Consider the following 55,651-nt stretch of genomic DNA (forward strand, 5'->3'; position numbering starts at 1 on the left):
ACGAATTCCGCACCGCACTCATCGCGGCCGGGTTCCCCTACCAGCGCTACCTCGAAGACACCCTCCGGCTGGCCGAACTCCTCGAACCCGGCTGAGCACAGTTCTCCGCGCTCCCTCTCGCGGTGCGACCGGTTCCACCGCGAGAGGCCCACTCACCCGGCTTGGTCCGGCTGTTCGGGCGCGCAACTGATCAGCAGCCGGGCGGTGTGCGCGATGTGGTCGCGCAGCAACTCCTGCGCGTGGACGGCGTCGCGCGCGAGAACGGCGTCGAGCAGGGCTCGATGCTCGGCGGCGACGTCACGGCCGGGTTCGTTGCCGATCGATACCGACCACTGCCGGTACAGTTCGGCCTCCTGCCGCAACGACCGCGCCGCGTCGAGCAGCCGCTGGTTGCCGCACCCGGCCAGCAGCGCGTGGTGGAAGGCCGCGTGCGCCTGCGACCACTCGTCGGCCAAGTGGTCCGGATCCGCCGGGTCGCGGTACGGCGTGCGTTCCAGAAGGTGGTGCGCGGCAACGGCATCGGCCTCCCAGCGCGTGTCGCCCTCCCGCACCGACAGCCCCAGCACCAGGGATTCGATCTCCACCCGCGCCTGCGTCAGCTCGGCCAGGTCCCGCTGGGACAGCGGCCGGACCAGGTAGCCCAGTCGCGGCCTGGCCACCACCAGCCCTTCGGCGACCAGTCGCGTCAGCGCCTCGCGGGTAGCGCCGACGCTCACTTTGTAGCGGTCGGCCAGGTCAGGGAACTTGAGCCGCCCACCCGGCGACAGCCGACCGGCGAGTATGTCGGCCCGTAACGCCTGGTGGATGCCGTCGGTGCGGGTCGCCCCGCCGCTCTTGGTCATGCCACCCATCCTAGCACTTTACGAATCTTCCTTGAACTTTCGAAAGTTTGGGGCTAGTTTCGAATTTATCCGCAGAACCTGCCCCGCACGAGGAGCCATCGATGCCCGCGAACGACCTTCGACGCCCGACCGTTTTCCGCGCCGGGACGGTCCTCACCATGGATTCGGGCCGCACCGTGCTCGAAGGCCACGACGTGCTCGTGGTCGACGGCCGGATCGCCGCGATCGGTGTCGATCTCGTCGTTCCTGACGGCACCGACGAGATCGACGCCCGCGGCGGCGTCGTCATGCCCGGGATGGTGGACACCCACCGGCACATGTGGCAGACCACGACCCGCGGCTACGGCGCCGACTGGACGCTCACGCAGTACTTCGTGTGGTTCTACCTCAACTGGGGCAAGAAGTTCCGGCCGCAGGACATCCACGCCGGGAACCTCCTCGGCGCGCTGGAGGCGATCGACGCCGGGGTCACCACCTGCGTGGACTGGTCGCACGGCCTGCAGACGATCGACCACGCCGACGCCGCGGTCGACGCGCTCGCCTCGGTGCCGGGGAAGTTCGTGCTGGCCTACGGCAACATCCAGGACGCGCCCGCGAACTGGACCGGCACACCCGAGTTCCGCAAGTTCTTCGCCCGCCGGTCCGGCGATCTCGACGGCTTCCAGATCGCGTTCGACGTCACCGGCGATCCTGCCTTCCCCGAGCGGCCCGCGTTCGAAGTCGCCCGTGAACTCGACCTGGCGGTGACCACGCACGCCGGGGTCTGGGGCGCGACCGGCGACGACGCCGTGCGCCTGATCCACGAGCACGGTTACGGCGAAGCCAGGACGGTGTACGTACACGCCTCGACGCTTTCGGCGGATTCCTACGCCCGGATCGCGGCGACCGGCGGATCGGTGTCGGTGTCCACCGAAAGCGAGCAGAGTGCCGGGCAGGGCTATCCCGCGATGGCCGCCCTGCAAGCGCACGGCATCCCGATCTCGCTGTCGCTGGACAGCTGCGTGCTCTGCAGCGGCGACCTGTTCTCCGCCATGCGCACGACGCTCGGTGCCGCCCGCGCCTACGAGCACCAAGAGGCACACGCGCGCGGGGAAACCGTCACCCACGCCTCCCTGCACGCCGACCAGGTCGTCGAATGGGCCACGCGAGGTGGCGCGCGAGCGCTCGGGCGGGACAGTGAGATCGGTAGCGTGGAGGTCGGCAAGAAGGCGGATCTCGTGCTCGTCCGCAACGACGACTCGCCGGCGATGATGCCGGTGCTGAACCCGCACGGACACGTCGTCCTGCACGCTCAGCGCGCCGACGTCGACACGGTCCTCGTCGACGGCCGGATCGTGAAGCGGGGAGGCCACCTCGTCGGCGTCGACCTGGCCGGTGCGCGTCGCGCGGTCGAGGCGACGGTCGACCACCTGCGGGCCGAGCTCGGCGAGCAGGCCTGGCGCGAGGGCATGAACCCGGACATCCCCGAAACCAAGATCCTCGACAACCCCTACACCTACACCTACACCGACTACCGGTCAGCGGCCACGCACGGCTGACCCGGCCGGATCCAGGAAAGGCGAAACTGATGAAACTGGCCAATGTGGACGGTCGCGCGGTACTGCTGACCGCCGACGACAAGGGAATCGACGTCGAGACGGCATCCGGCGGCAAGTTCGGCCCCGGCCTCGCGTCGGTCTACGAGAACTGGGACGGGTTCCGGGCTTGGGCGGCACAATCGCCTGCCGGACCCGATACCGCCTTCACCCGCGCACAGCTGGGTCCGCCCTCGCCGAGCCCGCGGCAGATCGTCGCGATCGGCTTGAACTACGACACCCACGCCTTCGAGTCCGGCTTCGCCGCACCGGACGGACTCCCCCCGACGTTCACCAAGTTCGTTTCCGCGCTGGCCGGTCCCGATGTGGAAGTCGCGCTGCCCGCCGACGGTGACGTGGACTGGGAGGTGGAACTCGTCGCGGTCATCGGCCGGACCGTCACCCGCGTCACGGAATCCGAAGCCTGGGACCACGTCGCCGGGGTGACGATCGGACAGGACCTCTCCGAGCGCATCTCGCAGCTGGCCGGCCCCGCCCCGCAGTTCAGCCTGGGAAAGTCGTTCCCGAACTTCGCGCCGACCGGACCGTGGCTGGTCACGCCGGACGACCTGGCGGATCGGGACGACCTGGCACTCGGCTGCGCGGTCGACGGCGAGACCATGCAGGACGGCCGCACCCGCGAGCTGATCTTCCCGGTCGCCAGGCTGGTTTCCGAGCTGTCGCGGACGATCACCTTGTACCCCGGCGACCTCATCTTCACCGGTACCCCGGCGGGTGTGGGCTTGGGCCGCACGCCGAAACGATTCCTGCAGGCCGGTGAACGGCTCGTCAGCTGGATCGAAGGCATCGGCGAAATGCGCCAGTCCTTCGTCTTGGAGGAGGACTGACATGGGAATGCACCGCCTCACCCGAGTCACCATGGGTGTCCCGAACGTCGCGGAAACCATCGCCTACTACGCCGATTTCGGGCTCACCCACCGCAGGAGCGGGGTCTTCACCACGCTCGAAGGCGGGGAACAGCTTCAAGTCCGGCACGCCCCGTACCGCCAGCTACTCGAACTCGGGGTGGGCGTCGACGACGCCGACGACATCGCGCGGACGGCGGCGCGGCTGGACCGCCTCGGCGTGGCAGGCGGCACGGACGGCACCGCGGTCACCGCGATCGAGCCGGTTTCCGGTTTCACCGTCCGCGTCGAGATTTCGCCGAGGATCGCGCAACAGCCGGTGCCGGCCACTCCGTACAACGGACCCGGCCGCATCGAGCGGTACGGCCGCGCGCCCGGCGTGCTGCGCGAATACCCGATCCAGCCCAAGAAGCTCGGCCACTGCGTGGTGGGCACCACCGATCTCGAAGCCACCATGCGGTTCTTCACCGACGGGCTCGGTTTCAAGGTCAGCGACTACATCGGGGACAAGGGCGCCTTCATGCGCTGCTCGGCCGATCACCACAACGTGCTGGCGCTCGCGGCACCGGTGAACTTCCTGCACCACACCTCCTGGCAGGTCGACGACATCGACGACGTCGGGCGCGGTGCGGCGGCGATGCTGGCGGGCCATCCCGACCGGCACGTCTGGGGCCTCGGCAGGCACCACGCGGGATCCAACTTCTTCTGGTACCTCAAGGATCCGGCGGGGAACTTCAGCGAGTACTACGCCGACATGGACTGCATCCCCGAGGACGAGATCTGGACCCCGGAGGTCTTCGAGGGCGTACAGGGCCTGTTCAGCTGGGGTCCGCCACCGCCACCGTCCTTCCTGGAACCGGACGACCTCGCCGCGCTGATGACCGGACAGCACCACGTCGGATAGCGGCAGATAAACGCTTTCGCCACGGCAGAAGAAAACGGCGAGATCAGCAGGTCTCGCGGCACATCGAAAGGAAAATCATGTCAGTCGACCTGTACGCCCCCCAGATCCCGGACAACCTGAACATCCGGTTCGTCGAAAACCGCATCGTCATCAACCGCCCGGCACAGGAGGTGTACGACTGGGTCACCACCTGGGCGAACCTGCCGAAATGGCTGCCGATGGCCTCGGACACCGAAGTGCGGCGCGGCAAGGAAGGCGTCCCCGCCGAACTCGGCGACGTACTGCTCGAAAACATCGTCCCGGAACTGAACGAGAAGCCGAAGCTCTACACCGTGGTGGCGCGGGTCCCCGGCAAGCTGTGGACGGTGGTCGGCAGGGACGTGCTCGACGACGGCACCCCGGCACCGGCGATGCACGCGATCGCCACCTTCACCACCTTCGACCTCGGTGACGGGACGACCCTGTTCTGCCGCCTGTTCGAGCGCCTGATCCCGGCCACCGAGCCGCCCGGACCGCACCCGGTCGAAGACCCGGCCCGCATCCAGCCCGGCCTCGAACTGATCAAGGCGCACGTAGAGGGCGAGGCGAGCTGACTCCTCGCATGCCCCGAAGGTGACCATCAGGCGGTTACGCCCCCCGAAAGTCACCTTCGGGGCATACCCGACCACCCGCCGACCCTGAAGGTCACAGCAACCGTATTACGGTATTATGGTAACTGCAGCCGACAACCGGAGGGCCGGATGACCACCACCGCCGAACAGGATCCCCAGGGCTACATCGACGACATGGCACGCGAACGCGGCTACGTCCTCGACTACCACAAGGTGCTGGCCAAGCAGGACTTCGACGTGCTACGGGCCGCCAACGGTCTCGTCGGCGCCGCTTACCTCGACCAGCGGACGCTGGACCGCGGGACGAAGGAGCTGATCTTCATCGTCAGCCTCACCGTGCTGCGCGCCGCGAAGGGGCACATCCAGAGCCACATCAAGGTGGCCCTCGACCTCGGAGTCACCCCGCGGGAGATCTTGGAGGCGATCGAGATCTCGTTGCCGGAGGCCGGAATCGTGGCCTTCCAGACCGGTTTCGAGGCCTGGCGCGAGATCGTCGGCGCGGAGGGTCTCGAACCGACCGTCGCCGCCTTCCAGGGCTGACTCGCCGTCCGTGCACGAAAGGGAAAGCGACCATGGCGGACGCCGTCACCTTCATCGGACTCGGCACGATGGGGCAGCCCATGGTCCGCAATCTCGCGCGATCCGTGCCGGTCGCGGCGTACGACGCGGACCGTGCCGCGATCGACGCGGCCACCCGGAACGAGGGGGTGGCGGCGCTGTCGAACCTCCTCGACGAGGCCGACGCCGACGTCGTGATCCTCATGCTGCCCAACAGCACGGTCGTCGAGCGGGTGCTCGGCGATCCCAGCGCCGCGGGGAGCTTCGCGAATCGTCTGCGGCCGGGCGCGCTGGTCGTCGACATGGGATCGTCGGCGCCCCGCGCGACCCGGGAACTGGCCGCGCGGCTCCGGGAGCGCGACGTGGCGATCGTGGACGCGCCGGTTTCCGGCGGTCCGCGCAAGGCCGCGACGGCCGAGCTGACGATCATGGCGGGCGGCTCGTTCGAAGACTACGAGCGGGCCCTGCCACTGCTGCGCGCGATGGGCACCTCGGTGACGCACGTCGGTGACGCCGGTTCCGCGCACGCGTTGAAGGCGCTCAACAACCTGCTCTCGGCCATCGGCCTGGTCGGGGCGCTCGAAGTGCTCACCACGGGCACCAAGTTCGGCCTTGACCCGAGGATCATGCTCGAGGTCATCAACGCCTCCACCGGCCGCAACCAGTCGACCGAGGTCAAGATCGGGCCGGAGGTGCTGGACGGGCGGTACGGGGTCGGGTTCTCGCTTCCGTTGACCGTCAAGGACATCACCACCGCGCTGGACCTCTCGACGTCACTCGGGCTGGCGCCCGAGGTGGCGCAGGCGTGCGTCCGGTTCTGCCAAGCCGCGCTCGCCGGTCTGGGCGAGGAGAACCCGGACCAGTCGGAGATCGCCCGGTACCTGGCGAAGGTGACCGGTGTCGACCTGACCCGCTGACCCGTGCCGCCGTCGCGTCCACCGGGTCCCGCGTACTACGGTGATACCGTCATGGACCGGTGACGAGGAGGCGGCCACGTGGCAGGACAACGAGTGCGGCGGGTCGCCGCGCCGCTGCGGACCCAGGTTCTCGAAGCGCTGCGGCAGGATGTCCTCGCCGCGGAGTTCGAGCCGGGTGAGCGGCTGGTCGAGGCGCGGCTGTGCGCGCGGTACGAGGTTTCCCGCACGGTCGTCCGCGAAGTCCTGCGGCAGCTGGAGTCCGAGGGACTGGTGACCACGGTGCCCAACCGCGGCCCGGTCGTCACCGAGCTGACCGCTGCCGACGCCGAAGCTCTGTTCGAGGTGCGTGGCGCGCTCGAAGGTCTGGCCGGTGCCCTGTTCGCCGAGCGGGCCACCGCCGAGCAGCGCGAGCGAATGGGCAAGGTGATCCGGCGGTACGCCCGCACCCACCGCAAGGCCGAGCTGGCCGAGCGGCTGGCGATGAAGGACGAGTTCTACGACATCCTGATCGCCGGGGCGGCGAACCCGGTCATCGATTCCACGCTGCGCGGCATCCACGCCCGCGTGCAGATGTTGCGCGGGTTGTCCCTGCGGGCGCGGGGGCGCGGGCCGGAAACCGTCCGGGAGCTGACCGCCATCCACGAGGCCGCGGCGGTCACGGCTGACGCCGCCGCCGCTCGTGCGGCGTGCGAGGAGCACGTCCGCAACGCCGCGGCCACCGCGTTGCGCGAACTCGCCGCACAGCACCCCGGACCGCACGTCGGCTGAGAGCCGTGCCCCCGCCGCCGGGGGCAGCGGGGGCACGACCGTCCTATTCGGACATCACTGCGGCCAGCAGTCCGGCCGTCGCCTCGGGGGATTCGGCGGGGAAGTGGTGGCTGCCGAGGTCGACCAGCTCGATCCGCATGCGGTCGCCGTAGCGGTCGATGGCTTCCTGCGTGATGATCGTGCGCACCGCGAACAGCACGTGCGGCTGCGCGACCTCCCGCAGCGCGGCGTCCATGTCCCAGCGCAGCATGCCTTCCAGGGAGCGCAGTCCCGCGGGCTGGCGTACCGCGCCCATCCTCTTGGTGTAGGCGTCCACCAGTGCCGGGTCGGTGCCGGGGGGTGACCCCGCCTCGACCATGCCCCGCATCGCCCCGGCGAAGTCCTCGCGGAACGGCAGCAGCACCGCTTCGGCCTGGGCCTCGTCCTGCGCGGGGAACAGCGACAGGTAGTGCACGGCCTCGAGCGTGACCACGCGGGTGACCGTGTCCGGCAGCTGCCGGGCGGTTTCTATCGCGACCGCCCCGCCCAGCGAGTGCCCGGCGACGACACACGAGCCGACGGACTCCGCCGCCAGCACGGCCGCCACGTCGCGGGCGAACTCCTCGATCGTCCAGACCTCCCGGGCGCTGCGGGAGTCCCCGTGCTCGGCGAGGTCGATCGCCAGTACGCGCAGGTGCGGCGGGAGGAAGCCGGTGATCGCGTCGAAGTCGTGGCGGTCGCAGCCCCAGCCGTGGATGAGCGCCAGTACCGGCCCGTCTGCCGGACCGCTGGCGGTGTAGCGGATGGTCGTGTCGTCGGGACGCCGGACCTCGCGGTCTTCGGTGCTGGCTCGCATAGCGATTTCCTTTCAGGTGGGGAAATCCGGCGCTCAGAGCGCGCGGTGGTACCGGACGGGCCAGGCTTCCTTGTCAGCGGGACGGTCGCGCAGGGCGAGGTACGGGTCGCGCAGCAGGGGACGGCCCATCAGCACGGCGTCGGCCTCGCCGTCGCCCACGATCCGGCGGGCCGTCGCCAGATCGCTGATCTGCCCGACCGGGGCGACCGCGAGCCCCGACGCCTCCTTGAGCGCGGTCGCGAACCCGACGTTCACCCCGTCCCGCACCGGCGGGCGGGCCTCGGCGTCGCGCACCAGTACGCCGGAGCTGACGTCGAGGAGGTCGATGCCCGCGGCAGCCAGTTCCTTGCCGAACTCCGCGGCGTCCTCGATGGTGATGCCGCCCCCGATCCAGTCAGTGGCGGTGACGCGGACGAAAACGGGCTTGTCCGCCGGAAGGGCTTCCCTGACCGCGCGCGCCACGCGCAGCGGGAGGCGCATCCGGTTCTGCGGGGTCCCGCCGTACTCATCGGTCCGGTGGTTGGCCAGCGGGGACAGGAACTGGTGCAGGAGGTACCCGTGCGCGGCGTGGATCTCGACGGCCTGGTACCCGGCGAGGTGGGCCATCCTGGTCGCCTGCGCGAAGGCCGCGACGACCTCGTCGAGATCGGCCTCGCTCGCTTCACGGGGCATGGCGAGGTCCCCGAACGGGATGGCCGAGGGCGCGAACAGGTCCCAGCCGCCGTCGGCCGCTCCCACCGGGCCGTTCTGCCCCGCGCCTTCCCATGGCACCTGGTGCGATCCCTTCCGGCCGGCGGCCAGCAGCTGGATCGCGGGCACCGCGCCGTGCCCGGCGATGAACGAGGTGAGGCGGCGATGCGCGAGTGCCTGCTCCTCGGTCCAGATCCCGAGGTCCGCCGAGGTGGTCCGGTGCAGCGGCCCGACCGCGGTGGACTCGACCATGACCAGGCCGACCCCACCGACCGCGCGCGGGCCGTAGTGCGCCAGGTGCCAGTCGGCCGGCATTCCGTCGGGTCCCGCGGCGTACTGGGCCATCGGGGACATCCACACCCGGTTGGGCACCGTGATCCCCCGCAGCCGCAACGGGTTCATCTCCTGGCCGGGCAATTCCGTGCTGGGCACAGCTGAACTCACTTCCTCACGAGTTTCCGACGACCACAATACTGGCTGTTGATAGATGAGAATACCGTATTACGGTAATCCAATCGGCGGGACGAATACCAGCGGTTGAGACGAGAAGCACGAGCCGTACCGGACCGCATTCCCTTTGTCCGTCCGGAGTTGTACCGTCCACTCCGGACACATCGCACCTCAGGGAGAACCGTGGCAGCCGAAGAACAGAGCGTCGCGGTCGGCGGCCCGGCCCGTGACGTGCCCCCGGTCAGGATGACCGGCGAGCAGCGAAAGGCGATCCTCGCCGGGCCGCCCGGCAACGCGATCGAGTACCTGGACTGGGGAATCTACGCGTCCCTGTCCCGGTCTTCGCGGATCAGTTCCTTCCCCGTGGCGATTCCACCGCCGCGTTCCTGTCCGCACCGGCGATCTTCGCGGTGGGCTCCTTCGTCCGCCCGAACTGTTCCCCACCAGGGTGCGCACGACCGGGACCGGTCCGCCCTAGTCGGCCGCGAGCAGGCGGCTGATCTCGGCTGCCGCGTCCACCACCAGCGGCGCGAAGGTCTTCTCCTTGGCGCGGCTGTACCGCATCTCCGGGACGGCGAGCGTGACCGCCGCGATCGGGCGCCCGGCGGGATTCGTGATGGCCGCGCCGATCGACGCCACCTGCGGGCGGTACCACGAGGAGGAGCCGTTGAGCGCGTATCCGCGCTTCACCGTCCGGGCGATCTCCCGCCGAAGCTCCGCGACGTCCGGCACGGGGGCGTCGGCGAACTCCGTGAGCTCGTTCCGCAGCAGTTCTTCGACTTCGGCGTCTTCGAGCAACGCCATGATCGCCGTGCCCCCCGAACTCGCGCGCAGGGGCACCCGGGTGCCGACCTCGAGGAAGACACGGACGACCTGGTCGGAGTCTTCCCTGGCGAGGACGACGAGACACTCGCCGTCGCGCTCGCCGAGCATGATCGTCTCGCCCGTCTCCCCCGCGAGGCGCTGGACGACCGGCTCCGCCACTTCCCGGAGGTCCCGCTCCCCCGTACCGCGCAGGCCGAGGGCCAGTACCTTCCTCGTCACACCCCACCGCGCGCGCTCGGCGTCCACGACCTTGAGCCAGCCTGCCTGCTGGAGCGTCACCAGGCACCGCTGCACGGTGCCCTTCGGAATCTCCGTCGCCCTGGCCAGCGCCGAGACGCCGATCGGTTGCCGCACGGCGACTTCTTCGAACACCCGCAAGGTGTTCAGGACGCTGTTCATCGACCGGACACTGCCGGCCGGCTTGTCCGCTGCTTCCGCGTGCATGAACCCACCGTATCACTAGATGATCCAGCGTTTCTCATTGCAACACAACTCTTCCTGGACTAGGCTACGATACATCGTTTCGCGATACGAAACGGAGTGCCCATGGATCTTGTTGTGACAGGGGACGTCGTCGCCGCGGGATGGCCTCGGCGACCGGACTTCGCGCGTGCCGGGCCGGGAGATCCGGCATTCGGCTTGCTCCGGGGCGGCGACCTGGCGATCGGCAACCTCGAGGTTCCCCTTACCGAATCCGGCGTGCGCGCCGAAAACCGGTCACGATGCGCGCTCGATCCTCGCCCGGTTCTCCGCGATGTCACGGGAACTTGATCCGTCCATTGTGGTCGACGACGACGGGCGCGTACGGCGAACAACGAAGGAGGAAGCATGAGTGAACCGTGGCAGTGGGACGAACAGACCTGGCGCGGGCACGTCGAACGCGTGCGCGCGGGGCGTCCGTTGCGGCCGGAGTCCTGGCCTGGTGGCGCCAAGGTGGCGGTGACGTTGTCGTTCGACTCCGACCACGAGACGATCCCGCTACGCGACGCCGAGGTGCTGCCAGGCAAGCTTTCGCAGGGCGAGTACGGCGCGCGGGTCGGCGTACCCCGGATCCTGAAGCTGCTCGACCGGTTCGAGGCGCCGTCGACGTTCTTCATGCCCGCCGTGTCCGCGCTCCTGCACGACGGCGAGGCGAAGTCCTATGTGGACGCCGGGCACGAGATCGCGCTGCACGGCTGGATCCACGAACGCAACACCCAGGTGCCGCCCGAGGCCGAACGCGACCTCGCCTTCCGGGCCGCGGACACGTTGGAACGCCTCACCGGCACGCGGCCGGTCGGCATCCGCACCCCGTCGTGGGACTTCTCCGAGCACTCGCTGCGGATCATCCGCGAGCTGGGCCTGACCTACGACTCGTCGCTGATGGCCGATGACGACTGCTACGAGATCGTCGCCGACGGCGAGCCCACCGGCATCGTCGAGCTGCCGGTGGAATGGATCCGCGACGACATGCCGTACTTCATGATGGAACGGTTCGGGGCGCAGCGCCCGTACACCCCGCCACGCGGAGTGCTGTCGATCTGGCGCGACGAGTTCGACCTCGCCCGCGCCGAGGGCGGCATCTTCCAGCTCACCCTGCACCCGCACGTCATCGGGCACCGCTCGCGCATCACGATCCTCACCGAGCTCCTCGAACACATCGCCTCGCACGAGGACGTCTGGTTCGCCACGCACGCCCAGATCGCCGACCACGTATCCCTCGGAAAAGACCTCGCACGATGACCGGCGCCGAGGAGCGCATCGAGCGCGCGTTCGAGCAGAACCTGGCCTCGGTGCTGGAGCTTTCGCACCGGATCAACGCCAACCCCGAACTGGCCTTCGAGGAACACGAGACCTCGGCCGCGCTGATCGAAATGCTGGAAGCCGGGCAGTTCACCGTGGAGAAAGGGGTGGCGGGCCTGCCGACGGCGTTCGTCGCCTCGGCCGGGTCCAGTGACTTCGCGTTCGGTCTGTGCGCGGAAATGGACGCGCTTCCCGGCATCGGGCACGGCTGCGGTCACAACGCCATCGCCGCCGCCGCGGTCGGCGCCGCACTGGCATTGGCCCCCTACGCCGGCGAACTCGGCCTGACGGTGCGCGTCTTCGGCACCCCCGCCGAGGAAAACGGGACCGGCAAGGAGATCATGGTCAACCGCGGTGTCTTCGACGACACCCACGCGGCCATGATGGTGCACCCGGCGCTCAAGGACGTCGTCGTCCCGCACCTGCGCGCTTCGCGGTCATGGCAGGTGGCCTACACCGGAGTCGGCGGGCACGCCTCGCGTCCGTGGAGCGCGTTGAACGCCGGGGACGCGACGGTCCTCGCCCAGACCGCGATCGGCCTGCTGCGCCAGCAACTGCGCGACGGCATCCGGGTGCACCACGTCGTCAAGGAAGCCGGGACCGCCGTCAACGTCATCCCCGACCACGCGGTCGTCGACTGCATGATCCGCGCGGACACCATCGACGAGGTCGACGAAGTGTGGGAACGGGTGCGGCGCTGCTTCGACGCGGGAGCGGTGGCCACCGGCACCAGCGCCGAGTACACCGCGCTGCCCTCCATCTACCGCGAATTCCGGCACGACCCCGATCTCACCCCGCTGTTCGAAAAGCACGCGAAAGCCGCGGGCCGGACCTTCCCCGACTACCCGGACAAGATGTTCGGCTCGACCGACATGGGCAACGTCTCGCTGCGCATCCCCGCGATCCACCCGATGCTGTCCTTCGACCTCCCAGCCGAAAACGGCAACCACACCGCCGCCTTCGCCGTCGCGGCAGGTGGCCCCGACGGAGACCGGTTCGTCCACGACGCAGGCCTGGCGATGGCCCGCACCGTCGCCGAGGTCGCGCGGTCCGAGCACCTCCGGGCACGGCTGATCACCAGGGCAGGCGGACGCTGACCGATCAGGGCGGGGCTATCCCGGTTCCCGGCACCGGCGCGCCGGGTCGGCCGTGGTCACGGCGGCGCTCGCGTCCAGTTCCCAGCCGGTCGCGTACGCCGCGGCGAATTCGTCCTGGCCGAGGGCGGCTTGCCCACGGCGGGTGAGCTCGCGGACGTGCGGATCGGTGTGGTCGTGGGTGCCCCGCAGCCGGGCGGCGGCCCCGAGCAGCGTGGCCGACTCGCGGTGCTGTCCGCGCGTTTCGGTGTAGGCCGCGGTGTGCACCGCTACCAGTGCCAGGACCGGCAGCTCCCCGGTGGCGAGCGCCGCCGCGTATGCCTCGCGCAAGGCCTCGCCCGCACCTGGCAGGTCGCCTCGTGCCAGGCAGAGCGAGGCGCGCGCGTTACCGGCCAGTGTCCGGGCGTGGTCGGTGGAGAACGCGGTGTCGCCGAGCAGTCCCCGGTCGACGACGTCGAGCAGGGCGCCTGCCCGGTCCAGATCGCCGAGCCGCACTCGGAGATCGGCCTCCCGCGTGTCGACCAGGACGAGCAGCTCCGTCGAGGAGGCGTGCAGCGCGCGTTCCCTGGCGGAGCCGATCATCGCCGCCGCCTGGTCGGTGTCGCCGCGCCGGAGGTACAGGTCGATCCAGCGCAGGTCGTCGTAGAGCTGGTCGCCGAGGCTGAGCGAGCCGAACTCGCCCGCCAACGCGCGGGCCTCGCGCAGATCGTCCAGCGCGTCGTCGAGGCTGTCGTATCGCCGCAGCTTGGCGCGCATCGGGAGCGTGGCGGCCTGGCCCCATCGGTCGCCTGCCTGCCGGAAGCGATCCAGGGCCGCCTGCACGTGAACACGCGCCTCCTCGACCGCGCCCGTGTTCTCAGCGATCTCACCCTGGAACATGTGGGCCAGCCCGGACAGCCACACGTCGTCGCCGTCGGCGAGGCGCTGGAAGATCGCGAGCGCGGCCTGCTGCTCCGCCAGCAGGAAGAGCAGGACCGGACCGAACACGCGGTAGTGGTTGGGCAGCTCCGGATGCGCGAGCAGCCGGTCGGCCAGCCCGCGCATCTCCGCCCGGTCCTCCGCGGCCTCGCCCGCGGTGATCCCGGACAGGATGTCCGCGCGGGTGAGCAGGTAGGCGGCTCGGGCGCAGTCACGCTCCGGCGTCGGCGCGTCGCCGGGCACGGCCATGGCCTCGTTCAGCCAGTAGGCGGCGTCGTGGTGGCGGCCGAACATCTGCCAGTACCAGATCAGGCACCGGGCGAGGGCGATCGCGCCCGCGGAGTCGTGGGTGGCGCAGAGGTGGCGCAGGGCGGCGAGCGCGTTGTCGTACTCGGCGCTGATGGCCATCATGGCGCTGCGCTGGCCGGGGCCGCGCAGCGCGGCGTCGTGGCTGGCCATCAGCTCGGTGAAGTGGGCGGCGGCCAGGTCGCGGGCCACGCCTTCCCCGCCGGTGCCGGTCAAGCGGTCGATGCCGTACTCGCGGATCGTTTCGAGCATGCGGTAGCGGCCGGTGGCGGGCACGAGGTGCAGCAGTGACCGGTCGACGAGGATGGCGAGCAGTTCGGGGATGTCGCCGGTGGGCACGGTGGTGCCGTCGCAGACGGCAGTGGCCGAGGCGGCTGTGACGCCGCCTGGCAGGACGGAGATCCGTTCCGCGACGGTGCGTTCGTGCTCGCCGAGCAGCTCCCAGCTCCAGGCGATGACCGCGCGCAGGGTGCGGTGCCGGGGTGGTGCCGTGCGGCTGCCGGTGGTGAGCAGCCGGAACCGGTCGGCGAGCCCGTCCGCGAGGTCGGGTAGTGACAGCGTCCGCAAGCGGGCGGCGGCCAGTTCCAGTGCCAGCGGCATGCCGTCGAGGCCGTGCACCACGCGCACGATGTCAGGCAGCGTGGTCGCGTCGACGTCGAAACCGGGTCGCACGGCGGCGGCCCGCTCGGTGAACAGGCGCACCGAGGCCGCGCTTCGGGCCTGTTCGACGCCATCGTCCGTGCCGGGCAGCGCGAGCGGGGCCAGCGGCACGAGCGCCTCGCCGTCGACCGCGAGGGGTTCGCGGCTGGTGGCGAGCACGCGCAGCTCGGAGCAGCGGGACAGCAACGCCGCGACCAGGTGCGCCACGGCGTCGATCAGGTGCTCGCAGTTGTCCACCAGCAGCAGGCTTTCCCGGCCGCCGAGTTCGCCGATGAGGACGTCCAGTTCGTCGTCTTCGCCTTGCCTGCGGGCATCGAGCATCGCAGCGCCCCGCAGCCCGATCCCGGCGAGCACGGCCGTGGCGATCTTCGACGGCTCGGTGACGGACGCGAGGTCGATGAGCCAGGCGCCGTCGCGGTATTCGTGGCGCTGGCGGCGGGCGGCCTCCAGCGCGAGCCGGGTCTTCCCGGCGCCTCCGGGGCCGAGGACGGTCACCAGGCGTCCGGTGGTGAGCAGGGTGGCGATGCGGGCGAGTTCGCCGTCGCGGCCGACGATGCCGGTCAGCGGCGCGGGCAGGTTGCCCGGCGGGGTCCGGACGGCGGCGGGAGTGGGCGGGTCGGGGCGCAGCAGCCGAAGATGGCGTTCTCGCAGGGCGGTGCCCGGGTCGGTGCCGAGGACGTCGGCCAGGGTCTGGCGGACCCGCTCGTAGACGGCCAGCGCCTCGGCTTGACGCCCCGCGGCGGCGAGCGCGTCCATCAGCAGCGCGGCCGTCCGCTCGTGGGCCGGGTGCCCGGCCAGCAACCCGGTCAACCGGGTAGCGGCCAGCTCGGGCCGTCCCAGTGACAACTCGGCGTCCGCGAGGTCGGCGACCGCTTCGACCGACACCTGTGCCAGCCGGGTCGCGACCGTGGGCGCGACCGCGGCGATGACCGCGGGTTCGGCGCCGGGATCCGCGCCCCACAGCGCCACGGCCTCGGTGAGCGCGGCGCTCGCGGCCTGCGGGTCACCTGCCCGTAACCGCTCCCGGCCGGCGGCGGCGAGCTGCTCGAAGCGCAGCGCGTCCACGTCGGCCGCGTCCACCGCCAGCCGGTAGCCGCCCGTGGCTTGCACCACCACGTCGCGGGCCGTGTCGGCCGGGCTGAGGGCGCGGCGCAGCCGGGTGACGAGGGTCTGCAGGGCGGGGCCGGGACCGGACGGCGGCTCCTCGGCCCAGATCGCGTCGACCAGCACGCCCGGCTCGACCGCGTGGCCCCCGGCGAGCGCCAGCCGGACGAGCAGGCCCCGCAATCGCACGCCCGGCACGGGAAGGACCGCGTCACCACGAGAAACCTGAAACGCGCCGAGCAGCGTGACGCGAAGCCGTGCACCCCCGTTCATTCCCCGATCCTTGCGCGCTCCCCCGCGGGACCCCGAACCGGGGCCACCCCGTGTCAGCACCGTGTTGGTCCGGTGTGAGCGACCCGCCGCAGTCTTCGTGTGCCCGACCGCCATCACGAACCACGGAGACCAGGATGACCACTGCGAACAACGCCACTCATTGGGTCCGGACCTGGGGAGCCTCGCCACAGGCCGCCCACGACGGACTCGGCTCGCTCGACGACCACCCCCCGCTGGCCGAGGTGACCCTGCGCCAGGTGGTGCGCATCAGCGGCGGCGGGCGGCGGGTGCGCGTCCGCTTCACCAACGAGTTCGGGACCGCGCCCGTCACCGTCGGCGCGGCGCGGGTGGGCCTCGCGGCACTGGAGAAGGGTGCGGTGCGACCGGGTACCGAACGCGTGCTGACCTTCTCCGGCGCGTCGGCCGTCACCATTCCGGCGGGCGCGCCGATCCTCAGCGATCCGGTCGACCTCCCCCTGCCCGCCCTCGCCAAGCTGTCCATCAGTCTCTACCTGCCGGAGCTGGTGGAGACCTGCACTTGTCACGACCCCGCGCCGGAGACCGGCTGGACGATCCAGGGCAACGCCGTCGACGCCCGCGCCCTGCCGGAAAACGCCGAGACACTGCCGGTGTGGGCCCTGATCTCCGCCGTCGAGGTACTCCCGGACGCCCCGGCCAAGACCATCGTCGCGGTGGGCGACTCCCGCACCGACGGTGCCGGCTCGACCCCGGAGACCAACCAAAGCTGGCCGGACCTGCTGGCCGAGCGCCTCGTGGCCACCGGCTACGTGTCCAACCAGGGCATCAGCGGCAACCGGATGCTCAACGACGGCATCGGTGCCGCCGCGCTGGCCCGCTTCGACCGCGACGTGCTGGCCACACCCGGCCTCGGCTACGTGGTGCTTTCCATTGGTGCCAACGACATCGGCATCGGTTTCGCCCCGAGCGCCGACGACGGGCCCTTGGCCGAATTCCTGAAGATGTTCCCCGGCGCGCCGGTGACGACCGACGACGTCATCGCGGGCCACCGGCAGCTGGCCGCCCGTGCGCGCGAACGCGGCGTGAAGGTGTACGCCACCACGATCGCACCGTACGAGGGCTCGGAGATCTACGCGCCGGAAGGCGAGATCGCGCGCCAGGTGGTCAACGAATGGATCCGCACCAGCGGTGTTTTCGACGCGGTACTGGACTTCGACGCCGTTTGGCGCGACCCGGACCATCCCAGCCGGATCAAGGACGACTTCCACGCAGGCGATTACCTGCACGGCAACGACAAGGGCTACCGGGCGCTGGCCGACTCGATAGACCTGTCGCTGTTCGGCTGAGCCGACCGGCGAACCGAAACCGCGCCCGGTGAAGCTCAGTCCGTTTCGGACTCCCGGAATCCCACCACGGCCGCGCCGTGCTCGTGCGCCCACTCGGTCAGCACGGCGATCGGCTTCACCAGCGTCCGGCCCAGCTCCGTCAACACGTACTCGACCTTCCCAGCCTCGGCGTGGCGGTCGACCAGGCCGTACCCCTGCAACCGCCGCAGCGTCTGGGTCAGCACCTTCCGCGAGATTCCGCCGATCAGGCCGACCAGTTCGCCGTGCCTGCACGGTGCCCGGCTCAGCGCGAACAGCACGACCACCGCCCACTTGTCGGCGATGATCTCGATCGCCAGCCGAGCCGGGCAATCGGCGAGGAACACGCTGCCGGAGTACTCACGCATGTCCCCACGGTAGCCATCGCCAGGAACCTCGAGGTACCTACCGCCGCACTAGCGTCCACGGCGCAAGCTACCGAACAGGGGAACCGGATGAAGGCAGAGCTGAACTGGCCGGGCGGGCGGAAAGTGGCCGCGCTGGTCACGGTCGCGCTGGAGCTGTGGTCACCGGGGCACTGGCCCGCCTACGCGCCGATGGCCGCGGCGTGGCCGCTGCCCGGCGTCGACGACACGCACAGCACCTCCTGGGCGGACTACGGCGTCACCACCGGCATCTGGCGGCTGCTCGACGTCCTCGGTGACCTGCCGGCCACCGTCGGCGTGAACGGGATGGTGGCCGAGCGGCACCCCGAGACCGTCCGGGCCGTGCACGAGGCGGGGCATGAGATCGCCGCGCACTCCTGGGCACAGGACGTGGTGCCCGCGCTGCTCGACGTCGATGCCGAGCGAGCCAACATCCGTCGCTGCACCGACATCCTTCGCGAAGTCACCGGCGTTCGCCCGGCGGGGTGGATGAGCCCGCGCGCCACCGGTTCGAGGCACACCGGCGACCTGCTCGCCGAGGCGGGCTACCGCTGGACCGGCGATCACAGCGACCACGACCTCCCACAGGTCCTGCCGACCGTGCACGGCCCTCTGGTTTCCCTCATGCACAGCGACTACTCCGACGTCCGCGACGCGGCGGCCGGTCCGCACGCCTACCGCGACCTGCACCGCGAACTGCTGAACCAGCTCCTCGCCGCCCCCGGCCCCGGCGTCTTCCACCTGACCGTCCACGCCCACGTCGGAGGCCGGCCGCTCCTCGCGGGCATGGCCGGTCAGATCCTCGACCACCTCCGTGCCTCCGGCGACGTCTGGGTCGCCACCCACACCCAGGTGGCCGACCACGTCCTGGCACACCAGAAAGGAATGCGATGACCCACGTCCTCGTCGTCGGCGGCACCGGAGCCATGGGCAGGCGGGTGGTCCGGCACCTGCTGGCCACCACCGACGCCACCATCACCGTCCCCAGCCGCCACCCGGAGTCCGCCCACGCCAGCGAACTCGCCGCCACCGCGCCCGGCCGCGTGCGGCTGGTCCGCTCCGGCTCGGCCGCCCTCGAAGTCCTGATCGGACAGGCCGACCGGGTGTTCGCCAACACCGACTTCTTCGCGACGGGCAGCGCCGTGGGTGAGTACCGGCAAGGGCTCGACCTGCTGGCCGCCGCGGAACGGGCGGGCGTGGACCGGTTCATCTGGTCCTCTTTGGACAGCGCGGTGTCCCTCACCGGCCACCCCGTCCCGCACTTCGACAGCAAAGCCGCCGTCGCCGCCCACATCGACCTGATGCGGTCGGAGGAGATGCTCCGCGAGGAGACCGACGGCTGGTACACCGACCACGTCTCGGTCCTGACCACGGCGCCGTACTTCGAGAACCTGCGGGACCGGCTCACCCCTCGGCCGGACGGCCGGGGCGGCCTGACCTTCCGGCTCCCCCTCGGCGCCGCCCGCTACCCGCTCGTCGCCCTCGACGACATCGCGTGGTTCGCCTGCCACATGTTCGAAAACTGGCAGTCCTGGGGCAGCCGCGACCTCGCGGTGATCGGCGACAGCCTGACCGGCGACAAGATCGCCGCCACCTTCGCCAGGGTCACGGGCACTCCCAGCACCTATCGCCCGATGCCGCACGACGAGCTGCGCGCCGCCGTCCCCGACTTCGCCCACGACTATGCGGCGATGTTCCGGTTCTTCGCCGACCGGGATCTCTACGCCCGTGACCGGGACAGCGCACTCCTGCGCCGCCTGCACCCCGGCTTGATGACCTTCGAGGACTGGCTGCACCGCACCGCGTGGGCGGGATGGCCCGTCGCCACGCCACCGCAAGAAAACCAACGCTCAGCGTGAAAATGTCCGACGCGCATCGCTCCGCTGAGCGAAGCGGCAAGCCGGTCCACAATGGACACAACTCAGAAGCAGGGTACGAACTGCCGCACGCGGTGGCCAAACCGGCGGAACGGCCACTCCTCGGGCTTTACCGCGGGCGAAGGTTCGAAGAAGCGCGGATCAAACGCCCGTCAGGACGCGATCGAGTGCCGCCCGGCCCACCGGTCCCCAGTTCGGTTTGCCGCCGGGAAGGCCCCGATCCCCGTTCTGCCCCATGAGCATCAGGAAGAGGCACTTCACCGCGGCCAGCCCGCGGGCGCGCCGGATCGCCGCCTCGTCCGCGTGCGCGTACCGGTCGAAGAACCGCGAGGCGGTGCCCGCGGGGAGCAGCACCCACGCGGCGGCGAGGTCCCACGCCGGGTCGCCGGCGAACAGGTCGCCGAAGTCGACGATGCCCGAGAGCGTTCCGCCCGAGACGACGACGTTCGCGGGATGGAGGTCGCCGTGCACCCACACCGGCGGGCCCTCCCACGCGGGGGCCGCGACGGCGTCGTCCCAGACGGCCCGGACCTCGGCCGCGATGTCGTCGAGGGCGACGGCACGGAAGAAGTCCTCGAAACCGTCCGCGCAGTTCCGGGGATGGGCACCGCGATCCGTGGCGATCGGCGCATCGGCGGGCGCCTCCACGTGGAGCGCCCGGAGGAAAACCGCCAGCGTGTCGGCCGCGTGGGCGCCGCGGCTGATCGAGCCGTGGTCCAGCGGCACGCCGGGAACCCATGTCAGCACGGTCCAGTGCTTGGGGAAGCGCTCGGACGGTTCGCCGAACCGCACCGGCGTCGGCACCGGGAGCGGCAGGCGCGGGGCCAGTACGGGCAGCCACCGCCGCTCCTTGAGCTGCGGCTCCGGCGTGGGGTCCATGCGCTGCATGCGCACGACCAACTCGTCCCCGAGGCGCCACATCTGGTTGCCCCAGCCGCCCGCCACCTCGCGGATGGCCAGCCCCGCCAGGTCTGGATGTTGCTCCCGCAACAGCTCGCGAACCAGGTCTGCGGTGATCTCGAAGCCGGTGCTGGTCATGCCGAACCACAGTACCGAAACGGCAGGCGGAGCGGGCAGGGCGAGCCCGGGAGGCCCGGGAGGCCCGGGAGGCATTGCCTATCTTGTGGCCGCGGAGGGGATTGGGGTGGGCTGTCGTGCGGCGGCGGGGCGTACGGCGCCGAGCCGGTAGCCCACGCCGTGCACCGTGAGCACGACCGTCCTGCCGAGCTTGCGCCGCAGATGGTAGACGTAAGTGTCCACAATGGACTTGGACTGCGTTCCAGGGAAAACCAGCTCGTGCAGGCTCGCGCGCGAGAACACGCGCTGCGGCTCCCGGCACAGCGCCGCCAGCAGCGCGCACTCCTGTTTCGTGAGCGGCACCTGTCCCCCGTCCGGCAGGGCGACCGCGCGGCGGCGGAGGTCGACCCTCGCCGTGTCCAGCCGCAGCGTCTCCGGAACTGCCCCGTTCCGCCGCCGCAGCGCGCGGACCCTGGCCAGCAGTTCGGCGACGTCGAACGGGGCGCCGAGGCAGTCGTCCGCCCCCGCGTGCAGGCCCTCGACGCGGTCGCGGACGGTCGCGCACGAGGTCAGCATGATCGACGGCGACGGCGTACCGGCCGACCGGAGCCTCCCGACGAGTTCGAGCCCGGTGAACACCGGGAGCCCGCGGTCGATGACCGCGACGTCGAACCGCCGCGACAGCGCCAGTTCCAGCCCCCGGTAGCCGTCGTGCGCCTGCGCTACCTCGTACCCGTTGCGGAAGAACAGGTTCGCCAGCACGCCCGCGGTGCGGCGGTCACCGTTGACCACCAGCACCCCGGCCGGGGCGCCGCGTCCGCCGGCCGTCGCCACGTCCGCACCCCCGAGCACGCCCACCTTCACGACCGCGACCGTCTCCATCGGTTCCCATCTCCCACCTCAGCGCGACCGGAGGCGCCTCGACGGGACCGCGTGACACCGGCCCGTCGGCACCTGCTGGCACTTTTGGTATCAGCGCAGTCACGCTATCGATGCAGTTGATTGTTCAACCAGCGTTGGAACCTGTCGATTTCCTATCGGGGTTCGTTGCCTCCGCACCGGGGGCCGCCACCGCCGGGAGCTGACCGCCAGTCGGCGGATCCTCCCCCGGCGGATGGCGGTGTGCGACGGCCTCACGCCGGGAGCGGGCAAGATGGCGCCATGGTTGCGAACCGGCCGAGGGTAATCGGCCTGCTGGGCGGGATAAGCTGGGAGAGCAGCGCGGTGTACTACCGGCTGCTCAACGAACTGGTGCGCGACCGGCTCGGCGGGCCGCACTCCGCGCGGTGCGTCCTCGCCTCGCTCGACTTCGCCGAGGTGGAACAGCTACAGGCCGCCGGGCGCTGGGACGAGGCGGGCCTGCTCCTCGCCGAGGCGGCACAGGGACTGGAAAAGGCGGGCGCGGAGCTGCTGCTGATCTGCACCAACACGATGCACAAGGTCGCCGGCACCGTGCAGGCGAGCGTCGGGATCCCGCTGCTGCACCTCGCCGACGCCACGGCCGACGCGGTGACCGGGCGCGGGCTGGCCACGGTCGGGCTGCTCGGCACGGCGTTCACCATGGAGCAGGACTTCTACCGCGACCGCCTCGCCGGGCACGGGCTGCGCGTGCTCGTCCCGTCCGCCGAGGACCGGCTGACCGTGCACCGGATCATCTACGACGAGCTGTGCGTCGGCGCGGTGCGGGAGGAGTCGCGCCTGCGCTACCGGGAGGTGATCGGCCGTCTCGTCGCGGCGGGCGCGGAAGGGGTGATCCTCGGCTGCACCGAGATCGAACTGCTGATCGCCGCCGAACACAGCCCCGTGCCGGTCTTCCCCACCACCCGGTTGCACGCCGAAGCGGCCGTCACCCGCTCGCTCGCCCACTGACCGCCCCACGTTCGTCCTTTGTGGACAAATCAAGCCGCGAGAGCACTGGAGGCGGCGTTCGATCCAGGAGACCGGATTACGACGGGACGTCCTGATTGCGGCCGGGCCGCCGCGGCGGCCCGAATCACGCCGGGGCCACCGGCGTGACCGAACCGCCCGCGGGGTGAACTATTGGCCCGGTTCCGCGCGCGCGGGCACCTGTTAGCCTTTCCTGGTGCGCGTGGCCGAGCCGATTCACCCTCGGCTCACGGTCCGCTTTCGCCGGTCGCGGGTGCTCACCCGGACGGCAGAAAACACCACCCGCGCGCCGAGCACAACTACATGCCGTGACCTGTGCCGAATCCGCCGGTGGAACGGCGGCCGCGGCGCCGGTGTGGACGGGCGATTGGGCCGGTAAGGGGAGACGTGCTGTCAGGAAGCCCGCGAGGTGGCATCACCCGGGTGGCCTTCGGTGAGGCGCTGCGGCAGCGGCGGACCAGCCGCGGCCTCTCACTGACCGAGCTGTCCCGCCTGGCCAACTACAGCAAGGGTTATCTCAGCAAGGTCGAAACGGGTGAGAAGCCGGTGACCTTCGCCATCGCCCAGGCCTGCGACGTGGCGCTCGAAGCCGACGGGAAACTGCTCGACCTGGTCAGGGGAACCATTCGGGAACAGTTTTCCCTCCGCCCGTCGCAATTACCGGCCGAAAGCGCGGGATTCGTGGGCCGCCACGCCGAGAAGGAGCGCCTCGACGAATTCAGGGCGGGCGGCGCAGCGGTGGTCACGATCAGCGGTGCGCCCGGTGTCGGGAAAACGGCACTCGCGGTGCACTGGGCGCACAGCATGCGCGCCCGTTTCCCCGGTGGCACGCTTTTCGCGAACCTGCGCGGCTACGATCCGCAGAACAAACCGGTATCCGCCGAAGACGTGCTCGACTACTTCCTGCGCGCACTCAACATTCCCGCGGAAATAATCCCGAACTCGCTCGAAGGCAGGGCGTCGCTGTTCCGCACCCGCCTCGACCGGCGCGGCGTGCTCGTCGTGCTCGACAACGCCATCTCCGCCGACCAGGTGCGGCCGCTGCTGCCCAGCTCGCCGGACTGCCTCGTGGTGGTCACCTCGCGGGCTTCGCTGTCCGGGCTGGTCGCCAGGGAGGGCGCGCGACGGCTGGTGCTCGACGCGCTGCCGAGGCTGGAGGCGGTCGCGCTGCTGCGGCACGGCATCGGCGACGAGCGGGCGCACGCCGAGGCCACCGCCGTGGACGTGCTCGCGGGTCAGTGCGCCTACCACCCGCTCGCGCTGCGGATCGCCGCGGAGCGCGCGGGCAGCAGGCCGCACCTGCGGTTGTCCGACCTCGTCCGCGATCTCGACGACGAGCGGGGCCGGCTGGACGTCCTGACCGTCACCGACGACGCGAGCACCGCGGTGCGGACGGTGTTCTCGTGGTCCTACCGCGCGCTGCCCGAGGACGCCGCGCGGTTGTTCCGGCTGCTCGGCCTGCACGTGGGCCCCGAGTTCAGCGGCGGCGCCGCGGCCGCGCTGCTCGGGGAGCCACCGAGGGCGGCGGGCAGGCTGCTCACCCAGCTCAGCAGCGTGCACCTGATCGCCGAATGCGGCCAGGACCGGTTCCGCTTCCACGACCTCGTGCGCCTGTACGCGCGTGAGCAGGCGGCCGCACGGGAGACCGCCGAATCGCGGGAGGGCGCGATCCGCCGGGTCGTGACGTGGTACCTCCGCTCGGCGGCCGCGGCGACGGGTTTCCTCGCCCCGCCATGGCATCCGCCGCTGACCGCGGCGCTGCCGGACGAGCTCCACCCGGCGACGTTCACCAGCCACCGCGAGGCGCTGACCTGGTGCGAAACCGAATGCGAGAACGTGGTGGCCGCGACGCGGCAGGCCTACGACCACGGGCTGGACGACCTGGCCTGGAAGCTGCCGATCGTGCTGTGGGACTACTTCCACGTCGGCAAGCGCTGGACGCTGTGGATCGAGTCGCACGAGATCGCCCTCGCCGCGAGCGTGCGCACCGGCGACCGGCGCGCGGAAGCCTGGGCGCGGCTGAACCTCGGGCTCGCCCACACCGATCTGCGGCGGTTCGACGAGTCGTTCGAGTACCTGCGGTCCGCCTTCGCCATCCGCGAGGAACAGGGCGACGAATGGGGCAGGGCGTGGGTCGACTACGCGCTCGGCATCGCCTCGCACGCCGTGGCCCGCCACGACACCGCAGGCGGGCACTACCGCCGCGCACTGTCCTATTTCGACGGTTCGGGCGACCTGCTCGGGCAGGCGCTGTGCCTCGCCGGGCTGGCCGACCTCTCCAGGGAGCGCGGCGCGCTGGCCACCGCGCTGGACCAGTTGAGCCGGTCGGTGACGATGTTCCGCGAACTTCGCGATCGCCATGGCGAGGGCTACGCCGGCACGAAGCTCGCCGCCGTGCTCCGCGAGGCCGGCCAGTCGGAGCGCGCGCTCGAATACGTCCGCGAGTCGGTGACGATCAGCAGGCAGGCAGGCGATCACCAGGGCGAGGCGCTCGCACTCGACAGCCTCGCCGCGGTGCTCGACGATCTGGGTGAGCACACCGAGGCGCTCGACTCCCGCCGCCAGGCGGTCGAAATCCTCGAGGCGCTCGGCGATCCCCGTACCGAGGACGTGCTCGCCAGGTACGCCGCGATGGCGGACCCCGAGCCGGACGAGGACGCGGCACAGCGGCAGTGACCATCCGGGACCACCCGGCACGACCCGACGAAGGAGACATCCGGATGGCCGACTTCGGCACGATCCCGGTGACCGACGGCGAAGTGCGCACCGACGCCGAAACCCGCGACGCGGCGGCCCGCGACTTCGGCGGGCACGTCCGCCAGGTGCCCGCGGCCGTCGTCCGCCCCGGCTCGGTGGACGACGTCGTCGCGGTCGTGCGCTGGGCGGGCGAGCACGGGGTGCCGGTGAGCGCGCGGGGCGCGGGGCACGCGATGAACGGCCAGGCGCAGGCCGAAGGCGGCGTGGTGCTCGACATGCGGTCGCTGAACCAGGTGCGCGAAATCGCAGGCGACCGCGTGTCCGTCGACGCGGGCGCGTTGTGGAGCGAAGTGCTCGCGGCGACGATCGCGCGCGGGCTGACCCCGCCGGTGTTCACCGACTACCTCGAAACCACGGTCGGCGGGACGCTGTCGATGGGCGGGATCGGGGGCACCACCCACCGGCACGGCGCGCAGACCGACACCGTCCTCGACCTCACCGTGGTCACCGGCACCGGTGCGGTCGTCACCTGTTCGCCCGACCGGGATGCCGCGCTGTTCGACGCCGTGCGCGCCGGGATGGGGCAGTTCGGCATCGTCGTCGGCGCCACGGTCAAGGTGCTGGCCGCGCGCCGCGAAGCGCGCTGCTTCCGGCTCCCCCACACCGATCTGCACGCGTTCACCGCGGACCAGCGGCGGCTCGTCCTCGAAGGCCGGTTCGACTACGTCGAGGGGTTCGCCGGGTTCGCCGAGGACGGCACGCGCACCTTCCAGGTGGAGGCCGCCGCGTTCGCCGACTCACTGTCCGATGTGGACAACGACGAGCTGCTGCGGGACCTCGCGCACGACCGCGACGCCGTCGAGGCCACCGACATGGGCTACGCGGAGTTCCTCGACCGCCTCGCGCCGGGAGTGGCGTTCCGCAAGGAGGCAGGCGAATGGGGACTGGCGCATCCGTGGCTGAACGTGTTCGTGCCGGACTCCGCCGCGGACGAGTTCATCGACGCGGTGCTCGCCGACCTGACTCCCGGTGACCTCGAGAACTTCGGCCTCGTCCTGACCTACCCGCTGCGCCGCGAGCTGCTCACCACCCCGCTGCTGCGGGTGCCGGACGAACCGCTGGTGTTCCTGTTCGCGCTGCTGCTGACCGCCGACCCCGGCGACGCCGCCGCGATGGGCCGGACGGCCGAGCGCAACCGGCGCCTGTACGAGTACGTTGTCCGGATGGGTGGCACGCTCTACCCGATCAGCCCGCCCTCGCTCGACCCGCACCAGTGGGCCGTGCACTACGGTGCGCTGTGGCCGCGCGTCGAGGCGGCGAAGGCCGAGCACGATCCGCACCACGTGCTCACCCCCGGCCCCGGTCTGTGGCCGGCCGAGCCGGTCACCGGCTGAAACCGGCTCCCAACTGGCTGTTTCCCAAGAGGCGACGGGCAACGCTCGACAGCGCGCACGGCCACTGCCGATAGTGGGACGCATGCAGACTGTCGAGCAGACCTGCGGCGGACCGGTGTCCCGGCCCGCCTCCCCGGCTGCCCACGGTCCCCACTGCTGCGCCTGCGGACAGGCGCTGACCCACCCGGTGACCGTCGACCGGCTCACCGGGCTCCTCGACCGCTGGGGCTGGACCGACACGGCGGAGCCGCTGTTCGCCGACGCACGTGCCAGAGGCGAAGACCTCGCGCTGCTGATGCTCGATCTCGACCGCTTCAAGCAGATCAACGACGTGCTGGGGCACCTCGCCGGTGACGACGCCCTGCGCGCGGTCGGCACCGCGCTGGCCTCGCACACCCGAGGCGAAGACGTCGTCGGGCGCTACGGCGGCGACGAGTTCCTGCTCCTGCTGCCCGGCGCGGGACTGCCGGTGGCGCACCGGATCGCCGCGCGCGCGATGGCGGCACTGACCGCCGCGACCGTCCGCGTCGACACCATTTCCGGCACCACGACCACCCTCACCGGGCTCACCGCGTCGGCCGGTCTCGCCGTGTTCGATGCCGGGCACGACACGTCGCTGTCGCGGTTCATCCTCCGCGCGGACGCGGCGCTGCGCGATGCCAAGCAGCGCGGCCGCGGCCGGCTGCGGGTGATCGGGAGCAGGCCGCCGCGCCCGCCCGCCGACGAGGGCAAGCGGCGGCTGCGGCTGGTGCCCGGCGTGGACACCGTCTCCGCGTTCCGGTTCACCGAGGCCTGAACTCCGCCGCTCAGGCGAACGCGCCGCGGGTCGGGTGGAATTCGACGACGGTCGCCTTCGCGGCGCCGTGCCGGACGAACGGGTCGGCGGCCACCGCCGCGTCGACCTCCTGCCGCGTACCGTCCAGGATCATCAGCCCGCCGGTCCGCGGTTCCAGCCGCCCCGCCAGCCGGACGAGCCCGCGCTCGAACGCCCCGTCGGGGTTCGTGTAGTGCGCTTCGAGGAGTTCGTCGATCCGGGCCGGATCGGTGTAGTCGAGCGTGACGAGGAACATCGGGCCTCCGGTGCCGTTGGGGTGCTGGACCCCAGCCAATCCCGCCGGGGGGCGCGTGTCCAAGACCGGGAGCCGATAGCGGGTATAGCCTGAACCTATGACCGGCATCGAACTGCGGCAGCTGCGGTACTTCGCCGCGGTGGCCGAGTCCGGCACCGTGACCGAGGCAGCGCGCCGCCTGCGGATCGCCCAGCCCAGCCTGAGCCAGCAGATCGCCGAACTCGAACGCAGGCTCGGTGTGCCGCTGTTCCATCGCAGCGCGCACGGCATGGCGCTGACCACCGCCGGGGAAACGTTCCTCGCGGGCGTCCAGCGCGTGCTCGCCGAGCTCACCACCGTCATCGAAACCGCGCGGAAGACCCCGCCGCGCCGCAAGGTCGGCGTCTGCGCCGGGCTCACCCCGACGGTGCTGGCGGACATCGAGTCGGCGCTCGGGGCCGACACCGTGCTCGAATCCGTCGACACGGTGCGCCAGACGGCACAGCTCAGGTCCGGCGACCTGGACTTCGGCCTGCTCCGGCTGCCCGCGAACACCGACGGCCTGTTCGTGGCCGAGGTCTCCGACGAGCCGCTGGGCGTGGTCGTCGCGGACGCCGACGAGCTGGCCCCGAAGGAGACCGTCGACTGGGCCGCGGTCCGGCACCGGGAACTGCTGTGGTTCCGCGACTCGCGCGCGCCGGGGTTCGCCGACGCCGTGCTCGGCCATCTCGCCGCGCATTCGTGGCGTCCCAACACCTATCGGCCGCGCAGCACCAGCCACACGGTGTTCGTGCACGCGTTGCGGACGCGACCGAACCTGGTGGCGCTGCGGCCCCGCGAGACCGTTCCGGCCGGCTTCCAGTGGCTCCCGTTCCGCGAGGACCCGCCTCGCGAGAGGATCGGGCTCGCCACCGCGCACCGCATGTCGGATCTGCTCGCCGGCGCACGGGACCGCGGCTGGCGGGTGACCTTCGACGCCCTTCCCTGACCGCACCCACCCCGGACACGCCGAAATCCGTAGAATCGGGACCGATGCGGAGATATCGGTGGTGGGTCGGCGGCGGTGTCCTCGTCTTCGTGGCCGGCCTGGTCGCGATCTTCGCGCTCTCGGGCCCGGACACCCCGCGGGGCCCGGTCGACCGGCAGGGCCCGCCTGGCACCGGCCCGCTGGCGATCGTCTCGCTCGGCGACAGCACGATGTCCGGTGAAGCCGCGGGCGATTACGTCGAAGGAACCGATGGCACCAACGGGAACTGGTGCCATCGTTCGCGCAACGCCGAGGTCAACGAAACCCATGTGCCCGGCATCATCGAGAAGATCAACCTCGCCTGCTCCGGCGCGCCGTCGGCACAGGTCGCGCTCGGCGACGTCAACCAGTGGACCGAAGGGTCGCAGGCGGCCCGGCTCGGTGCGCTGACCAAGACGAAACGGGTCGCGGCGGTGGTGATCGCGGTCGGCGCGAACGACGACCCGCACTTCTCCCAGGCCGTCACCGGGTGTTTCCAGGCCTGGTTTCTCTCCGGGTCCGAACCGTGCAACCAGAAGCTCCGCCGCGACTGGCAGGCCAAGATCGACGCGATGGTGCCCAAGGTCGTCAACGCGGTCGCGGACGCGAAGAAGGTCCTCGCGAACGTCGGCTACCGGCCGGCCGACTACCAGCTCGTCCTGCAGTCCTACGCGGCCCCGATCGGGCCCGGTATCCCGGAGAGCGTGCAGAACCTCAGCGGGTGCCCCTTCCGGACCGAGGACCTGGAGTGGGTCAGCGGCGAAGGGGTGCGGGTGCTGACCGACGGGCTGCGCACGGCCGCGACGCAGGTGGGCGCGCGCTTCCTCGATCTCTCACGGGCGGGGCTCGGGCACGAGGCGTGCAGCGGCGGGGCGGACGCGAGCAAGGAGTGGTTCAGCCGGTTGCAGTTGCAGATCAACGACCTCTCCCAGCTCGAACGCGCCTCACACGCGCTGCAGGAGTCCTTCCACCCCAACGCGGCGGGCCACCAGCAGTTCGGGCGCTGCCTGACGGAGTTCCTCGGCACCGCGGACCCGGCGGCCGCCTGCCTCGCCGGCACGGACGGCAACCTGCACGCCGCGTCCAGCGCACTCCCCCAAGCTCGCTAGTGGCCGTATTCTTGTAGACGGCGAAACCGCTTGAGCGGGCAAGCGGCCCGCGCCGCCGCGCAAGCCGACCACTACCCGGTTTCAGAGGTCGAGTGCGGCGCGCAAGGCTATGTCTATCTGCTCCTGGACTCCGTGGTCGATGTCGGCGACGTGCTGGACGAACCAGAGCCGGTAGAGCCGCGTGACGTTGAGCGTCGACACCCACAGCCTGCTGTCGAGTGGAACGCCGAGGATGTCGCCGGGATCGGTTTCGAGTAGTTCGGTGCCGAGCAGCCACGGCCGTTCGGAGTCGTTCACGCCGTCCGAAGACAGCACGAGCACGGTGCGTTCCCTGGTGGCCTTGGTGGGAGGCTGGTAGGTCCAGATCTCACCCCTGCGCACGCAGCTCCTGTTCGGCCAGTTCCCGTTCCGCCTCGTCGGCCTCGGCCTCGGCCAGCGCCGCGTGCCGCACCGGTACGCGATAGCCGGTGCGGACGGCTTCGCGGCGCGCGGCCTTCGACAGCCACGACGACAGCGACACCCCGTGCGCCTTGGCCGCCTGCTCGGCGAACTCGAGCGAGGCCGTGTCCAACGACAGTGTGACCTTACGTGTTGCCATACCGATTAGCGTACCTCTTCGCAAGCGCATTGCCACGATGTGCGTACCCGCTCGTCACAGCACTGGTCACAGCGTCGGGGAGCGGCCCTCGAACGGTGTGGACAGCACCACCGTGGTGCGCGTCGACACCTTCGCGGACTCGCGGATCCGGCGCAGCAGGTCCTCCAGCCCCAGCGGCGAAGCGACCCGGACCAGCAGGATGTAGGACTCGTCGCCCGCGACCGAGTAGCACGACTCGATCTCCGGGATGTGCTCCAGCCGCTGCGGGTAGTCGTCCGGCGCGCCGGGATCGTTCGGGGTCAGCGAGATCAGCGCCGTCAGCGGCAGCCCGATCTGCTCCCCGTCGAGCCGCGCCGTGTACCCCTTGATCACCCCGCGCTGCTCCAGCCGCCGCACCCGCTGGTGCACCGCCGACACCGAGAGCCCGACCCGTTCGGCGAGATCGGTGAAGCTGCACCGCCCGTCGGCCGCGAGCTCGCGCGCGATGGCCTGGTCGAGCGGCTCCAGCCTGCCGTCAGCCCTCCCGTCGGTCACTGCGGCAGCACGACCAGGTCGTGCGGGCGCGTGTTGAGCGGCTCCACACCGTCCTCGGTCACCACGACGATGTCCTCGATCCGCGCGCCCCAGCGGCCGGCCTGGTAGATGCCCGGCTCCACGCTGAACGCCATGCCCGTCTCCAGCGTCAACGCGTTCCCGCCGACGATGTAGGGCTCTTCGTGCACGTCGAGGCCGATGCCGTGCCCGGTGCGGTGGATGAAGTACTCGCCGAACCCGGCGCCCGCGATGACCTCGCGCGCGGCGGCGTCGATGCTCTCGGCCGTCGCGCCGGGGCGGACGGCTTCCACCGCGGCGCGCTGCGCCCGCTGGAGCACCGCGTAGGTCTCCGCGACATCGGAGTCCCGCGGCTCCCCCACCGCGTAGGTGCGCGTCGAATCCGAGTTGTAGCCCTCCGGGATCGGGCCGCCGATGTCGATCACCACCACGTCACCGTGCTCGATCACGCGGTCGGACACGTCGTGGTGCGGGCTCGCGCCGTTCGGGGCGGAGCCGACGATCACGAAGTCGGCGTGCGTGTGGCCCTCCTCCTCGATGGCCGCGGTGATGTCCGCGCCCACCTCGGCCTCGGTCCGGCCCGCCTTCAGCCACTCGCCCATGCGCGCGTGCACCCGGTCGATCGCGGCGCCGGCCTTGCGCAGCGCGTCGATCTCGGCGGCGTCCTTGCGCATCCGCAGCTCGCGCACCACCGGGCCGGCCAGGGTCTGCTCGGCGTCGCCGAGCGCGGCCCGCAGCGACAGCACGTGCAGCGCCGGGGCGAAGTCGCTGACCGCGACCCGGCCGACCGCGCCGAGCCGGTCCGCGACCAGCTCGAACGCGTTGTTGCCGTCCACCCAGGTCAGCACATCGACGCCGAGCGCGTCGGTTGGCACATCCGCGTAACCGGGTGCCTCCAGCTTCGGCACCACCAGCGCGGGCGTGCCCTCGGCGGGCACCACCAGCGTGGTCAGCCGCTCGAACGATCCGCCTGCCTGGCCGAGGAAGTAGCGGAGGTCCGAACCAGGCGCGATCAGCAGCGCGTCGGTGCCGGCGGCCGCCGCGGCGGCGCGGGCGCGGTCGAGCCGGGCGCGCAGGACTTCGGCTTCGGGAGCGGGGGTGTGCAGGGATCGACGCGACATGCCCCGACTCTAACCGGCGCCCCCGCTCCGGTCAGCGGGGCACCGCGACGCCGTGGATCCTGGGCCCCACCAGGGAGAACCGCGCGCCGGGCGGAAACACGAACTCGCGCCAGCGCACCACTTCGAAGCCGCAGGTCCGCAACGTCGCGAGTGTGTCGCGGTCGGTGCGGCACCCGCCCATCAGCCGCGCCCAGAGCGGCGCGGCGGCGCGCTGGGCCCACCGCCGCACGAGGCCCGGCGCCAGCACGTGCTCGTAGAACCGGAGTTCGCCGCCCGGCCGCAGGACCCGCCGGAATTCGGCGAGCACCTCGCGCGGGTCGGCCACCGAGCACAGCACGGCGGAGACCACCACCGCGTCCACCGAAGCGTCGTCCAGCGGCAGTGCCTGTGCCATCCCGTCGACCACCTGGATCGGCGCGCTCACCTCGCTCGCGGCCCGCTCGGCGAAGGCTCGCATCGAAGGTTCCGGCTCCACGGCCGTCACCGCGCCGACACTGCCGGGGTAGTGCCGGAAGTTGAGCCCGGTCCCGGCGCCGACCTCCACGACGGTGCCCGTGAGCCCGTCCAACAGCTCGGCCCGCAGCCGTGCGTTGCCCCTGGCTTCGTTGCGCGCGCCGTACTTCGCGAACCACCGCGCGAACCGCGGGTTCCGCACCAGTGCCATGCCGTTCTCCCGTTCCCGGCGAAACGCCCGCCAGTTGGGCGCCGCCGCGCCGTCGTCGTGGCAGGCTGTACGCGTGACCGCACCCTTGGCCCTCCTCGACTCCGCCGGACTTTACTTCCGCTCGTTCTACGCGTTGCCGGACTCGATGACCGCACCCGACGGCACCCCGGTGAACGCCGTCCGCGGCTTCGTGGACACGGTCGCGCGGATCCTCGTCGACCGCAGGCCGGGCAGGCTCGTCGCGTGCCTCGACGCGGACTGGCGGCCGCAGTTCCGGGTCGACCTGCTGCCCAGCTACAAGGCGCACCGCGTGGCCGACGCCGAGGAAAACGCCGAGGAGGTGCCGGACACGCTGACCCCGCAGGTGCCGATCATCCTGGACGTGCTGGCCGCGGCGGGGCTGACCACCGCGGAGGCCGACGGGTACGAGGCCGACGACGTGATCGGCGCGCTGGCCCACCACGAGACGGCGGCGCCGGTCGAGGTGGTCACCGGCGACCGCGACCTCTTCCAGCTCGTGCGGGACGAGCCGACGCCGACCTCGGTGATCTACGTCGGCAAGGGCTGGGCGAAGGCCGAGGTGCTGACCCCGACGGAGATCGCCGAGCGCTACGGCGTGCCGCGCGCGCAAGCGGGGGCCGCCTACGCCGACATGGCCGCCCTCCGCGGTGACCCGTCCGACGGCCTGCCCGGTGTCGCGGGCATCGGGGAGAAGACCGCGGCGAAGCTCATCACGCAGTTCGGCTCGCTCGACGCGCTGCTGACCGCGGCGAACGGGAGCAGCAAGGACGTGCCGCTGAAGATGCGGCTGAAGCTGGCCGACGCGGCGGACTACCTCGCGGTGGCACCGACCGTCGTGCGGGTCGCGGTGGACGCGCCGGTGAAGTCGACCGGCGACGGCTCGATCCCGGCCTCGCCCGCGAACCCCGCCGAGCTGACGCGGCTGGCCGAGCAGTGGAACCTCGGCCGCTCCACCGACCGGCTCGTGGACGCGCTCGCCGCCGTCGGCTCCTGAGCGCGATCCGCGGTAGATGACCGAGTACAGCGGCAGCGGCGACTCCCAGCGCAGCCTCGAACTGCTGTGGGGCCTGCGGCAGCGCCCCACCCGCGGCCCGAAGGCCCGGCTCTCGATCACCGAGCTGACCAAGGTCGCCGTGGCGATCGCCGACGCCGAAGGCCTGGCCGCGGTGTCGATGCGCAGGGTCGCCGACGACCTCGCCGTGAGCCCGATGTCGCTCTACACCTACGTTCCCGGCAAGGCCGAGCTGTTCGACCTGATGCTCGACGCCGTGCAGGGCGAAACCGCGCGCACGGACGTGGAAGGCGGCTGGCGCGACCGTCTGGAGCAGGTGGCACGCGAGAACGCGGCCCTGCTCCACCGGCATCCCTGGCTGCTCCAGATCGGCGGCAGCAGGCCGTCGCTCGGGCCGGGCATGACGGCGAAGTACGACCACGAACTCCGCACCATCGACGGCATCGGGCTGACCGACGTCGAGATGGACTCGATCCTCACCCTCGTGCTCGGCTACGTCGCGAGCGCCGTCCGCGGTGCCGTCGACGCGGCGCAGGCGGTGCGGCAGACCGGGCTGACCGACGAGCAGTGGTGGGAGAAGCACGGGCCGCTGCTGGCGAAGATCGCCGACCCGGTGCGCTTCCCCGTCGCCACCAGGGTCGGCACGGCAGCGGGGCAGGCGCACAACACCGCCTACGACCCCGGCCACGCCTTCGAATTCGGGCTGGCGCGCGTACTCGACGGCATCGAAGCCTTCGTCGAGTCGCGCGCGTAGCCGGTCAGAAAGACGTTCCGCACCAAGGGCTTTCCCAGGTGCCGAACAGTTCGTCGGCGTGCGCGAGCGCGGCCGGGTCCTCGGCCTCGATCCGGCCCGAAGACACCAGCGAGCCCGCGCGGCGGTCCCCCAGGTACAGCATCGCGAGGGTGCTGACGTCCATGCGCAGCTGCGGCGCCGCCGTCACCCGCTCGACGCCGTCGCCCCCGATCCGGTACACGCCTTCGTTTTCCGGCAGGAACGCGTCCCGCACTTCGATCAGGACCGGCTCGGCCCGCCGGTAGGTCCGCGCGCTCAGCGCGCCCGCGACGTCGATCAGCCGCACCCAGGTGTGGTCGGTGACGCGGTAGGTTTCGCACGCCCGCGGCTCGACGAACAGGTCCCCGATGTGCTCGTCCAGGGGCCGCGCCGGCGCGCGGACGCGGTCCACCAGGTCGACGCCGAGCAGGAACCGCCAGAGACCCGCGACCGCGGCCGGCCCGTCGCCGTGCAGATCGCTCACGTCCAGCACCGCGCCCGCGAACGGGTCATCCGTCGAACGTTCCTCGGTGGCCTGGTACACCACGAACCCGTCGTCGCCGTCGACACCGCGGTGCACCGCCACCCGGTGCAGACCGTTCACCTTGCCCAGCAAGCGGTGCACGTAGAGGTTCCACCAGCTCCCGGGCCGTTCGATCATGCCAGGCCGCCGCGCGAACCGCCGGTAGAGCCCCGGCACCGCTTCGACGGCCTCTTCGGCCGTAAGCATCCTGACCTGGCCCTCGAACGGAATGTCCTGGCGGAGGCGGGCCCGGATCCGTTGCACGCGAACGGCCTTGGCACGGGTCGCCGCCCCGTAGCCGAACCGGCCGTAGATGGCGGATTCGCTCGCGTGGAGCAGCGCGACGGTTTCACCGCGCGCCGCGCAGTCGTCCAGCTGCCGCCGCATCATGCCGGTCAGCACGCCGCGGCGGGTGTGGTCGGGGCGCACCACGACACCGTCGACCGCGGCGGCGGTGACGTCGGCACCGCCGGGGACGCGCATCGTGGTGCGGACCGAACTGGTGAGGCCGATGACGGTGTCCCCGGCGAACGCGCCGATCTTCCGGCCACCGAGAAAAGCTTCGCGCTCGACCTCCCACCGCTCGCCGGCGGATCCCCCGTGGTGGAACACCAGCTTCGTCAAGTCGAACGCGGCCCGCTCTTCCCCGTTGCGCAGCGGCCGAACCGCGTAGTCACCCATGCCGCGATCATGCCAACGGCCAGGCGCGAACGCCCGAGGTTTTCCGTTAGTCGGGCTGGCTTACCTCGTAGTGGCCGTCGGCGTCCTTGACGGTGATGCCGACCTTGCGCTCCTTGTCGCCGGTCTTGACCGTGCAGTCGAACTTGCTGCCCGGCCTGACCTCCTGCGACGCGGGACAGCTCACGCTCTGCACGTCCGCGACGCGGTACGCCTGGGTGAGGACGTTCTTCACGGCGTCCTGCATGGCTGCCTGGTCGAACACCCTCGGTACCGGCGTCAGGCTGGTCGACGGCGCAGCGGAGGCCGTACTCGAGGACGGCGTGGCGGGCGGCGGGCTCGACTCGGGCTGCTTCTGGCCCGTGTCCTGGCAGCCCGTCACGAGCAGGCCGACGAGTGCGGCACCGGCGACTGCCGCGATGCGAGAACGCAACGCAGGACACCCCCGACAGGCTGATCGGCAACGAAGTGAGAAGAACCTACCTCACCTCGCGGCGAGATGCGTGCGAACGGCTCACTCCGCCGCGATCACTGCGGCTGGCCGACCTCGTACTTGCCGTCGGAGTCCTTCACCGTGATGGTGACCTTCTGCTCCTTGCCACCGGCCTTGACCGTGCAGTCGAACGTCTTGCCCTCGGTGACGTCCTGCTCGGGCGGGCACGTCACGCTCTGCACGTTCTGCATCGAGTACGGCGGTTTCGTCAGCAGCGCCTGGATGTCCTGCTGCTGCTTCGCGGTGTCGAAGACCTTGCTGACGAAGAAACCGGGCTTCCAGAACCCGGTGACTCCGAGTGCGGCGACGACGACCACGACGGCGGCGACGGTGATCCAGACGATCTTGCCGCCCTTCTTCGCCTGCTTCCCGCCCTGCTCCCCCGCCTGCTGACCGGGCTGGCCCTGTTGCTGGCCGAAGTCGTAGGACGGCTGCTGGCCGTACTGCTGCTGCGGGTCCGCGACCGGGTACGCGCCGCCCTGCGGGTCGGGCTGCTGCCCGTACTGCGGCTGCTGCACCGGGTAACCACCGCTCTGCGGCTCAGCCTGCTGCCCGTACTGGGGCTGCTGCCCGAACTGCTGCGGAGGGTAGGCGCCCGTCTGCTGGGGCGAGTACGCGCCTGTCTGCGAAGGCGGCGGATACGCGCCCGAGGGCGGCTGCTGCACGGGGTAGCCGCCGCTCTGCGGGTCGGGCTGCTGCCCGTACTGCGGCTGCTGCACCGGGTACCCGCCACTGTGCGGGTCGGGCTGCTGGCCGTACTGGGGCTGCTGCCCGAACTGCTGCGGAGGGTAGGCGCCACTCTGCTGGCCGTAGCCGTACTGCTGCTGCGGTGGCGGATAGGCGCCGCTCTGCTGGGGTGGCGGGTAGGCGCCCGTCTGGTACGGCTGCTGCACGGGATAGCCGCCGCTCTGCGGCTCTGGCTGCTGGCCGTACTGCGGCTGTGCCGGCTGCTGCGGTGGCGGGTACGCCCCGGTCGGCTGCTCGGGCTGGCCGTAGGGCGGCTGCGCGCCCTGCGCGGGGAACCCGCCCGACGGCGTGCCGGGGCGCGCTTCCCCGCCCTGGGGGTCCTGCTGCCCCCACTGCTGCGGGTCGTTGCCGCCGTACGGCGTGCTCATCGCTGCCCTCCGCCATTCGTCGCGTCGTACTCCGACGGCGTCCACCGTCGCACTGAGCGTGATCCAACCACAGACACCCCTCCCCCACGTGTAAAGACCGCGCCGGTTCGTCCGGATGCCGGACGATTCACGCCGCCCCCGCGGCGACGACGCCGCGGCGCAGCGCGCGCACCGCCTCCGCCGCCGTCGCGCCGACCGGGTCGCCCTTGCCGAGCACGTCCCTGATCTGGTCCAGCAGGTCGATCACCTGGCGCGACCACCGGACGAAGTCGCCGGCGGACAGCTCCTGCCCGTTCGCCTGCGCGGTGGTGAGCACCTTTTCGAGCGACTCGCCGCGCGCCCACCGGTACACCGGCCACGCGAACCCGGCGTCCGGCTCCCGCGTGCGGTCGAGGCGGTGGCGCCGTTCGTCGTCGGCCAGCTCGCTCCAGATCCGGACGGTGCCCTGCCACGCCTCGGGAACCGCGCCCGCGGGCAGCCTCGCCTCGCCCGCGGAGTCGCGCCGTGCTTCGAACACCAGCGTCGACACCACCGCCGCCAGCTCGGGCGCGGCCAGCCCCGCCCACACCTCCTGGCGGATGCACTCCGCGGCGAGCAGGTCGGACTCGCTGTACAGCCGCGCGAGGCGCCGCCCGTGCTCGGTCACCTTCCCGGCGCCGCCCGAGCCCTCCCCGAGATAGCCCCGTTCGGCCAGCAGCGCCAGTATCCGGTCGAACCCGCGCGCCAGCGAGTGCGTCGTCGCCGCGACCTTGCGCCGGAGCTTCTCGGTTTCCTCGGCGAGCCGCTGGTACCGCTCGACCCAGCGCAGGTTCGCCTCGCGCTCGGCGAGCCCGTGGCACGGATGCGCGCGCAGCGCCCTGCGCAGCGCGGCCAGCTCACCGTCCTCGTTCGACCCGGAGCGCCGCTTTTCCCGTGAGGGCAAGGAAATCCCGGCGTTGCGCAGGGAAGAGGCGATGTCCCGCCGGGTCTTCGGCGACCGCAGTTCGACGTGCTTGGGCAGCCGGATCTGCCCCAGCGGCTCCACCGGGGACGGGAAGTCGGCCACCGACAGCGGACCGGACCAGCGGTCCTCGGTGACCACGATCGGGCGCGGCTCGCGGATGGGGTCGACGCCGGGGTCGACGATCACCGCGAGCCCGGCGCGGCGCCCGGCGGGAACCGCGATCACGTCGCCCTTGCGGAGCTTCTCCAGCGAGTCGGCTGTGCTCGCCCGGCGCGACGCGGTGTTCTGCCGCGAGAGCGCCTTCTCCCGCTCGCTGATCTTCTTGCGCAGCGCGACGTATTCGAGCATTTCGTCGAAGTCGCCGGTGATCGCGCCCGCGTACTCCCGCAGCGCCTCGGTGTTGCGGTCGATGCGGCGGGACGTGCCGACCACCGACCGGTCCGCCTGGAACTGCGCGAAGGACTGCTCCAGCAGATCGCGGGCCTGCTCGCGGCCGAGCTGGGCGACGAGGTTGATCGCCATGTTGTACCCGGGCCGGAACGACGACCGCAGCGGGTAGGTGCGGGTGGAGGCGAGCCCGGCGACCTGCTTCGGGTCGACACCGGGCTGCCACAGCACGACAGCGTGCCCTTCGACGTCGATGCCTCGGCGCCCGGCCCGCCCGGTGAGCTGGGTGTACTCGCCGGGTGTCAGGTCGACGTGGGCTTCGCCGTTGTACTTGACGAGCCGTTCGAGCACGACGGTGCGGGCGGGCATGTTGATGCCCAGCGCGAGCGTCTCGGTGGCGAACACGACCTTCACCAGGCCGCGGACGAACAACTCCTCGACGGTCTCCTTGAACGCCGGGAGCAGGCCGGCGTGGTGACCGGCGATCCCGCGCTCGAGCCCCTCGCGCCACTCCCAGTACCCGAGCACGCCGAGATCGCCCTCCGGCAGGTCGGAGGTCCGCTCGGCGATGATCCGGCGAACCTCCGCGACCTCCTCCGGCCCGTTGAGCCGCAAGCCGGAGCGGGTGCACTGCGCGACCGCGGCGTCGCAGCCGGCGCGGGAGAAGATGAACACGATCGCGGGCAGCAGCCCCGCCGCGTCGAGCCGCTCGGTGACGTCGACCCTGGACGGCGGCCGGAACCGCACGCCCCTCGGCGGCGGACCCTTGCGACGACCGCGCGCCGACCGCATCGCCGCGGGCAGGTACATGCGGCTCGCCTCTTCGGTGCGGCGCAGCAGCGTCGGGTTCATCTGCAGCTCGTCCGCGCCGCCGTGCTCCTCGCCCGCGAACAGGTCGAGCAGGCGGTTGCCGACGAGCATGTGCTGCCACAGCGGGACGGGCCGGTGCTCGTCCACCACCACGGTGGTGTCGCCGCGGACCTCGACCAGCCATTCGCCGAACTCCTCGGCGTTGCTGACCGTCGCGGACAGGCCGACCACCCTGACGTGCTCCGGCAGGTGCAGGATGACCTCCTCCCACACCGCGCCGCGGAACCGGTCGGCGAGGTAGTGCACCTCGTCCATCACGACGTAGGCGAGGTCGTTGAGCGCCGAGGACCCCGCGTAGAGCATGTTCCGCAGCACCTCGGTGGTCATCACGACGATCTGCGCGTTGCCGTTGATCGCGGTGTCCCCGGTGAGCAGCCCGACCGCGTCCACGCCGTGCCGCTCGACGAGATCGCCGAACTTCTGGTTCGACAGCGCCTTGATCGGCGTGGTGTAGAAGCACTTGCGGCCCTCGGCGAGCGCGAGGTGCACGGCGAATTCGCCGACGACGGTCTTGCCTGCCCCGGTCGGCGCGCACACCAGCACGCCGTGCCCGTCTTCGAGCGCTTCGCAGCCGCGGACCTGGAAGTCGTCGAAACCGAACGGCACCTCGGCGGCGAAGGCGGTCAACTGGGGATGGTCCCCGCGGCGCCGCGAAGCCGTATAGGCCTCGGCCGGGGACGGAGAAGGGCTACTGGCCACGCCGTCAGGGTTTCACACCCGGCCGACATTCCGCATGCGGTGGGTGGTCAACACGGTCAGTGCCCCCGCGACGCAGCGCGCCTCGAGCGGCATGACACCCATGCGCTCGCCGTCGGCGTAGACGGGGAGCCGGTCGCCGTCGAAGCACACCGACGCCGCGCGCAGCGTGCGGACCGCCGGGTGGTCGAGATGACGGCCCGTGCGCAGCTTCGGCAGCATCGCGACCAGGTCCGCGCGCCCGACCTCGCCCACCACGGTGAGGTCGAAGAGCCCGTCGGTGGCGTCGGCGCGGGGGCAGATCGGGATGCCGCCGCCGTACCAGGCGGTGTTGCCGACGGCGACGAGCGTCGCGTCGAGCCGAAGCCGCGTGGTCTCGGTCGTGAGGGTGACCGGACGGGCCCGGAACCGGGCCAGTTCGGCGATGATCGCGAGATCGTAGCGGCGAGGACCGGCAGGCCAGCGCAGCCGGTTGGCCCGCTCGGACACCAGCGCGTCGAACCCGGCGCACAGCACGGTGGCGAACCAGGTGCCGTCCACCTGGCCGAGGTCCATCCGGTGGCGGGCGCCCGCGCGCAGGGCGGCCACCACCTCGTCGACGGCGGCGAGGGGATCGTCCGGCACGCCCAGCGCTCGGGCGAAGTCGTTACCGGTGCCGGACGGGACGATGCCGAGCGCGACCGGGGTGCCCGCGCAGAACTGGACGCCCTGGTGCACCGCGCCGTCCCCGCCGAGCACCACGAGCGCGTCCAGGCCCCCACCACCCGCACGCGCCATCAGCGCGCGGGACTCCTCGACGGAGTTCGCGACGAGCAGGTCGAGCCGGTCGACCGCGCGGCGGAGCCTGGCCGCGACGGTGCCCGCGACGCGGGCGGCCGCACCGTGGCCGGAATCGGGGTGCACGGCCAGTGCCGCGTGGATCCCCGTCACGGATCAGGTGACGTCGTCGGTGCCGCCCGACTTCGCGCCCGGCTTGGCAGGCGGTTCCTCGGCCGTGCTCGGCGTGTAGTCGAACGGGGCGGCCTCGTCGTCGGACAGCTTGTCCCAGCCCTCGTCCTGGCGGACCTTGTCCAGCCGCTTGTCCGCCCTGTGGTCGTGGATGCGGGCGACCTGGATGGACAGCTCGAAGAGCACCGTGAGCGCGGCGGCGAGGCCGATCATGGAGAACGGGTCCGAGCCGGGCGTGGCGAAGGCGGCGAACACGAACAGCGCGAAGATCAGGCCCCGGCGCCACTTCTTCAGTTTCTCGTACCGGAGCACACCGATGAAGTTGAGCATCACCACGAGCAGCGGCAGCTCGAAGCTCACGCCGAAGATGAGCAGCAGGGACAGCACGAACGAGATGTACTTGTCACCGGCCAGCGCCGTGGAGAACTCGCCGCCACCGAAGCCGACGAGCAGCTTCAACGCGTTCGGGATGAGCAGGTAGGCCAGCACGGCCCCGCCCGCGAACAGGATCGTGGCGAACCCGACGAAGCTGAGCGCGTACTTGCGCTCCTTCGAGTACAGGCCGGGCGCGATGAACGCCCACACCTGGTACAGCCAGCCGGGGGCGATGAGCACGAGGCCCGCCGCGATGCCGACCTTCAACTGGATCATGAAGTTCTCGAACGGCTGGGTCTGCAACAGGGTGCAGCCGTGCCCGGGGAACTCGATCCTGGTCGCGCTGGGCCCGGTGGACGGCAGCGCGCAGTAGGGACCGGTGATGATGTCACCGAGCTTCGGGATCGGCCCGACCTTGGTGCCGAACCAGATGAACCCGAGGATGCCCCCGGCGATCACGAACAGCAGTGCGTAACCGAGCCGGCGGCGGAACTCGTAGATGTGCTCGATGAGGGTCATCGTGCCGTCGGGGTTGTGCCGACGGCTGCGCCGGCGCCGCTTGCTGCGGCGGCCGGACCGTGGGGAGGCGGGGTCCGCCACTGGGGGATCCGTTCTCGTCAGCTGGCGTTCTTCTGCGCCTGCTCGGCCGGTGAAGCGGTGGACTGCTTGCTCGCCTGCTGCTTCTTCAGCTCGTCGAGCTGGCGCTGCAGCTTGGCGACCTCGTCGTCCTCCGCGGGCTTCGCGGCGGGCAGCTGCTTGGCGTCGGCGTCCTCGGCGGTCTCGCCCGCCTTGTCACCGTCGCCGCGCATGTCCTTGGTTTCGGCCTTGAAGATCTTCATCGACTTCCCGATGGACCTCGCGGCGTCCGGCAGCCGCTTGGCCCCGAACAGCAGGACCACGACTAGCACCAGGATGATCAAGTGCCACGGCTGCAACCCGTTCAGCATGAGCGGCCTCCTCTGTCTCGTCTGCGGGCAATGTTACTTGGTCGGCCTGACCGCGCGTCGCTCGTCGATCGCGACGCGCAACGCTGCCGAGCGGGCGCGGAGCATCCCGGTCCGGTCTTGGGTATTCGTCGCCACCATGCTCATGGTGTGCCGGAAGCGGCGCAAGGTTTTCCCTGCGCGAACGGCGATCAGCGCGAGCAGTACCAGCCCGAGCACGATGAGCAGGGCGCTCGGCAGATAGGACACGACGGACACCCTACTGACCCCAGGTGACCGGCAGGTGACGTGCCCGCGCCAGCGCGTCGGCGGCCCGGTTGCGAACGGCTTTCCCCAGTTCAGCGGGCTGTTCGACCTCGACGTCGCCGCCGAGGCTGAGCATCAGCCGCACCATCCACGACTCGTCGCCGTACCGCATGCTGACCCGCAGCCGCCCGCCGTCGAGCTCGTCGAGCTCTTCGCACGGGTAGTACTCGGCGACCCAGCGCGCGTCCGGCGCCAGCACCAGCACCGCCTCCGGCTGGCCGGGGCGCGCCGAGAACACGCCGTCGGTCAGATCCGTCGGCGTGGCGTGCGCGGGCGGGACAGCGGGCTCGTCGAGGACTTCGAGCTCCTCGATCCGGTCGAGCCGGAAGAGCCGGACGCCCTCGGCGCGGCGGCACCACGCTTCGAGGTAGCCGACGGCCTGCACGATGAGCAGGCGCATCGGGTCCACCGTGCGTTCGGTGATCTGGTCCTTCGACGCCGTGTAGTACCGCATCCGCACCGCGCGCCTCGCCTGCAGCGCGCCGCGGACCGCCTCCCGCACCCGCGCGGTCTTCTTGCCTTCGCGAACACCGTTCCCGACGACGACGCCCGCCGGCTGCGCCTGCCCCGCCGCGGCCTCGATCTTCGCGATCGCCCGGTGCACCGCGTCGATGTCGAGCACGCCGGGGGTCTCGGCGAGCGCCCGCAGCGCCACCAGCAGCGCGGTCGCCTCGCCGCCGGTCAGCCGCAGCGGACGGCTCATCCCCGCGTCGTAGGTGACCGTGACGGTCTCGCCCTCGAACGACAGGTCGATGAGATCGCCCGGCCCGTACCCCGGCAGCCCGCACATCCAGAGCAGTTCGAGATCGCGGCGCAGCTGCTTCGGCGTCACGTCGAAGTCCCTGGCCGCCTCGTCGATGCGGATACCGGGACGCGCCAGCAGGTACGGCACGAGAGCGAGCAGCCTCGGCATTCGCGCCGGAGTCGACGTGGTCATCGCTCGCTCCCCTGCCCTGCGATCGCCTCGAGCCGGTCCAGCACGGCCTTGCGCAGCACGTCCGGCTCCAGCACCAGCACGTCGGGCCCCTGCGCGGCGAGCCAGTCGGCCGCGCTCTCCGGGAAGTACAGGTCGATCGCGACGATGTCGCCGTCGTCGCCGCCGATCGCTTCGTGGCCGACGACCCTGCCTCGGCGCCGCACCCCGGCGCCCTTGCCCTCGGCGACCCACACCTTCGCGGTGGACACCGGTGCCGGGTCCGGGTCACCGGTGCCCGCGACGAACTTGAGCAGGTTCACGTCGTCGGGCCGCCGCACCGTGCCCGGCGCGCCGAGTGCCGTCACCGAGCCGGTGACCCTGGACAGCCGGAAGCACCGCGGCGCGTCCCGCTCGCGGTCGTGGCCGACGACGTACCAGCGGGCGCGCCAGGACACCACGCCCCACGGCTCCAGCTCGCGCATCCGCCGCTCGGGCGATCCGGACCGCCGGTATTCGAAGCGCACCGCCTGCCCCTTCTGCACCGCGGCGAGCAGTGGCGCGAAGGCGGGCTCGGTCCGCACCCTCGGCTCGACCACCGTCGGCGCGTTGTCGTCGACCTCCACCCCGGCGGCGCGCAGCTTCACCAGCGCGCCCTGCGCCTGCCCGGTCAGCTCCGGGGAATCCCACAACCGCACCGCGAGGCCGACCGCGGTCGCCTCGTCCGGAGCCAGGTCGATTTCGCCCAGCTCGTAGTCGCGGCGCGCGATCCGGTAGCCCTCCACGGCGTCGAACGACCCGTTCTTCCCCGTCTCGAGCGGAATCCCCAGCTCGCGCAGCTCGGTCTTGTCCCGCTCGAACATCCGGAAGAACGCCTCGTCGCTGGCCGCGCCGGCGTATCCGGGCACGATGCCCCTGATCCGCTCGGCGGAGAGGTACTGCCGGGTGGACAGCAGGGCGAGCACCAGATTGACCAGGCGTTCGGCGCGGGCGGTGGACACCCGACCACAGTAGCCCGCTTCGCCCGACCCGATGGAGAGGTCCGGCCGTCGCGCGTCGTAACCGCGTGCCCGCACCGCATCCGGGGAGCCAACCGGCGGGTTCCGTATGCCCCGAAGGTCACCGTGACGATGTGCGCGTCGATTCCGGCGCGATGGGTGGCGAGAGCGTGGAGCCGCCCGGCATCGTGCTGGGCACGCCCAGCGGACTTCACCTTGCCCCCATAGGAGCATCGTTCGGGGCCGTCGGCGCCCGTACCGTCGGAGGCATGACCGATCGCGTACTCCTGATCACCGGTGCGTCCCGCGGCCTCGGCGCCGCCACGGCACGGCACGCCGCCGCGGCGGGCTACCGGCTGGCACTGGTCTCGCGCCGCACGGAAAACCTCGAAGCGCTCACGGCCGAAATCGGGACCGACCGAGTGCTGGCCCTCGCCGCCGACGTCACCGACTGGGACCAGGTCTCGAACGCCGTCACCGCCGCCGAACAGCACTTCGGCAGGCTGGACGCGGTCTTCGCCAACGCCGGGCTCCTGGTGCCGACCTCGTTCTTCGGCACCGGCGGCGCCGAGCCGCAGCGGTGGCGCGACATGATCCTGACCAACGTCTACGGCCCCGCGATCACCGCGCGGGCGGCGCTTCCCGCGCTCGCCAAGACCAAGGGGCACCTGCTGATCACCGGCTCGGTCGCGGGCCGCGGCATCCGGCCCGGCAATCTCTACTCGGCCACCAAGTGGGCGGTCAGCGGGCTGGCCGGATCGATCAGGGCGGAGGCCGTCGGCACCGGCGTCCGGGTGACCGTGGTGCAGCCCGGCATCGTCGACACCGAGATGATCACCGACGAGATGCGCGCCAAGCCGAAGCTCGACCCCGGCGACATCGCGCGCGCCGTGCTGTACGCGCTGGAGCAGCCGCCCCACGTCGACGTCAACGAGATCGTGATCCGGCCGACCGGGCAGGACCCCGAGCGCTAGCTCGCGCATTCAGCACCGCCGCGCAAGCCACTGCCGAGCTTCCGCGCTAAAGGGAGCCGATCAGGCGTTCCACGCGCTCGTCGACCGAGCGGAACGGGTCCTTGCACAGCACGGTGCGCTGCGCCTGGTCGTTGAGCTTGAGGTGCACCCAGTCGACGGTGAAGTCCCGCCCCGCCGCCTGCGCCGCCGCGATGAAGTCGCCGCGGAGCTTCGCGCGCGTGGTCTGCGGCGGGGTGTCCTTCGCCAGCTCGATCTCGCCGTCGTCGGTTACCCTGCGCACCAGGCCCTTGCGCTGCAGCAGGTCGAAGATGCCGCGACCGCGCCGGATGTCGTGGTAGGCGAGGTCGAGCTGCGCGATACGCGGGCTCGACAGATCGAGGTCGTGCTTGGCCCGGTACTGCTCCACCAGGCGGTGCTTGATCGCCCAGTCGATCTCGGTGTCGATCTTGGTGAAGTCCTGCTGCTCGACGGCGTCGAGCGCGCGGCCCCACAGCTCGATGACCTTCTCCGCGGTCGGGCCGGAGTCGTTCGCCTTGACGTGCTGGACGGCGCGCGCGTAGTACTCGCGCTGGATGTCCAGCGCCGACGCCTCGCGGCCGCCCGCGAGCCGGACCTGCCTGCGGCCGGTGAGGTCGTGGCTGATCTCGCGGATCGCCCTGATCGGGTTGTCCAGCGTGAAGTCGCGGAACTGCACGCCCTGCTCGATCATCTCCAGCACCAGGTTCGCCGCCCCGACCTTCAGCAGGGTCGTCGGCTCGGCCATGTTCGAGTCGCCGACGATCACGTGCAGCCGCCGGTAGCGCTCCGCGTCCGCGTGCGGCTCGTCGCGCGTGTTGATGATCGGCCGCGAGCGCGTTGTGGCGCTCGACACACCCTCCCAGATGTGTTCCGCCCGCTGGGAAAGGCAGTACACCGCGCCGCGCGGGGTCTGCAGCACCTTGCCCGCGCCGCAGATCAGCTGGCGCGTGACCAGGAACGGCAGCAGCACGTCCGCGATCCTCGAGAACTCGCCCGCCCTGGTGACCAGGTAGTTCTCGTGGCAGCCGTACGAGTTGCCCGCCGAGTCCGTGTTGTTCTTGAACAGGAAGATGTCGCCGCCGATGCCCTCGTCCGCGAGCCTGCGCTCCGCGTCGACCAGCAGGTCTTCGAGGATCCGCTCGCCGGCCTTGTCGTGGGTGACGAGCTGGGTGAGGTCGTCGCACTCGGCCGTCGCGTACTCCGGATGCGACCCCACGTCGAGGTAGAGCCGCGACCCGTTGGACAGGAACACGTTCGAGGACCGGCCCCACGATACGACGCGCCGGAAGAGGTACCTGGCGACCTCGTCTGGCGATAGCCTGCGCTGGCCGTGAAAGGTGCACGTGACCCCGAACTCGGTCTCGATGCCAAAGATCCGCCGCTGCATCCCCCAAGCCTAGGCGTAAACCCCCTCCGGGCGGTGCGCCGTTCGGGCGGCGACACGCTTTCGACTAGGTTGCGGCTTGTGCTCAGCCACTTGAAAAAACCGCTCAGGCAGGTCGGGAAAACCGATCGCCAACTCGTCCGCCGCAGCGCCGAACTCCCCCGAACCAGGGCCGACGCCCTGCTCACGGCGGTGAGCAGGGCCGCGAACAAGGGCAGGCTGTGGTGGGTGGTCGGCGCCGTCCTCGCCACCCGGAAAGGTGCGACACGCCGAGGGGCGTTACGGGGCGTAGCCGCCATCGCGGGCGCCAGCGCGGCGGCCAACCTCGTCGGCAAGCCGCTGTTCCCCCGCCGCAGGCCCGCCGCCGAGGAGGTTCCCGAGCACCGGAGGCTCACCAAGCGGCCCACCTCGTCGTCGTTCCCGTCCGGGCACTCCGCCTCGGCCGCCGCGTTCACCACGGCGGTGGTCATGGAAGCCCCGAAGGCCGGGCTCGCGGTCGCCCCGCTGGCCGCCGTCGTCGCGTACTCGCGCGTGCACACCGGCGTGCACTGGCCGAGCGACGTCGGCGCGGGTGTGCTGATCGGCGTCGGCGCCGGGCTCGTCACCCGGCACTGGTGGCCGCTGCACCCCGACGTCCCCGCGCACACAGCGCACGAAGCCGACGCACCCCTCATGGTCGACGGCGAGGACATGCTCGCCCTCGTCAACCCGCACTCCGGTGTCAACGGGCAGGACCCGACCGAGGACGTCCGCTACGCATGGCCGAAGGCGACCCTGCGCTACCCCGATGCCGACGCCGACATCCGCGCGCAGCTCGAATCCGAGATCGAACGGGCGGGCGGCACGATCCGCGCGCTCGGCGTCGCGGGCGGGGACGGCACCGTCGCGGCGGTCGCCTCCGTCGCCGCCGAGCAGGGGCTCCCGCTCGCGCTCATCCCGGCCGGCACCCTGAACCACTTCGCGCGCGACGTCGGCGTCCGCTCGATGCCGGACGCCGACGAGGCCACCGAGACGGGTTCCGCGGTCGGGATCGACCTCGGCGAGGTGGAGATCGACGGCACCAGCGGGCCGGACCGCCGGTGGTTCGTCAACACCGCCAGCCTCGGCGGCTACCCGGAAATGGTGCGGGTGCGGGAAAAACTGCAGGACCGGCTGCCGAAGTGGCCTGCCGCCGCGATCGCGCTCGTCCGCACGCTCCGCCGCGCGCGGCCGCTCCAGGTCGAGCTCAACGGCAAGCGGACCGCGGTGTGGCTGATCTTCGTCGGCAACGGCACCTACGCGCCGAAGGGACTGGCGCCCAGCCGCCGCCCAGCGCTCGACACCGGCCTGCTCGACGTCCGGTACCTGCGCGCCGACCTGCCCTACTCGCGTGCCCGGTTCGTGCTGGCGACCTTGACCAACTCGCTCGCCGCCAGCCGCGTGTACCGCGAGGAGGACATCCCGGAACTCGACGTCCGCCTTCTCGACGGGAACCGCAGGGTGGCCACCGACGGCGAGGTCGGCCCGCTCGGGAACCACTTCCGGTTCCGCTCCCGCCCCAGCGCGCTGACCATCTACCGCAAGCGCTGATCGGTCAGACTTGGTGGTCCCCTCGTCCCTTCTTGGGGATCACCTCATGGGAACCTCAACTCGCACCCATTACCGTCCGTGCTGACAGGCCGCCGACAGTCTCGGCCACGAAGCCGGATCCAAGGCGGACAACCATGCGCGCGCACCCCGTTCACGCCACGGGCCTCCTCGGCGTCCTCGCCATGGTCGCGGCGTGCGCGGCACCTTCGCCCACCGCTCCCCCGTCCGCGGCACAGGCCACCGGGCGGCTCGAAAACGTGACCATCCCGGCCACCGCTTCGGCGTTCCGCGCCAGGGAAGCCCACGTCTACCTGCCGCCGGAAACCGGGGAACCGGGGAAGCACCCGGTGCTGGTGCTGCTCGCGGGTGTCCCCGGCGCCACCGACAACTGGTTCACCCACGGCGGCGCGGCCGAGTTCATCGACGAGTTCGCGACCGCACACGACGGGCAGGCTCCCGTCGTCGTCGCCCCTGACGACACCGGCGAGGACAACCGGGACCTGCTGTGCATGGACAGCCCCGCCGCCGCCGTCGACACCTACCTGAGCCAGGACGTCCCTGCCTGGCTGGAAACCCAGCCGTGGGCCGATCAGGACACCAGCCGGTGGGCCGTCGGCGGGCTCTCCTACGGCGGCACCTGCGCCTACCAGCTCGCCGTCCGCCATCCCGCGCTCTTCCCCACGTTCCTGGACTTCTCCGGCGAAAGCCGTCCGATGCTCGACACCGTCGAAAACGCCGTCAGCACGCTCTTCGACGGCAACTCGCGCGCCTACGCGAAACAGGACCCGCTCGCGATCCTCGCGACGGCCCGCTTGCCCGGCACCGCGGGCATGCTGGCCGTTGGCGACGACGACGAGCCCTACACCGGCGAGCAGCGCGAGGTCGAGACGGCCTGCCGCCGGGCAGGCGTCCAGATCACCTCGGCCGAGTTGCCCGGCGGCCACGACTGGGATGTCTGGCGCGCCGCGCTGCGCCGGGCCGAACCCTTCCTGGGCCAGCGCATGAAACTCGACGGGACGCGCCCATGAGCGACGTCCGCTCCCTGCTGAGCGCCGGTGACCCCACCATTCCCGGCGAGGTGTCCGACCACGCGCGGCAGCTCGGCGCGTTCGAGTCCCCGGTCATCTGGATCACGCTGCTCACCGCCGCGATCTGGCTCATCGCGCTCACCGCGACCCTGTGGCACCGGAAGCGCGCCCGCACCGCCTCCGGCGCGGTCGCGCTGTGCTGCCTGCTGCTCGCGGCCGTCACCTGGGTCAACAGCTACGTCGGGTACGTGCGCACCAACGACGACCTCAGCCGCCTGCTCAAGCGGGGCGTCGGCGCCGCCCAGATGATCGGCCGCCTGCTCGACGACGGCCAGGACGCGCCCGACGACGCGAACGCCCGGCGCGTGCGCCCGACCGGTCCCGTCGCGGACGGCGGCACCCAGATCGACGCGCTGTCCCTGCCCGACCCGGCGCACGCGGTCCCGGCGGGCAGGAACTTCGTCGTACTGCCGCCCGGTTACCACGATCCCGCGAACGCGGGCAGGCGCTATCCCGTCGTGTACCTCCTCCACGGTTACCCGTTCGGCGGACCGGAAGACTGGCTCACCTCCGGCGACGCACCCGCCACCCTGCGGCTCCTGCTCCGCGGCCACACGGTGGAACCGATGATCCTGGTGAGCGTGGACATGACCGCCGGCCAGCCGAGCCAGGACTGGGAATGCCTCGACGTCCCCGGCGGCCCGAAGCTGGAAAGCTACCTCTCCCAGACCGTGGTGCCCGCGATCGACGGCCGCTACCGCACCATCGCCGACCGCGCCCACCGCGCGCTCGGCGGCATGTCCGGCGGCGGGTTCGGCGCGCTCAACATCGGCCTGCACCACGTCGGCCAGTTCGGCTCGCTCCTGATCGCACTCCCCTACGACGACCCCGGCGACGCCGACGCGCTGTTCCGCGGCGACGCCGCCGCGGCACGGGCCAACACCCCGCGCGACTACCTCGCGACCATGCCGCTGCCGCAACGCCCCGCCGTCATCCTCACCGCGGGCACCGGGGCGCCCACCGACGTAGCCACCTCGCGCCGGATCGCCGCCGCGCTCGGCGAACGCGGTATCGAGGCCGTGGTCCACATCGAACGCGGGTTCAACCACACCTGGCACACCGCGCGCGCCACCCTGCCCTACCTGCTCGCGTTCGCCGACCAGCACTTCCCGCGCTGAAACCGGCCCACCGCACGGAAAAGGGCTCGCGCCAGTACTGGCGCGAGCCCTTTTCTGTGCGATTGCTACTCCTTCGCGGAGTCGCCGTCCTTCTGCTCGTCCTCGGTCTTGCCCGCTTCGGCATCGTCCTTCGCGGCGTCACCCTTGTCCGGCGCGGGAAGCACGGCTTCGAGCGCGGCGCCCTCGATCCGCTTGAACGCGCGCCGAGGCCGGTTCCGGTCCAGCACCGCCACCTCGAGCTTCACTGGCTCGCTGTCCCCGTTGCCGTTGGCCGCGGACCCCGACCCGGTGGTCGTCGGCGAGCGCAGCGCGTCGACCGCGATCTTCACCGCGTCCACCAGCGCCAGCCCCGGCTCGTAGCTTTCCTTCAGCTTCGTGGTGATCGTGTCCGCGTGGCCACCCATCACCACGAACCGCGGCTCGTCGCCGATCGACCCGTCGTAGGTCAGCCGGAAGAGCTGGTCCTCTTCGCTGGTCGCCCCGATCTCGGCGACGCACACCTCGACCTCGAACGGCTTGAGCTGCTCGGTGAAGATGCTGCCCAGCGACGCGGCGTAGGCGTTCGCGAGCGCACGCGCGCTGACGTCCCTGCGGTCGAACTGCAGGCCCTTGAGATCGGCGTGCCGGATGCCCGCGACCCGCAGGTTCTCGAACTCGCTGTACCGGCCTACCGCGGCGAAGCCGATCCGGTCGTAGATCTCGGACAGCTTGTGCAACGTGGTGGACGGGTTCTCGGCCACGAACAGCACACCGTCGGCGTACTTCAGCACCGCCACGCTGCGGCCGCGCGCGATGCCCTTGCGGGCGAGCTCGGAACGCTCGCGCAGTACCTGCTCCGGTGAGGCGTACAGCGGCATGGTCACGGGTTTGGCTCCGCTCGGTCGATCTTCAACGAGTCACAGATGGGTCGGGGCGGGTCAGCGCGGGCGCGCCGCTTCGGCACGGGCGTTCACCACGGCCTCGGCCACCGCCTCCGCCTGCTCGGCGGGCAGCGGGAGCGCGCCGTCCTCCGCGGTGACCGTGACGACGGTCGGGAAGATCCGGCGCGCCAGATCCGGCCCGCCGGTCGCGGTGTCGTCGTCGGCCGCGTCGTACAACGCCTCGACCGCAGCCCTGATCGCGCCCTCGGCGCCGGCGTCCGGGTCGTACAGCTTCTTCAGCGCCGACTTCGCGAACATCGAGCCGGACCCGATCGCGTGGTAGCCGCCGAACTCCTCGTACCGGCCGCCCGCCACGTCGTAGGACACGATCCGCCCGCCGCGACGGGAATCGGCGGCCTCGGTGTCGTACCCGACGAACAACGGCACCACCGCGAGCCCCGCCATGGCGGCGTCGAGATTGGCCTTCACCATCGCGGCGAGCTTGTTCGTCTTGCCGTCGAGCGAAAGCGGGACGCCTTCGAGCTTCTCGTAGTGCCCCAGCTCGACCGCGTAGAGCCGCACCATGTCCAGCGCCAGCCCCGCGGTGCCCGCGATGCCCACCGCGGAGTACTCGTCGGTGACGTGCACCTTGTCCATGTCGCGGTTGGCGATCAGGTTACCGGTGGTGGCCCTGCGATCACCCGCGATCAGCACCCCGCCGTCGAAGGTGACGGCCACGATGGTGGTGCCGTGCGGCACCTCGAGGCCGCTCACCGGCAACCGCGCCGCCCGCTCCGGCGACGGCAGCAGCTCCGGCGCCTGCGTCTTCAGGAAATCGATGAACGACGAGGTCGCGGTCGAAAAGTAGGACGCGGGCAGCGCGGCACCCGAGAGCCCCGAGGTGTTCTCCATACGTGCTCGTGATTCCTATCTGTGCGTGGATGTTTCCTGGTGCGCCGGACGCGGTGCGGGCTACTGCCCGCCCTTCTGCACGTAGGCGCGCACGAAGTCCTCGGCGTTCTCTTCCAGCACGTCGTCGATCTCGTCGAGGATCGTGTCCACGTCCTCGCCGAGCTTCTCCCTGCGCTCCTGACCTGCCGAAGTGTCCGGGCCGGACTCATAGCCGCTGTCGTGGCCCTCGTCGGACTCACCCTGCTGCTTGTCGCTCTGTTCCTGAGCCATGCCGCCTCCAGGTGTCGCTGTCTCTCCTAGCCTACTCAGCAGTCATGACATTTTCGCCACGGTGAGCGCCGTGTGTCAGTCCGAACCGGTGAGCGCCTCGACGAGCTGCTCCGCGGTGGCGGACTCGTCGAGCAGCTTCCCCACGTGCGCCTTAGTCCCCCGCAACGGCTCCAGTGTCGGGATCCGCACCAGCGACTCCCTGCCAACGTCGAAGATGACCGAATCCCACGATGCGGCCGCGATCGAGCTCGCGTACTTCTCCAGCGCCCTGCCGCGGAAGTAGGCGCGGGTGTCCGACGGCGGGGTGATGATCGCCGCCTGCACCTCCTCCTCGGTGACCAGCCGCTTCATCGAGCCGCGGGTGACCAGCCGGTTGTACAGGCCCTTCCCCAGCCGGACATCGGAGTACTGCAGGTCCACCAGGTGCAGCCGCGGCGCGCCCCACGCGAGCTGGTCCCGCGCGCGGTACCCCTCCAGCAGCCGCAGCTTCGCGGGCCAGTCCAGCCGGTCCGCGCACTCGGCGGGGTCGCGGTTCAACGCGTCGAGCGTCTCGCCCCAGACCCGCAGCACCTCCTTCGACGCCTCGTCCGCGCCCGTGCGCTCCAGATGCGCGGCGGCCAGCTCGTGATAGGCGTACTGCAGTTCCAGTCCCGTGTACTTGCGCCCGTTCACCAGCGCGACCTTCGCCTTGAGCGTCGGGTCGTGGCTGATCTGGTGCACCGCGCGCACCGGCTCGTCCAGCTTGAGGTCGTCGAACCGGACGCCGTCCTCGATCATGTCGAGCACCAGCGCCGTCGTGCCGACCTTCAGGTAGGTCGAGTACTCCGCGAGGTTCGCGTCGCCGATGATCACGTGCAGCCTGCGGTACTTGTCCGCGTCCGCGTGCGGCTCGTCGCGGGTGTTGATGATCCCGCGCTTCAGCGTCGTCTCCAGGCCCACCTCGACCTCGATGTAGTCCGACCGCTGGGAAAGCTGGAAGCCGGCCTCCTCGCCCTGCGCCCCGATCCCCACCCGGCCCGACCCGGTGACGACCTGCCTCGACGCGAAGAACGGGGTGAGCCCGCCGATCACCGCCGTGAACGGCGTCGACCGCGCCATCAGGTAGTTCTCGTGCGTGCCGTAGCTCGCGCCCTTGCCGTCGACGTTGTTCTTGTACAGCTGCAGCGCGGGCTGCCCCGGCACGGTGGCCGCCTTGAGCGCGGCCTCCTCCATCACCCGCTCGCCTGCCTTGTCCCAGATCACCGCGTCACGCGCGTTCGTCACCTCCGGCGCCGAGTACTCCGGGTGCGCGTGGTCGACGTAGAGCCGGGCACCGTTGGTGAGGATGACGTTCGCCGCGCCGAGGTCCTCGACGTCCGGGTCGTGACCGGGCCCGCCGGGGCCGGCCAGGTCGAACCCGCGCGCGTCCCGCAGCGGCGACTCCACCTCGTAGTCCCACCTGGCCCGCCGAGCCCGGGGGATGTCGGCAGCGGCCGCGTACGCCAGTACGACCTGTGTCGAGGTCAGCACCGGGTTCGCGGTCGCGTCGCCCGGCACCGCGATGCCGTATTCGACTTCGGTTCCCATGATCCGCCGCATGGGCTCCACCCTACGGGTAGCGGCCGTGCGACGATGCCCCCATGCCAGCAGGTGACGAACTCGTGGCCCGCTACGACGCGGACGGCACCGCGGTCGGCAGCACCACCCGTGCCGACGTGCGGGCGAGGGGACTCTGGCATGCGGCCGCCGTGGTGCTGGTCCGCTCCGGTGACGGCAAGTCCGTCTACGTGCACCTCCGCGCCCCGGACAAGGACGTGTTCCCCGGCGCGTACGACTGCTGGGCAGGTGGTGTGGTCGCCGCGGGCGAGGAGCCGGCCGACTGCGCCGAACGCGAACTCGCCGAAGAGCTCGGAATCCGCGGCGTGGCACTGGAACCGCTCTTCACGCACGTCTTCGACGAGCCGCCGATCCGCTGCCACAACTTCGCCTACGAGGTCCGCTGGGACGGCGAGATCACGCACCAGCCCGAGGAAATCGTCTCCGGCGGCTGGATGTCACTGGCGGAACTGCGGAACTGGGCGGAAGACCCGTCGGGCCCGCTCGTGCCCGACGGCAGGCTCGGCGTGCTGGAGTGGTTCCGCCGCTACGGCTGAACGCCGCCGAGCTTGCCTGCCGCCACCGGCGCCAGCCGCTTCGCCGCATCGACGGCCCGCGCTTCGCTGGAAGCGGCCACATCGATCACCGACAGCAGATCGCCCTTCGCGACGAGCACCGTGCACGTCGTCCCCGAGGACCACGCGGACACCGCGTCCGCACCCGGCGGCGACGCGATCGCGACCGGCCTTCCCGCGCAGCCCAGCGTCGGCACCATCTCGGCCGCCTTGCCACCGGGGTAGGCGGCCACGCGCTGGCTCAGCAGCGCCCCGCTCTGGTAGCGCCAGTGCGCCGACACCGCCTGCGGCGGCATGCCCGCGGGGCAGCCCGCCGCCGGGGGCGCCTCCGGCGCGCGGCGGACGCCTTCCTCCGCGAGGTCCGGATCCGACAGCAGCGCGGTGGCCGGTTCGACCGTCGGCGGCGCGGCGACGGGCGGCTGGGCGGGGCTCGGCGGCTCCGAGGCGGGTGGTGCATCGGACGCGGCGGACGCCGTCGTCGGCGGCGTCGTCTCGTCGTAGTACGTCTCGAGGTCGTTCGGCCGGTCCGCGCAGCCGGCGAGTCCGGCCAGTGCGAACGCGGTAATGGCTGTGACACCCGAAATCCGCGTACGGCGCACGGTCTGCCCCCTCCGTAACCTCTTCCCGACCGCGCCGA

The 55,651-nt window shown here is 71.3% G+C and carries 55 protein-coding genes and 2 pseudogenes; 26 read left to right on the forward strand and 31 right to left on the reverse strand.

Annotated features, from left to right (window positions below):
* A pseudogene (locus ABD256_RS37055) lies at positions 1-95 on the forward strand (MarR family transcriptional regulator); the annotation flags it as partial.
* A gap of 57 nt (positions 96-152) precedes the next feature.
* Here the strand turns inward: ABD256_RS37055 and ABD256_RS37060 are convergent.
* A complete protein-coding gene (locus tag ABD256_RS37060; protein WP_344429791.1) occupies positions 153-842 on the reverse strand; it encodes a GntR family transcriptional regulator in 690 nt (229 codons plus the stop codon).
* A gap of 101 nt (positions 843-943) precedes the next feature.
* On the opposite strand from ABD256_RS37060, the gene ABD256_RS37065 reads away from it, so the two are divergent.
* The 7 genes from ABD256_RS37065 to ABD256_RS37095 all read left to right on the forward strand — a co-directional run bounded on the left by ABD256_RS37065 (position 944) and on the right by ABD256_RS37095 (position 7,040).
* A complete protein-coding gene (locus ABD256_RS37065) occupies positions 944-2,380 on the forward strand; it encodes an amidohydrolase family protein (protein WP_344429793.1) in 1,437 nt (478 codons plus the stop codon).
* Between the two features lie 29 nt (positions 2,381-2,409).
* Positions 2,410-3,264, forward strand: a complete 855-nt coding sequence (locus tag ABD256_RS37070) for a fumarylacetoacetate hydrolase family protein (RefSeq protein WP_344429796.1) — start codon at positions 2,410-2,412, stop codon at positions 3,262-3,264.
* A gap of 1 nt (position 3,265) precedes the next feature.
* The gene (locus ABD256_RS37075) at positions 3,266-4,186 is read left to right on the forward strand and encodes a VOC family protein (RefSeq protein WP_344429798.1); all 921 of its coding nucleotides are present in this window, start codon (positions 3,266-3,268) and stop codon (positions 4,184-4,186) included.
* Positions 4,187-4,263: 77 nt separating this feature from the next.
* Positions 4,264-4,779, forward strand: a complete 516-nt coding sequence (locus tag ABD256_RS37080) for an SRPBCC family protein (protein WP_344429800.1) — start codon at positions 4,264-4,266, stop codon at positions 4,777-4,779.
* Positions 4,780-4,926: 147 nt separating this feature from the next.
* Positions 4,927-5,337 carry a carboxymuconolactone decarboxylase family protein gene (locus ABD256_RS37085; RefSeq protein ID WP_344429802.1) on the forward strand — a complete coding sequence of 137 codons (411 nt, stop codon included), beginning with the start codon at positions 4,927-4,929 and terminating at the stop codon, positions 5,335-5,337.
* Between the two features lie 32 nt (positions 5,338-5,369).
* On the forward strand, positions 5,370-6,272 hold the full coding sequence (locus tag ABD256_RS37090) for an NAD(P)-dependent oxidoreductase (protein WP_344429804.1): 903 nt from the start codon (positions 5,370-5,372) through the stop codon (positions 6,270-6,272).
* A 78-nt stretch (positions 6,273-6,350) separates the two neighbouring features.
* Positions 6,351-7,040: a GntR family transcriptional regulator gene (locus tag ABD256_RS37095; protein ID WP_344429806.1), complete on the forward strand. Its 690-nt coding sequence runs from the start codon at positions 6,351-6,353 to the stop codon at positions 7,038-7,040.
* Between the two features lie 43 nt (positions 7,041-7,083).
* On the opposite strand, the gene ABD256_RS37100 is transcribed toward ABD256_RS37095, so the two are convergent.
* From ABD256_RS37100 to ABD256_RS37110, 3 genes are all read right to left on the reverse strand, one after another.
* Entirely contained in the window at positions 7,084-7,875 is a 792-nt protein-coding gene (locus ABD256_RS37100; RefSeq protein WP_344429808.1) for an alpha/beta fold hydrolase, read from the reverse strand.
* 33 nt (positions 7,876-7,908) lie between these two features.
* Entirely contained in the window at positions 7,909-8,997 is a 1,089-nt protein-coding gene (locus ABD256_RS37105; RefSeq protein ID WP_344429810.1) for an NADH:flavin oxidoreductase/NADH oxidase, read from the reverse strand.
* A 492-nt stretch (positions 8,998-9,489) separates the two neighbouring features.
* Positions 9,490-10,284: an IclR family transcriptional regulator gene (locus ABD256_RS37110; RefSeq protein ID WP_344429812.1), complete on the reverse strand. Its 795-nt coding sequence runs from the start codon at positions 10,282-10,284 to the stop codon at positions 9,490-9,492.
* A 384-nt stretch (positions 10,285-10,668) separates the two neighbouring features.
* Here ABD256_RS37110 and ABD256_RS37115 point away from each other — a divergent pair, with 384 nt between their 5' ends.
* Positions 10,669-11,562, forward strand: a complete 894-nt coding sequence (locus ABD256_RS37115) for a polysaccharide deacetylase family protein (RefSeq protein ID WP_344429814.1) — start codon at positions 10,669-10,671, stop codon at positions 11,560-11,562.
* Positions 11,559-12,719: a M20 family metallopeptidase gene (locus ABD256_RS37120; RefSeq protein WP_344429816.1), complete on the forward strand. Its 1,161-nt coding sequence runs from the start codon at positions 11,559-11,561 to the stop codon at positions 12,717-12,719. Before ABD256_RS37115 ends, ABD256_RS37120 begins: the two co-directional genes overlap by 4 nt.
* A gap of 15 nt (positions 12,720-12,734) precedes the next feature.
* Here the strand turns inward: ABD256_RS37120 and ABD256_RS37125 are convergent, their stop codons facing one another.
* Complete coding sequence (locus tag ABD256_RS37125; RefSeq protein ID WP_344429818.1) at positions 12,735-15,977, reverse strand: AfsR/SARP family transcriptional regulator; 3,243 nt, start codon at positions 15,975-15,977, stop codon at positions 12,735-12,737.
* Positions 15,978-16,111: 134 nt separating this feature from the next.
* On the opposite strand from ABD256_RS37125, the gene ABD256_RS37130 reads away from it, so the two are divergent.
* Positions 16,112-17,302, forward strand: coding sequence for an SGNH/GDSL hydrolase family protein (locus tag ABD256_RS37130; protein ID WP_344429820.1), 1,191 nt, complete (start codon positions 16,112-16,114; stop codon positions 17,300-17,302).
* 35 nt (positions 17,303-17,337) lie between these two features.
* Here the strand turns inward: ABD256_RS37130 and ABD256_RS37135 are convergent, their stop codons facing one another.
* A complete protein-coding gene (locus ABD256_RS37135; protein ID WP_344429822.1) occupies positions 17,338-17,688 on the reverse strand; it encodes a winged helix-turn-helix transcriptional regulator in 351 nt (116 codons plus the stop codon).
* Between the two features lie 87 nt (positions 17,689-17,775).
* Between ABD256_RS37135 and ABD256_RS37140 the strand changes: the two genes are divergently transcribed.
* Both ABD256_RS37140 and ABD256_RS37145 read left to right on the forward strand, forming a co-directional pair.
* A complete protein-coding gene (locus ABD256_RS37140) occupies positions 17,776-18,600 on the forward strand; it encodes a polysaccharide deacetylase family protein (RefSeq protein WP_344429824.1) in 825 nt (274 codons plus the stop codon).
* The gene (locus ABD256_RS37145; protein WP_344429826.1) at positions 18,597-19,565 is read left to right on the forward strand and encodes an NmrA family NAD(P)-binding protein; all 969 of its coding nucleotides are present in this window, start codon (positions 18,597-18,599) and stop codon (positions 19,563-19,565) included. The genes ABD256_RS37140 and ABD256_RS37145 overlap by 4 nt, the downstream gene beginning before the upstream one ends.
* A 159-nt stretch (positions 19,566-19,724) precedes the next feature.
* Here ABD256_RS37145 and ABD256_RS37150 read toward each other — a convergent pair whose 3' ends face one another.
* Positions 19,725-20,621 carry an aminoglycoside phosphotransferase family protein gene (locus ABD256_RS37150; RefSeq protein WP_344429828.1) on the reverse strand — a complete coding sequence of 299 codons (897 nt, stop codon included), beginning with the start codon at positions 20,619-20,621 and terminating at the stop codon, positions 19,725-19,727.
* A gap of 78 nt (positions 20,622-20,699) precedes the next feature.
* Positions 20,700-21,482, reverse strand: a complete 783-nt coding sequence (locus ABD256_RS37155; RefSeq protein ID WP_344429830.1) for a response regulator transcription factor — start codon at positions 21,480-21,482, stop codon at positions 20,700-20,702.
* Positions 21,483-21,761: 279 nt separating this feature from the next.
* On the opposite strand from ABD256_RS37155, the gene ABD256_RS37160 reads away from it, so the two are divergent.
* The 4 genes from ABD256_RS37160 (at position 21,762) to ABD256_RS37175 (ending at position 27,374) form a co-directional block, all read left to right on the forward strand.
* A complete protein-coding gene (locus tag ABD256_RS37160) occupies positions 21,762-22,469 on the forward strand; it encodes an aspartate/glutamate racemase family protein (RefSeq protein WP_344429832.1) in 708 nt (235 codons plus the stop codon).
* A gap of 441 nt (positions 22,470-22,910) precedes the next feature.
* Complete coding sequence (locus ABD256_RS37165; protein WP_344429834.1) at positions 22,911-25,163, forward strand: ATP-binding protein; 2,253 nt, start codon at positions 22,911-22,913, stop codon at positions 25,161-25,163.
* Between the two features lie 44 nt (positions 25,164-25,207).
* Entirely contained in the window at positions 25,208-26,578 is a 1,371-nt protein-coding gene (locus ABD256_RS37170) for an FAD-binding protein (protein ID WP_344429835.1), read from the forward strand.
* Positions 26,579-26,660: 82 nt separating this feature from the next.
* The gene (locus tag ABD256_RS37175) at positions 26,661-27,374 is read left to right on the forward strand and encodes a GGDEF domain-containing protein (RefSeq protein WP_344429837.1); all 714 of its coding nucleotides are present in this window, start codon (positions 26,661-26,663) and stop codon (positions 27,372-27,374) included.
* Between the two features lie 10 nt (positions 27,375-27,384).
* On the opposite strand, the gene ABD256_RS37180 is transcribed toward ABD256_RS37175, so the two are convergent.
* Positions 27,385-27,711, reverse strand: coding sequence for a YciI family protein (locus ABD256_RS37180; protein ID WP_344429839.1), 327 nt, complete (start codon positions 27,709-27,711; stop codon positions 27,385-27,387).
* A gap of 34 nt (positions 27,712-27,745) precedes the next feature.
* Here ABD256_RS37180 and ABD256_RS37185 point away from each other — a divergent pair, with 34 nt between their 5' ends.
* A complete protein-coding gene (locus ABD256_RS37185; protein ID WP_344429841.1) occupies positions 27,746-28,615 on the forward strand; it encodes a LysR family transcriptional regulator in 870 nt (289 codons plus the stop codon).
* A 44-nt stretch (positions 28,616-28,659) separates the two neighbouring features.
* Positions 28,660-29,742 (forward strand): GDSL-type esterase/lipase family protein, encoded by a 1,083-nt coding sequence (locus ABD256_RS37190; RefSeq protein WP_344429843.1) that lies wholly within the window; start codon positions 28,660-28,662, stop codon positions 29,740-29,742.
* Between the two features lie 81 nt (positions 29,743-29,823).
* Here the strand turns inward: ABD256_RS37190 and ABD256_RS37195 are convergent, their stop codons facing one another.
* The 5 genes from ABD256_RS37195 to ABD256_RS37215 all read right to left on the reverse strand — a co-directional run bounded on the left by ABD256_RS37195 (position 29,824) and on the right by ABD256_RS37215 (position 32,677).
* Complete coding sequence (locus ABD256_RS37195) at positions 29,824-30,123, reverse strand: hypothetical protein (protein ID WP_344429845.1); 300 nt, start codon at positions 30,121-30,123, stop codon at positions 29,824-29,826.
* Positions 30,110-30,340 (reverse strand): hypothetical protein, encoded by a 231-nt coding sequence (locus ABD256_RS37200; RefSeq protein WP_344429847.1) that lies wholly within the window; start codon positions 30,338-30,340, stop codon positions 30,110-30,112. Before ABD256_RS37200 ends, ABD256_RS37195 begins: the two co-directional genes overlap by 14 nt.
* 66 nt (positions 30,341-30,406) lie before the next feature.
* Entirely contained in the window at positions 30,407-30,874 is a 468-nt protein-coding gene (locus ABD256_RS37205; RefSeq protein WP_344429849.1) for an Lrp/AsnC family transcriptional regulator, read from the reverse strand.
* Positions 30,871-32,013, reverse strand: a complete 1,143-nt coding sequence (locus ABD256_RS37210) for a M24 family metallopeptidase (protein ID WP_344429851.1) — start codon at positions 32,011-32,013, stop codon at positions 30,871-30,873. Before ABD256_RS37210 ends, ABD256_RS37205 begins: the two co-directional genes overlap by 4 nt.
* A gap of 31 nt (positions 32,014-32,044) precedes the next feature.
* Complete coding sequence (locus tag ABD256_RS37215; protein WP_344429852.1) at positions 32,045-32,677, reverse strand: class I SAM-dependent methyltransferase; 633 nt, start codon at positions 32,675-32,677, stop codon at positions 32,045-32,047.
* A 73-nt stretch (positions 32,678-32,750) separates the two neighbouring features.
* Here ABD256_RS37215 and ABD256_RS37220 point away from each other — a divergent pair, with 73 nt between their 5' ends.
* Together ABD256_RS37220 and ABD256_RS37225 are read left to right on the forward strand one after the other, a co-directional pair.
* A complete protein-coding gene (locus tag ABD256_RS37220) occupies positions 32,751-33,692 on the forward strand; it encodes a 5'-3' exonuclease (RefSeq protein WP_344429854.1) in 942 nt (313 codons plus the stop codon).
* 16 nt (positions 33,693-33,708) lie between these two features.
* Positions 33,709-34,464 carry a TetR/AcrR family transcriptional regulator gene (locus ABD256_RS37225; protein ID WP_344429856.1) on the forward strand — a complete coding sequence of 252 codons (756 nt, stop codon included), beginning with the start codon at positions 33,709-33,711 and terminating at the stop codon, positions 34,462-34,464.
* A gap of 4 nt (positions 34,465-34,468) precedes the next feature.
* Here the strand turns inward: ABD256_RS37225 and ABD256_RS37230 are convergent, their stop codons facing one another.
* The 11 genes and pseudogenes from ABD256_RS37230 to ABD256_RS37275 all read right to left on the reverse strand — a co-directional run bounded on the left by ABD256_RS37230 (position 34,469) and on the right by ABD256_RS37275 (position 44,674).
* Positions 34,469-35,686, reverse strand: a complete 1,218-nt coding sequence (locus ABD256_RS37230) for a GNAT family N-acetyltransferase (protein ID WP_344429858.1) — start codon at positions 35,684-35,686, stop codon at positions 34,469-34,471.
* A gap of 46 nt (positions 35,687-35,732) precedes the next feature.
* Entirely contained in the window at positions 35,733-36,116 is a 384-nt protein-coding gene (locus ABD256_RS37235; RefSeq protein WP_344429860.1) for a DUF4333 domain-containing protein, read from the reverse strand.
* 95 nt (positions 36,117-36,211) lie between these two features.
* Positions 36,212-37,291: a DUF4333 domain-containing protein gene (locus tag ABD256_RS37240; RefSeq protein ID WP_344429861.1), complete on the reverse strand. Its 1,080-nt coding sequence runs from the start codon at positions 37,289-37,291 to the stop codon at positions 36,212-36,214.
* 127 nt (positions 37,292-37,418) lie between these two features.
* Positions 37,419-40,190, reverse strand: a complete 2,772-nt coding sequence (locus ABD256_RS37245; RefSeq protein ID WP_344429863.1) for a DEAD/DEAH box helicase — start codon at positions 40,188-40,190, stop codon at positions 37,419-37,421.
* A gap of 12 nt (positions 40,191-40,202) precedes the next feature.
* Positions 40,203-41,108: a diacylglycerol/lipid kinase family protein gene (locus tag ABD256_RS37250; protein WP_344429933.1), complete on the reverse strand. Its 906-nt coding sequence runs from the start codon at positions 41,106-41,108 to the stop codon at positions 40,203-40,205.
* Positions 41,109-41,120: 12 nt separating this feature from the next.
* Positions 41,121-42,110: a twin-arginine translocase subunit TatC gene (gene tatC, locus ABD256_RS37255; RefSeq protein ID WP_344429865.1), complete on the reverse strand. Its 990-nt coding sequence runs from the start codon at positions 42,108-42,110 to the stop codon at positions 41,121-41,123.
* A 17-nt stretch (positions 42,111-42,127) separates the two neighbouring features.
* Positions 42,128-42,457 (reverse strand): Sec-independent protein translocase subunit TatA, encoded by a 330-nt coding sequence (tatA, locus tag ABD256_RS37260; protein ID WP_344429867.1) that lies wholly within the window; start codon positions 42,455-42,457, stop codon positions 42,128-42,130.
* Between the two features lie 33 nt (positions 42,458-42,490).
* Positions 42,491-42,703 carry a bacteriophage holin gene (locus ABD256_RS37265; protein WP_344429869.1) on the reverse strand — a complete coding sequence of 71 codons (213 nt, stop codon included), beginning with the start codon at positions 42,701-42,703 and terminating at the stop codon, positions 42,491-42,493.
* Positions 42,704-42,713: 10 nt separating this feature from the next.
* Positions 42,714-43,364 (reverse strand): helix-turn-helix transcriptional regulator, encoded by a 651-nt coding sequence (locus ABD256_RS37270; protein ID WP_425546586.1) that lies wholly within the window; start codon positions 43,362-43,364, stop codon positions 42,714-42,716.
* Positions 43,350-43,697 (reverse strand): annotated as a pseudogene (locus ABD256_RS44555) (protein pafC); the annotation flags it as partial. The pseudogene ABD256_RS44555 and the gene ABD256_RS37270, both read right to left, overlap by 15 nt.
* Entirely contained in the window at positions 43,694-44,674 is a 981-nt protein-coding gene (locus ABD256_RS37275; protein ID WP_344429872.1) for a helix-turn-helix transcriptional regulator, read from the reverse strand. The pseudogene ABD256_RS44555 and the gene ABD256_RS37275, both read right to left, overlap by 4 nt.
* A 266-nt stretch (positions 44,675-44,940) precedes the next feature.
* Here ABD256_RS37275 and ABD256_RS37280 point away from each other — a divergent pair, with 266 nt between their 5' ends.
* Positions 44,941-45,645 carry an SDR family oxidoreductase gene (locus ABD256_RS37280; protein ID WP_344429874.1) on the forward strand — a complete coding sequence of 235 codons (705 nt, stop codon included), beginning with the start codon at positions 44,941-44,943 and terminating at the stop codon, positions 45,643-45,645.
* 46 nt (positions 45,646-45,691) lie between these two features.
* On the opposite strand, the gene pafA is transcribed toward ABD256_RS37280, so the two are convergent.
* Positions 45,692-47,050, reverse strand: a complete 1,359-nt coding sequence (gene pafA / locus ABD256_RS37285) for a Pup--protein ligase (RefSeq protein ID WP_344429876.1) — start codon at positions 47,048-47,050, stop codon at positions 45,692-45,694.
* A 78-nt stretch (positions 47,051-47,128) separates the two neighbouring features.
* Here pafA and ABD256_RS37290 point away from each other — a divergent pair, with 78 nt between their 5' ends.
* The 3 genes from ABD256_RS37290 to ABD256_RS37300 all read left to right on the forward strand — a co-directional run bounded on the left by ABD256_RS37290 (position 47,129) and on the right by ABD256_RS37300 (position 50,822).
* On the forward strand, positions 47,129-48,616 hold the full coding sequence (locus ABD256_RS37290; protein ID WP_344429878.1) for a bifunctional phosphatase PAP2/diacylglycerol kinase family protein: 1,488 nt from the start codon (positions 47,129-47,131) through the stop codon (positions 48,614-48,616).
* 134 nt (positions 48,617-48,750) lie between these two features.
* Positions 48,751-49,644 carry an alpha/beta hydrolase gene (locus ABD256_RS37295; RefSeq protein WP_344429880.1) on the forward strand — a complete coding sequence of 298 codons (894 nt, stop codon included), beginning with the start codon at positions 48,751-48,753 and terminating at the stop codon, positions 49,642-49,644.
* The gene (locus ABD256_RS37300) at positions 49,641-50,822 is read left to right on the forward strand and encodes an alpha/beta hydrolase (RefSeq protein ID WP_344429882.1); all 1,182 of its coding nucleotides are present in this window, start codon (positions 49,641-49,643) and stop codon (positions 50,820-50,822) included. The genes ABD256_RS37295 and ABD256_RS37300 overlap by 4 nt, the downstream gene beginning before the upstream one ends.
* Before the next feature lie 65 nt (positions 50,823-50,887).
* Here the strand turns inward: ABD256_RS37300 and prcA are convergent, their stop codons facing one another.
* The 4 genes from prcA to dop all read right to left on the reverse strand — a co-directional run bounded on the left by prcA (position 50,888) and on the right by dop (position 54,442).
* The gene (gene prcA / locus ABD256_RS37305; RefSeq protein WP_344429883.1) at positions 50,888-51,685 is read right to left on the reverse strand and encodes a proteasome subunit alpha; all 798 of its coding nucleotides are present in this window, start codon (positions 51,683-51,685) and stop codon (positions 50,888-50,890) included.
* Between the two features lie 54 nt (positions 51,686-51,739).
* The gene (gene prcB / locus ABD256_RS37310; RefSeq protein ID WP_344429885.1) at positions 51,740-52,594 is read right to left on the reverse strand and encodes a proteasome subunit beta; all 855 of its coding nucleotides are present in this window, start codon (positions 52,592-52,594) and stop codon (positions 51,740-51,742) included.
* A 60-nt stretch (positions 52,595-52,654) separates the two neighbouring features.
* Entirely contained in the window at positions 52,655-52,864 is a 210-nt protein-coding gene (locus tag ABD256_RS37315) for a ubiquitin-like protein Pup (protein ID WP_344429887.1), read from the reverse strand.
* A 75-nt stretch (positions 52,865-52,939) separates the two neighbouring features.
* Complete coding sequence (gene dop / locus ABD256_RS37320) at positions 52,940-54,442, reverse strand: depupylase/deamidase Dop (RefSeq protein ID WP_344429889.1); 1,503 nt, start codon at positions 54,440-54,442, stop codon at positions 52,940-52,942.
* Positions 54,443-54,483: 41 nt separating this feature from the next.
* Between dop and ABD256_RS37325 the strand changes: the two genes are divergently transcribed.
* The gene (locus ABD256_RS37325) at positions 54,484-54,996 is read left to right on the forward strand and encodes an NUDIX domain-containing protein (protein WP_344429890.1); all 513 of its coding nucleotides are present in this window, start codon (positions 54,484-54,486) and stop codon (positions 54,994-54,996) included.
* Here ABD256_RS37325 and ABD256_RS37330 read toward each other — a convergent pair.
* Positions 54,987-55,613, reverse strand: a complete 627-nt coding sequence (locus ABD256_RS37330; RefSeq protein ID WP_344429892.1) for a hypothetical protein — start codon at positions 55,611-55,613, stop codon at positions 54,987-54,989. The genes ABD256_RS37325 and ABD256_RS37330 overlap by 10 nt on opposite strands.
* Positions 55,614-55,651: the final 38 nt, after the last annotated feature.

This window comes from Amycolatopsis minnesotensis, assembly GCF_039529815.1.
Classification (GTDB): domain Bacteria; phylum Actinomycetota; class Actinomycetes; order Mycobacteriales; family Pseudonocardiaceae; genus Amycolatopsis; species Amycolatopsis minnesotensis.

Bases quoted from the DNA above. Each gene is read 5' to 3' on its own strand.
- ABD256_RS37060 (WP_344429791.1), bottom strand. From the start codon at position 842: ATGACCAAGAGCGGCGGGGCGACCCGCACCGACGGCATCCACCAGGCG.
- ABD256_RS37065 (WP_344429793.1), top strand. From the start codon at position 944: ATGCCCGCGAACGACCTTCGACGCCCGACCGTTTTCCGCGCCGGGACG.
- ABD256_RS37070 (WP_344429796.1), top strand. From the start codon at position 2,410: ATGAAACTGGCCAATGTGGACGGTCGCGCGGTACTGCTGACCGCCGAC.
- ABD256_RS37075 (WP_344429798.1), top strand. From the start codon at position 3,266: ATGGGAATGCACCGCCTCACCCGAGTCACCATGGGTGTCCCGAACGTC.
- ABD256_RS37080 (WP_344429800.1), top strand. From the start codon at position 4,264: ATGTCAGTCGACCTGTACGCCCCCCAGATCCCGGACAACCTGAACATC.
- ABD256_RS37085 (WP_344429802.1), top strand. From the start codon at position 4,927: ATGACCACCACCGCCGAACAGGATCCCCAGGGCTACATCGACGACATG.
- ABD256_RS37090 (WP_344429804.1), top strand. From the start codon at position 5,370: ATGGCGGACGCCGTCACCTTCATCGGACTCGGCACGATGGGGCAGCCC.
- ABD256_RS37100 (WP_344429808.1), bottom strand. From the start codon at position 7,875: ATGCGAGCCAGCACCGAAGACCGCGAGGTCCGGCGTCCCGACGACACG.
- ABD256_RS37110 (WP_344429812.1), bottom strand. From the start codon at position 10,284: ATGCACGCGGAAGCAGCGGACAAGCCGGCCGGCAGTGTCCGGTCGATG.
- ABD256_RS37115 (WP_344429814.1), top strand. From the start codon at position 10,669: ATGAGTGAACCGTGGCAGTGGGACGAACAGACCTGGCGCGGGCACGTC.
- ABD256_RS37120 (WP_344429816.1), top strand. From the start codon at position 11,559: ATGACCGGCGCCGAGGAGCGCATCGAGCGCGCGTTCGAGCAGAACCTG.
- ABD256_RS37125 (WP_344429818.1), bottom strand. From the start codon at position 15,977: ATGAACGGGGGTGCACGGCTTCGCGTCACGCTGCTCGGCGCGTTTCAG.
- ABD256_RS37130 (WP_344429820.1), top strand. From the start codon at position 16,112: ATGACCACTGCGAACAACGCCACTCATTGGGTCCGGACCTGGGGAGCC.
- ABD256_RS37135 (WP_344429822.1), bottom strand. From the start codon at position 17,688: ATGCGTGAGTACTCCGGCAGCGTGTTCCTCGCCGATTGCCCGGCTCGG.
- ABD256_RS37140 (WP_344429824.1), top strand. From the start codon at position 17,776: ATGAAGGCAGAGCTGAACTGGCCGGGCGGGCGGAAAGTGGCCGCGCTG.
- ABD256_RS37145 (WP_344429826.1), top strand. From the start codon at position 18,597: ATGACCCACGTCCTCGTCGTCGGCGGCACCGGAGCCATGGGCAGGCGG.
- ABD256_RS37150 (WP_344429828.1), bottom strand. From the start codon at position 20,621: ATGACCAGCACCGGCTTCGAGATCACCGCAGACCTGGTTCGCGAGCTG.
- ABD256_RS37155 (WP_344429830.1), bottom strand. From the start codon at position 21,482: ATGGAGACGGTCGCGGTCGTGAAGGTGGGCGTGCTCGGGGGTGCGGAC.
- ABD256_RS37160 (WP_344429832.1), top strand. From the start codon at position 21,762: ATGGTTGCGAACCGGCCGAGGGTAATCGGCCTGCTGGGCGGGATAAGC.
- ABD256_RS37170 (WP_344429835.1), top strand. From the start codon at position 25,208: ATGGCCGACTTCGGCACGATCCCGGTGACCGACGGCGAAGTGCGCACC.
- ABD256_RS37175 (WP_344429837.1), top strand. From the start codon at position 26,661: ATGCAGACTGTCGAGCAGACCTGCGGCGGACCGGTGTCCCGGCCCGCC.
- ABD256_RS37185 (WP_344429841.1), top strand. From the start codon at position 27,746: ATGACCGGCATCGAACTGCGGCAGCTGCGGTACTTCGCCGCGGTGGCC.
- ABD256_RS37190 (WP_344429843.1), top strand. From the start codon at position 28,660: ATGCGGAGATATCGGTGGTGGGTCGGCGGCGGTGTCCTCGTCTTCGTG.
- ABD256_RS37200 (WP_344429847.1), bottom strand. From the start codon at position 30,340: ATGGCAACACGTAAGGTCACACTGTCGTTGGACACGGCCTCGCTCGAG.
- ABD256_RS37210 (WP_344429851.1), bottom strand. From the start codon at position 32,013: ATGTCGCGTCGATCCCTGCACACCCCCGCTCCCGAAGCCGAAGTCCTG.
- ABD256_RS37215 (WP_344429852.1), bottom strand. From the start codon at position 32,677: ATGGCACTGGTGCGGAACCCGCGGTTCGCGCGGTGGTTCGCGAAGTAC.
- ABD256_RS37225 (WP_344429856.1), top strand. From the start codon at position 33,709: ATGACCGAGTACAGCGGCAGCGGCGACTCCCAGCGCAGCCTCGAACTG.
- ABD256_RS37230 (WP_344429858.1), bottom strand. From the start codon at position 35,686: ATGGGTGACTACGCGGTTCGGCCGCTGCGCAACGGGGAAGAGCGGGCC.
- ABD256_RS37240 (WP_344429861.1), bottom strand. From the start codon at position 37,291: ATGAGCACGCCGTACGGCGGCAACGACCCGCAGCAGTGGGGGCAGCAG.
- tatA (WP_344429867.1), bottom strand. From the start codon at position 42,457: ATGCTGAACGGGTTGCAGCCGTGGCACTTGATCATCCTGGTGCTAGTC.
- ABD256_RS37280 (WP_344429874.1), top strand. From the start codon at position 44,941: ATGACCGATCGCGTACTCCTGATCACCGGTGCGTCCCGCGGCCTCGGC.
- pafA (WP_344429876.1), bottom strand. From the start codon at position 47,050: ATGCAGCGGCGGATCTTTGGCATCGAGACCGAGTTCGGGGTCACGTGC.
- ABD256_RS37295 (WP_344429880.1), top strand. From the start codon at position 48,751: ATGCGCGCGCACCCCGTTCACGCCACGGGCCTCCTCGGCGTCCTCGCC.
- ABD256_RS37300 (WP_344429882.1), top strand. From the start codon at position 49,641: ATGAGCGACGTCCGCTCCCTGCTGAGCGCCGGTGACCCCACCATTCCC.
- prcB (WP_344429885.1), bottom strand. From the start codon at position 52,594: ATGGAGAACACCTCGGGGCTCTCGGGTGCCGCGCTGCCCGCGTCCTAC.
- ABD256_RS37315 (WP_344429887.1), bottom strand. From the start codon at position 52,864: ATGGCTCAGGAACAGAGCGACAAGCAGCAGGGTGAGTCCGACGAGGGC.
- dop (WP_344429889.1), bottom strand. From the start codon at position 54,442: ATGCGGCGGATCATGGGAACCGAAGTCGAATACGGCATCGCGGTGCCG.
- ABD256_RS37325 (WP_344429890.1), top strand. From the start codon at position 54,484: ATGCCAGCAGGTGACGAACTCGTGGCCCGCTACGACGCGGACGGCACC.